The organism is Caulobacter sp. GW821-FHT09B11, from assembly GCF_059418205.1.
In genome coordinates, this window is sequence record NZ_JBWKPK010000010.1 from 1 (window position 1) to 57,087 (window position 57,087).

Annotated in this window: 45 protein-coding genes and 3 pseudogenes (1 of these 48 only partly in view); 21 read left to right on the plus strand and 27 right to left on the minus strand. The window is 69.7% G+C overall.

Annotated features, from left to right (window positions below):
• Positions 1–115: 115 nt before the first annotated feature.
• The 3 genes from AC07N1_RS09365 to AC07N1_RS09375 all read right to left on the minus strand — a co-directional run bounded on the left by AC07N1_RS09365 (position 116) and on the right by AC07N1_RS09375 (position 4,314).
• Positions 116–976, minus strand: a complete 861-nt coding sequence (locus AC07N1_RS09365; RefSeq protein ID WP_494671550.1) for a DUF1206 domain-containing protein — start codon at positions 974–976, stop codon at positions 116–118.
• Positions 977–1,049: 73 nt separating this feature from the next.
• Positions 1,050–2,264 carry an NAD(P)/FAD-dependent oxidoreductase gene (locus AC07N1_RS09370; RefSeq protein ID WP_494671551.1) on the minus strand — a complete coding sequence of 405 codons (1,215 nt, stop codon included), beginning with the start codon at positions 2,262–2,264 and terminating at the stop codon, positions 1,050–1,052.
• A 73-nt stretch (positions 2,265–2,337) separates the two neighbouring features.
• The gene (locus tag AC07N1_RS09375; protein WP_494671552.1) at positions 2,338–4,314 is read right to left on the minus strand and encodes a transglycosylase domain-containing protein; all 1,977 of its coding nucleotides are present in this window, start codon (positions 4,312–4,314) and stop codon (positions 2,338–2,340) included.
• Positions 4,315–4,656: 342 nt separating this feature from the next.
• Here AC07N1_RS09375 and recQ point away from each other — a divergent pair, with 342 nt between their 5' ends.
• Complete coding sequence (gene recQ / locus AC07N1_RS09380; RefSeq protein ID WP_494671553.1) at positions 4,657–6,507, plus strand: DNA helicase RecQ; 1,851 nt, start codon at positions 4,657–4,659, stop codon at positions 6,505–6,507.
• 173 nt (positions 6,508–6,680) lie between these two features.
• Positions 6,681–7,007 (plus strand): hypothetical protein, encoded by a 327-nt coding sequence (locus AC07N1_RS09385; protein ID WP_494671554.1) that lies wholly within the window; start codon positions 6,681–6,683, stop codon positions 7,005–7,007.
• 307 nt (positions 7,008–7,314) lie between these two features.
• Here the strand turns inward: AC07N1_RS09385 and AC07N1_RS09390 are convergent, their stop codons facing one another.
• Positions 7,315–16,851: a putative Ig domain-containing protein gene (locus AC07N1_RS09390; protein WP_494671555.1), complete on the minus strand. Its 9,537-nt coding sequence runs from the start codon at positions 16,849–16,851 to the stop codon at positions 7,315–7,317.
• Between the two features lie 388 nt (positions 16,852–17,239).
• On the opposite strand from AC07N1_RS09390, the gene AC07N1_RS09395 reads away from it, so the two are divergent.
• Positions 17,240–17,845, plus strand: a complete 606-nt coding sequence (locus AC07N1_RS09395; RefSeq protein WP_494671556.1) for a phage tail protein — start codon at positions 17,240–17,242, stop codon at positions 17,843–17,845.
• Positions 17,846–17,954: 109 nt separating this feature from the next.
• On the opposite strand, the gene AC07N1_RS09400 is transcribed toward AC07N1_RS09395, so the two are convergent.
• Positions 17,955–18,239 (minus strand): DUF6916 family protein, encoded by a 285-nt coding sequence (locus tag AC07N1_RS09400; RefSeq protein ID WP_494671557.1) that lies wholly within the window; start codon positions 18,237–18,239, stop codon positions 17,955–17,957.
• A 117-nt stretch (positions 18,240–18,356) separates the two neighbouring features.
• Here AC07N1_RS09400 and AC07N1_RS09405 point away from each other — a divergent pair, with 117 nt between their 5' ends.
• Positions 18,357–18,893, plus strand: coding sequence for a GNAT family N-acetyltransferase (locus tag AC07N1_RS09405; RefSeq protein WP_494671558.1), 537 nt, complete (start codon positions 18,357–18,359; stop codon positions 18,891–18,893).
• 32 nt (positions 18,894–18,925) lie between these two features.
• Positions 18,926–19,753 carry a DUF4253 domain-containing protein gene (locus tag AC07N1_RS09410; protein ID WP_494671559.1) on the plus strand — a complete coding sequence of 276 codons (828 nt, stop codon included), beginning with the start codon at positions 18,926–18,928 and terminating at the stop codon, positions 19,751–19,753.
• A 3-nt stretch (positions 19,754–19,756) separates the two neighbouring features.
• Here the strand turns inward: AC07N1_RS09410 and divL are convergent, their stop codons facing one another.
• The gene (gene divL / locus AC07N1_RS09415) at positions 19,757–22,066 is read right to left on the minus strand and encodes a cell cycle protein kinase DivL (RefSeq protein ID WP_494671560.1); all 2,310 of its coding nucleotides are present in this window, start codon (positions 22,064–22,066) and stop codon (positions 19,757–19,759) included.
• 140 nt (positions 22,067–22,206) lie between these two features.
• Here divL and AC07N1_RS09420 point away from each other — a divergent pair, with 140 nt between their 5' ends.
• The 5 genes from AC07N1_RS09420 to AC07N1_RS09440 all read left to right on the plus strand — a co-directional run bounded on the left by AC07N1_RS09420 (position 22,207) and on the right by AC07N1_RS09440 (position 24,945).
• Positions 22,207–22,620, plus strand: a complete 414-nt coding sequence (locus tag AC07N1_RS09420; RefSeq protein WP_494671561.1) for a metallopeptidase family protein — start codon at positions 22,207–22,209, stop codon at positions 22,618–22,620.
• On the plus strand, positions 22,617–23,042 hold the full coding sequence (locus tag AC07N1_RS09425) for an SWIM zinc finger family protein (RefSeq protein ID WP_494671562.1): 426 nt from the start codon (positions 22,617–22,619) through the stop codon (positions 23,040–23,042). The genes AC07N1_RS09420 and AC07N1_RS09425 overlap by 4 nt, the downstream gene beginning before the upstream one ends.
• Positions 23,043–23,306: 264 nt before the next feature.
• Entirely contained in the window at positions 23,307–23,498 is a 192-nt protein-coding gene (locus AC07N1_RS09430) for a hypothetical protein (protein WP_494671563.1), read from the plus strand.
• A 33-nt stretch (positions 23,499–23,531) separates the two neighbouring features.
• Positions 23,532–24,425: a LysR substrate-binding domain-containing protein gene (locus tag AC07N1_RS09435; protein ID WP_494671564.1), complete on the plus strand. Its 894-nt coding sequence runs from the start codon at positions 23,532–23,534 to the stop codon at positions 24,423–24,425.
• 34 nt (positions 24,426–24,459) lie between these two features.
• Entirely contained in the window at positions 24,460–24,945 is a 486-nt protein-coding gene (locus tag AC07N1_RS09440) for a tetratricopeptide repeat protein (protein ID WP_494671565.1), read from the plus strand.
• Here AC07N1_RS09440 and AC07N1_RS09445 read toward each other — a convergent pair.
• Positions 24,942–25,658, minus strand: a complete 717-nt coding sequence (locus tag AC07N1_RS09445; RefSeq protein ID WP_494671566.1) for an SIR2 family NAD-dependent protein deacylase — start codon at positions 25,656–25,658, stop codon at positions 24,942–24,944. The genes AC07N1_RS09440 and AC07N1_RS09445 overlap by 4 nt on opposite strands.
• A gap of 158 nt (positions 25,659–25,816) precedes the next feature.
• Between AC07N1_RS09445 and AC07N1_RS09450 the strand changes: the two genes are divergently transcribed.
• From AC07N1_RS09450 to AC07N1_RS09460, 3 genes are all read left to right on the plus strand, one after another.
• Entirely contained in the window at positions 25,817–26,941 is a 1,125-nt protein-coding gene (locus tag AC07N1_RS09450) for a ferritin-like domain-containing protein (protein WP_494671567.1), read from the plus strand.
• A gap of 466 nt (positions 26,942–27,407) precedes the next feature.
• On the plus strand, positions 27,408–27,941 hold the full coding sequence (locus tag AC07N1_RS09455) for a lipocalin family protein (RefSeq protein WP_487292382.1): 534 nt from the start codon (positions 27,408–27,410) through the stop codon (positions 27,939–27,941).
• Position 27,942: 1 nt separating this feature from the next.
• On the plus strand, positions 27,943–28,497 hold the full coding sequence (locus AC07N1_RS09460) for a lipocalin family protein (protein WP_494671568.1): 555 nt from the start codon (positions 27,943–27,945) through the stop codon (positions 28,495–28,497).
• A gap of 13 nt (positions 28,498–28,510) precedes the next feature.
• On the opposite strand, the gene AC07N1_RS09465 is transcribed toward AC07N1_RS09460, so the two are convergent.
• Entirely contained in the window at positions 28,511–29,194 is a 684-nt protein-coding gene (locus AC07N1_RS09465) for a hypothetical protein (protein WP_494671569.1), read from the minus strand.
• A 170-nt stretch (positions 29,195–29,364) separates the two neighbouring features.
• On the opposite strand from AC07N1_RS09465, the gene mmcB reads away from it, so the two are divergent.
• The 3 genes from mmcB to AC07N1_RS09480 all read left to right on the plus strand — a co-directional run bounded on the left by mmcB (position 29,365) and on the right by AC07N1_RS09480 (position 32,605).
• Positions 29,365–29,799 carry a DNA repair putative endonuclease MmcB gene (mmcB, locus tag AC07N1_RS09470; RefSeq protein WP_494671676.1) on the plus strand — a complete coding sequence of 145 codons (435 nt, stop codon included), beginning with the start codon at positions 29,365–29,367 and terminating at the stop codon, positions 29,797–29,799.
• A gap of 237 nt (positions 29,800–30,036) precedes the next feature.
• On the plus strand, positions 30,037–30,552 hold the full coding sequence (locus AC07N1_RS09475; protein WP_494671570.1) for a hypothetical protein: 516 nt from the start codon (positions 30,037–30,039) through the stop codon (positions 30,550–30,552).
• A gap of 28 nt (positions 30,553–30,580) precedes the next feature.
• Positions 30,581–32,605, plus strand: a complete 2,025-nt coding sequence (locus AC07N1_RS09480; RefSeq protein WP_494671571.1) for a TonB-dependent receptor plug domain-containing protein — start codon at positions 30,581–30,583, stop codon at positions 32,603–32,605.
• A 179-nt stretch (positions 32,606–32,784) separates the two neighbouring features.
• Here the strand turns inward: AC07N1_RS09480 and AC07N1_RS09485 are convergent, their stop codons facing one another.
• Entirely contained in the window at positions 32,785–33,363 is a 579-nt protein-coding gene (locus tag AC07N1_RS09485) for a hypothetical protein (RefSeq protein ID WP_494671572.1), read from the minus strand.
• 237 nt (positions 33,364–33,600) lie between these two features.
• On the opposite strand from AC07N1_RS09485, the pseudogene AC07N1_RS09490 reads away from it, so the two are divergent.
• Positions 33,601–33,683 (plus strand): annotated as a pseudogene (locus AC07N1_RS09490) (hypothetical protein); the annotation flags it as partial.
• A gap of 24 nt (positions 33,684–33,707) precedes the next feature.
• On the opposite strand, the gene AC07N1_RS09495 reads toward AC07N1_RS09490, so the two are convergent.
• From AC07N1_RS09495 to AC07N1_RS09525, 7 genes are all read right to left on the minus strand, one after another.
• Positions 33,708–35,891: a 3-hydroxyacyl-CoA dehydrogenase NAD-binding domain-containing protein gene (locus tag AC07N1_RS09495; RefSeq protein ID WP_494671573.1), complete on the minus strand. Its 2,184-nt coding sequence runs from the start codon at positions 35,889–35,891 to the stop codon at positions 33,708–33,710.
• Positions 35,892–36,030: 139 nt separating this feature from the next.
• Complete coding sequence (locus AC07N1_RS09500; RefSeq protein WP_494671574.1) at positions 36,031–37,236, minus strand: acetyl-CoA C-acetyltransferase; 1,206 nt, start codon at positions 37,234–37,236, stop codon at positions 36,031–36,033.
• 81 nt (positions 37,237–37,317) lie between these two features.
• The gene (locus AC07N1_RS09505; protein WP_494671575.1) at positions 37,318–37,833 is read right to left on the minus strand and encodes an OsmC family protein; all 516 of its coding nucleotides are present in this window, start codon (positions 37,831–37,833) and stop codon (positions 37,318–37,320) included.
• Positions 37,833–38,186, minus strand: a complete 354-nt coding sequence (locus AC07N1_RS09510) for a hypothetical protein (RefSeq protein WP_494671576.1) — start codon at positions 38,184–38,186, stop codon at positions 37,833–37,835. Before AC07N1_RS09510 ends, AC07N1_RS09505 begins: the two co-directional genes overlap by 1 nt.
• The gene (locus AC07N1_RS09515) at positions 38,186–39,349 is read right to left on the minus strand and encodes an acyl-CoA dehydrogenase family protein (protein WP_110119480.1); all 1,164 of its coding nucleotides are present in this window, start codon (positions 39,347–39,349) and stop codon (positions 38,186–38,188) included. Before AC07N1_RS09515 ends, AC07N1_RS09510 begins: the two co-directional genes overlap by 1 nt.
• A 2-nt stretch (positions 39,350–39,351) precedes the next feature.
• A complete protein-coding gene (locus tag AC07N1_RS09520; RefSeq protein WP_494671577.1) occupies positions 39,352–41,145 on the minus strand; it encodes an acyl-CoA dehydrogenase C-terminal domain-containing protein in 1,794 nt (597 codons plus the stop codon).
• 104 nt (positions 41,146–41,249) lie between these two features.
• Positions 41,250–41,729 carry a MerR family transcriptional regulator gene (locus AC07N1_RS09525; RefSeq protein WP_110119494.1) on the minus strand — a complete coding sequence of 160 codons (480 nt, stop codon included), beginning with the start codon at positions 41,727–41,729 and terminating at the stop codon, positions 41,250–41,252.
• Positions 41,730–41,946: 217 nt separating this feature from the next.
• Here AC07N1_RS09525 and AC07N1_RS09530 point away from each other — a divergent pair, with 217 nt between their 5' ends.
• Entirely contained in the window at positions 41,947–42,576 is a 630-nt protein-coding gene (locus AC07N1_RS09530) for a S24 family peptidase (RefSeq protein WP_487292475.1), read from the plus strand.
• 28 nt (positions 42,577–42,604) lie between these two features.
• On the opposite strand, the gene AC07N1_RS09535 is transcribed toward AC07N1_RS09530, so the two are convergent.
• The 3 genes from AC07N1_RS09535 to acs form a co-directional block, all read right to left on the minus strand.
• A complete protein-coding gene (locus tag AC07N1_RS09535; protein WP_494671578.1) occupies positions 42,605–42,814 on the minus strand; it encodes a hypothetical protein in 210 nt (69 codons plus the stop codon).
• Positions 42,815–43,140: 326 nt separating this feature from the next.
• Positions 43,141–44,799: a lysine--tRNA ligase gene (locus tag AC07N1_RS09540; RefSeq protein WP_494671579.1), complete on the minus strand. Its 1,659-nt coding sequence runs from the start codon at positions 44,797–44,799 to the stop codon at positions 43,141–43,143.
• Positions 44,800–45,043: 244 nt separating this feature from the next.
• On the minus strand, positions 45,044–46,996 hold the full coding sequence (gene acs, locus AC07N1_RS09545; RefSeq protein WP_494671580.1) for an acetate--CoA ligase: 1,953 nt from the start codon (positions 46,994–46,996) through the stop codon (positions 45,044–45,046).
• A 126-nt stretch (positions 46,997–47,122) separates the two neighbouring features.
• On the opposite strand from acs, the pseudogene AC07N1_RS09550 reads away from it, so the two are divergent.
• Positions 47,123–47,271: pseudogene (locus AC07N1_RS09550) on the plus strand (hypothetical protein); the annotation flags it as partial.
• 20 nt (positions 47,272–47,291) lie between these two features.
• On the opposite strand, the gene adh reads toward AC07N1_RS09550, so the two are convergent.
• The 3 genes from adh to AC07N1_RS09565 all read right to left on the minus strand — a co-directional run bounded on the left by adh (position 47,292) and on the right by AC07N1_RS09565 (position 50,997).
• Entirely contained in the window at positions 47,292–48,812 is a 1,521-nt protein-coding gene (adh, locus tag AC07N1_RS09555; RefSeq protein ID WP_494671581.1) for an aldehyde dehydrogenase, read from the minus strand.
• A gap of 306 nt (positions 48,813–49,118) precedes the next feature.
• On the minus strand, positions 49,119–50,054 hold the full coding sequence (locus tag AC07N1_RS09560; protein WP_494671582.1) for a GAF domain-containing protein: 936 nt from the start codon (positions 50,052–50,054) through the stop codon (positions 49,119–49,121).
• A gap of 310 nt (positions 50,055–50,364) precedes the next feature.
• Positions 50,365–50,997 (minus strand): peroxiredoxin, encoded by a 633-nt coding sequence (locus AC07N1_RS09565; RefSeq protein ID WP_494671583.1) that lies wholly within the window; start codon positions 50,995–50,997, stop codon positions 50,365–50,367.
• Positions 50,998–51,120: 123 nt separating this feature from the next.
• Between AC07N1_RS09565 and AC07N1_RS09570 the strand changes: the two genes are divergently transcribed.
• Entirely contained in the window at positions 51,121–51,870 is a 750-nt protein-coding gene (locus tag AC07N1_RS09570) for a creatininase family protein (RefSeq protein ID WP_494671584.1), read from the plus strand.
• Between the two features lie 80 nt (positions 51,871–51,950).
• On the opposite strand, the gene AC07N1_RS09575 is transcribed toward AC07N1_RS09570, so the two are convergent.
• Positions 51,951–52,913, minus strand: a complete 963-nt coding sequence (locus tag AC07N1_RS09575; protein ID WP_494671585.1) for a KpsF/GutQ family sugar-phosphate isomerase — start codon at positions 52,911–52,913, stop codon at positions 51,951–51,953.
• A gap of 171 nt (positions 52,914–53,084) precedes the next feature.
• Between AC07N1_RS09575 and AC07N1_RS09580 the strand changes: the two genes are divergently transcribed.
• The gene (locus AC07N1_RS09580) at positions 53,085–54,056 is read left to right on the plus strand and encodes a pepsin/retropepsin-like aspartic protease family protein (protein ID WP_494671586.1); all 972 of its coding nucleotides are present in this window, start codon (positions 53,085–53,087) and stop codon (positions 54,054–54,056) included.
• A gap of 17 nt (positions 54,057–54,073) precedes the next feature.
• Here AC07N1_RS09580 and AC07N1_RS09585 read toward each other — a convergent pair whose 3' ends face one another.
• The 4 genes and pseudogenes from AC07N1_RS09585 to AC07N1_RS09600 all read right to left on the minus strand — a co-directional run.
• On the minus strand, positions 54,074–54,469 hold the full coding sequence (locus AC07N1_RS09585; RefSeq protein WP_494671587.1) for a hypothetical protein: 396 nt from the start codon (positions 54,467–54,469) through the stop codon (positions 54,074–54,076).
• 35 nt (positions 54,470–54,504) lie between these two features.
• On the minus strand, positions 54,505–56,325 hold the full coding sequence (locus tag AC07N1_RS09590; RefSeq protein WP_494671588.1) for a methyl-accepting chemotaxis protein: 1,821 nt from the start codon (positions 56,323–56,325) through the stop codon (positions 54,505–54,507).
• Positions 56,326–56,453: 128 nt separating this feature from the next.
• A pseudogene (locus AC07N1_RS09595) lies at positions 56,454–56,598 on the minus strand (hypothetical protein); the annotation flags it as partial.
• Positions 56,599–56,610: 12 nt separating this feature from the next.
• Positions 56,611–57,087, minus strand: the 3' portion of a protein-coding gene (locus tag AC07N1_RS09600) for a class I SAM-dependent methyltransferase (protein ID WP_494671589.1). It continues 315 nt past the right edge of the window; only the last 477 of its 792 coding nucleotides appear in the window; the start codon falls outside the window, past its right edge — the gene reads right to left on this strand; the stop codon is at positions 56,611–56,613.

Here is a 57,087-nt window from a genome sequence, read left to right on the forward strand (position 1 = left end):
CGAGGCCGCAAACCTCGTCCTCGCAAGACAGCAGCCCTGGCTAACGCAAGCCTGAACTCAACATGGTTGCTCATCCGTCGCTTCGCGCCACCTTCTCCCTATGGGAGAAGGAAGCCTAAACCGCCGGCGGCCGGATCCGTCGCCAGATCGCCTCGCCGAAGCCGAACACCCCGAACGCCACCAGCCCCAGGGCCACCACGCCCAGCAGCCAGGCGCCGAACGGCTGGCGTTCGAGGGCCTGCAAGGCCCCGGCCCAGCTTCGGGCCTCGCTGCTGCGCGCGTGCCAGCCGGCGCCGACCACGAACAGGCCCACGCACAGGGTCGCAAAGCCCCGCGCCGCATATCCGAAGCGCGCCAGGGGCACGAGCCGGCGGCAGGCCGCCTCGCCGCAGTCCAGCCGCTTGGCGAAGTCCTGGGCCAGCCCCTGGACGACGCCGCCGATCCCGACGCCCAGCAGGACGAGGCCCGCCGCCATCAGCAGATGGTCGCCATGGGGCAGGGCCAGGATGGTCGCGGCCGTGGCGTCGGCGGTCTGCTCCTCGTCGGCCTCGCCCACGTCCTCGAAGGCGTCGAGCAGCTCCAGGGCCGACCAGGCGAGCGAGCCGTAGACCACGCCGCTGACCGCCTGGCCGGCGCGGATCGCCCAGGCCTTGGGCGAGGTTCCGTGGCGGTCGGCGTCGAACACCGCCTGCAAGGCCCGCCAGACCGAAAAGCCGATCAGCCCGGCCGCGACCACGGCGATCAGCACAAGGCCCGGCGGCCACCTGGCCCAGGCCGCCAGCATCGCCGTCGCCCCGCGCGCCCGGGGAACCAGGTCGCTCGCCGCCAGCAGGGCCAGGCCGCCCAGCCCGACATAGACCGCTCCCCGCGCGGCGTAGCCCAGCCGCGAGGCCCATTCGAGCAGCGTGCGCAGGTCGAGGCGGCGCAGGGCCTTCAGCGGCCCGCGCTTGAGGTTCCAGACCGATGCGTGGCCCATGCCGCCTTCCCGTCCCATTTGCGGGGAGCAACGAAGCGCCCCGCCCTCCGTTCCCGCCGCCGCGACCGGACGATCAGGCGCGATAGAGATCCGCGTCCGGATCGTCGCCGCCGCGGATCTGGGCGGCCACGATCTGCGAGGCGATGACCGAATAGGTGATGCCGTTGCCGCCGAAGCCCATGACCGCCCAGGTGTGGTCCATGCCCTCGACCGGTCCGATGCTGGGCAGGCCCGTGGCGCTGGAGCCGAACGCCCCGGCCCAGCCGTAGTCGATCTCGAAATCGGCGTCGGGCAGCAGGGCCTTCAGCTTTCTCGCCACGGTCTCGCACTTGCGCTTCAGCTTGGCCGGGTCCTGGTGGGCGTCGGGCGAGGCCTCGTCCTCGCCGCCGGCGATCAGCCGCCCGTCGCCGCCCATGCGCAGATAGAGGTACGGATCGGACGCCTCCCACACCAGCATGTCGCGCAGCCAGGCCGGGCAGCGATTGCGCGGCTTCGAGGCCGTCGCCCAGGTCGAGATCACGCTCGCGCCCGGCGTCGGCACGCCCTTGGGAAATTCATAGCCGCAGCAGAACACCACCGCCCTGGCCCGCACGGCCTGGCCGGCGTCGGTCAGCAGGGTCACGCCGTCGGGATCGCTGACGGCTTGCAGCACCTCGACCGGCGACCAGATTTTCGCGCCCCGCGCCGCCGCGCGCCGCAGCAGGCCCGCCGCCAGCCGGGCCGGATCGCCGCTGGCCGAGCCGCTGGAGACGATGGCGCCGGTGCGGTCGATCCCGAACCGCTCGCGCAGCTGGGCCGGCCCGAGATAGCGGCTGTCCAGCCCGATCGCCGCCCGCGCCTTCGCCTCGGCCTCGAGCGCGCGATGGCCGTGGTCGTCGCCCGCCAGATAGAGCGACGACTTGGCCTTCAGGCCGCAGGGGATCCGCTCCTCGTCGACGATCCGCTTGAGCGCGTCGACGGCGGCCCGGGATCGCAGATAGGCCCGCCGGGCCTTGGCCTGTCCGATCTTCTCCGCCAGGGCCGTCAGCGGCAGGTCGATCTCCCACTGCAGCAGGGCGGTCGAGGCGATGGTCGAGCCGGTCAGCGGGGGGCGGCGGTCCAGCACAGCCACGGCGTGATCCCGGGACAGCTCATGGGCCATGAAGGCGCCGCTGATCCCGGCCCCGACGATGGCGACGTCGATGCTGATCGCCCTGGTGAGCGGCCGCGTCGGCACGCCCAGGCCCGGACTGTCCGCCCAGAGCGAGCGACCGGTGCGAAGGTCGCGCTTGATCGTTGCGCCGGTCATCGAAGCCCCCCGAAGCGGAGACTGGCTCCAGCGGAGGCTTAGCTCCCGGGAGGCTTCGAGGTTCCGTCCGTCCCTAGTACGGCAGCTCCGGCGCGGTCTGCTGCGGCTGCTGCCCGGCGGCCGGCGGCGGGGTCGCGCCCGGGTCGGCCGTCGGGGTCTCGCCGCCGCCCAGGATGTCGCCGATCGGGTCTTCGGTCGGCGCGGGCGCCTCGGCGAAGCCGCCGGGGATCGGGGTGGCCTTCAGGCGCGGCAGGGCCGAGCTCATGAACACCTTCCAGATTTCGGCCGGCGGACCGCCGCCGCTGACCCGCTTCATGGCGGTGTTGTCGTCCTTGCCGGTCCACACCGCGGCGACGAAGCCGCCAGTGTAGCCGACGAACCAGGCGTCCTTGTAGTCGCTGGTGGTGCCGGTCTTGCCGGCGATGTCGTAGCCGGCGACCTTGGCGCGGCCGCCGGTGCCGCCGTTCACCACCTGGCGCATCATCTGGTTCATGTACTGCAGCGACGGCGAGCCGATCACCGACGAGCGCGGCTGCTTGTCGACGCTGTGATCGTAGAGGACCTTGCCCGAAGCGGTGCGGATGCGCTCGATGCCGTAGCCCTTGGCCAGGAAGCCGCCGTTGGCGAACGGGGCGTAGGCCTGGGCCATTTCCAGCGGGCTGACCTCGACGGCGCCCAGGGCCATCGACGGGTCGAGCTGGATCTTGCTGGTGATCCCCAGGCGACGGGCCGTGGCGGCGACGTTGCTGGTGCCGACCTCGTTGGCCAGGCGCGCGGCGACCGTGTTGATCGACTGGGCCAGGGCCGTCTGCAGGGTCATCGGACCCAGAAACGTGTTGGTGTAGTTGCGCGGCTCCCAGTTGCCGATCTTGACCGGCTCGTCGACCACCATGACCGACGGGTTGCGTCCCTGGTCCATGGCGGTGAGGTAGACGAACGGCTTGAAGGCCGAGCCGGCCTGGCGGCGGGCGCTCGTGGCGCGGTCGAACTGGCTTTCGCCGTAGTCCTCGCCGCCGACATAGGCGCGGATGCGGCCCTCGCCGTCGATGGCCACCAGGGCGGCCTGCTGGACGCCCTGCTTCAGGTGGCCCTCGACGCCCAGCTGCACGGCGCGCTCGGCCGCGACCTGGATCGGCAGGTCGAGCGTGGTCTCGACGACCAGATCCTCGGTGGGCTCGCCGACCAGCGAACGCACCTGGGCGTCGACATAGTCGGTGAAGTACTGGGCGCGCTGGTTGGCCAGGGTGGCCGAGACCTGGACGGGGGTCTTGAAGGCCTCGTCGCGCTGCTCGGCGGTGATGGCCTTGATGCGCACCATCTCGTCGAGCACGACGGTGGCGCGGCGGGCGGCGCGCTCGCTGGCGCTGACCGGCGAATAGCGGGCGGGGCCCTTCATCATGCCGGCCAGCAGGGCGCTCTCGCCGATGGTCAGTTGCGAGGCGGGCTTGTTGAAGTAGCGCTGCGAGGCGGCCTCGATGCCGTAGGCGCCGGCGCCGAAATAGACCCGGTTCATGTAGAGCGCCAGGATCTGCTTCTTGCTGAACTTCAGCTCCAGCCAGACGGCCAGGATCAGTTCCTGGGCCTTGCGCTTGTAGTTCTGGGCCGGGCTGAGGAACAGGTTCCGGGCCAGCTGCTGGGTGATGGTCGAGCCGCCGCGCTGGGGGCCGCCGTCATGGGTGACGTTCCAGATCAGCGAGCGGGCGATGCCCCAGGGGTTGAACCCGAAGTGGTGGTAGAACTGGCGGTCCTCGATGGCGACGAAGGCGGCCGGCACGTATTCGGGCAGGGCGTCGATGTCGACCGGCGGCGCATACTGGCTGCCGCGCACGGCCAGCAGGGCGCCCGATCGGTCGAGATAGTTGATCGAGGGCTGGCGGGTGACGTCGTACAGCTTCGACGTATCGGGCAGGTCGCGCGCGAACACCGCGAAGAAGGTGACCACGAAGATCAGCCCCCAGACCCCCAGCACCGTCGCCCAATAGAGCGCCGCCTGGAGGGGCGTGCGAGAAGTCTTCGCCGGCTTGTTTCCGCCGAAGGCGCCGTTAGCCATCTGTAACCCTAGGTCTCGTGCAACCCCGCCCGTGTGGCGGTGTCATAGCTCACGCCGACCAAACACGCGATAGGATTGACGAGAAATGAACGCGGTTTAACGCGCCAACCAGAAGCCCTCTCCCCTTGCGGGAGAGGGTGGCCCGCGCAGCGGGTCGGGTGAGGGGTCGACGAGCTTGTCCGCCGCGAGCGGCGGCTGCCGAGCGGAGCGTCGGACTTTTGAGAGACCCCTCATCCGTCGCCTTCGGCGCCACCTTCTCCCGCAAGGGGAGAAGGACCCGATATCTGAAAATCAGCCGTTTCCGGCCTTGGCGCGGACGGCCGCCCCTGCCAGAAGAGCCACGTGTCCACCGCCCTCGCCTCCCCGCCCTCGCTCGACGCCGCGCGCGACGTCCTGCGCCGCACCTTCGGCCACCAGGATTTCCGCGGCCTCCAGGCCGAGGTGGTCGGCGAGCTGCTGGCCGGGCGCAGCGCCCTGGCGGTGCTGCCCACCGGCGGCGGCAAGAGCTTGTGCTACCAGATCCCCGCCCTGGTCCGTCCCGGCCTGGGCCTCGTCGTCTCGCCGCTGATCGCCCTGATGGCCGACCAGGTGGCCGGGCTGCAACAGGCCGGGGTCGCCGCCGAGCGTCTGGACAGCAACACCCTGCCCGAGGAGCGCGCCGAGATCTGGCGGCGCATCGAGGCCGGCCAGCTTGATCTGCTCTATCTGTCGCCAGAAGGCCTGATGCAGGGCTGGATGCTGGAGCGGCTGTCGCGCCTGCCGCTGTCGCTGGTGGCCGTCGACGAAGCCCACTGCGTCAGCCAGTGGGGCCACGACTTCCGGCCCGAGTACCGGATGCTGGGTCGCATCGCGGAAGTCTTCCCCAACGCCCCGCGCCTGGCGGTGACCGCCACCGCCGACGCCCGCACCCGCGACGACATCCGCACCGAGCTGCGCCTGCAGGGCGCGGCCGAGTTCGTCGACAGCTTCGCCCGTCCCGAACTGGCGCTCAACGCCGAGCGCAAGCGCGGCAAGGGCCACGACCGGGTCATCGAGCTGGTCACCGAGCGGCCGGGCCGCGCCGGCGTGGTCTATGCCGGCAGCCGGGACTCGACCGAGAAGCTGGCCCAGGCGCTGATCGACAACGGCGTGCCGGCCCTGGCCTATCACGCCGGCCTCGACAAGAACGTCCGCGCCCGCCGCCTGGAGCAGTTCCTCGAGGCCGACGAGGCGGTGATGGTGGCGACCATCGCCTTCGGCATGGGCGTCGACAAGCCCGACGTCCGCTTCGTGATCCACGCCGACCCGCCGGCCGCCATCGAGGCCTATTGGCAGGAGATCGGCCGCGCCGGGCGCGACGGCCAGCCGGCCGAGGGCATCACCCTCTACAGCAGCGCCGACCTGGCCTGGGCCGGGCGCCGCATCGACAGCCGCGAGGCCCCCGACGAGGTCAAGCAGGTGCAGAGCCGCAAGCTGCGCCAGTTCTACGCCATGCTGGAAGGCACGACCTGCCGCGCCGCCGCCGTCCGCCGCTATTTCGGCGAGGAGGGCGTGGAGCGCTGCGGAACCTGCGACATCTGCATCTCGCCGCCGAGCGGGATCGACGCCACCCAGGCCGCCCAGAAGGCCCTGTCGGCCGCGCATCGCCTGGGCGGACGCTTCGGACGCGGCCGGCTGATCGACCACCTGCTGGGCAAGACCAAGGACGTCACGCAGCAGGAAGCCCAGATGTCGACCTTCGGCATCGGCAAGGAGTTCAGCCCCCAAGGCTGGCGCGACCTGCTCGACACCCTGGTGTTCGAAGGCCTGCTGCGAGAAGACCCCAATGACGGCCGGCCGCTGATCGGCCTGGGCGACGGCGAGGGCGTGCGCCAAGTCTATCGCGGCGAGCGGCAGGTGTCGCTGCGCCAGGCCCCGGGCGGCGACGCCGGCGGCGGCAAGGGTGGTTCCGGCGGCAAGAGCCTGCGCCGGCGCCAGGCCCTCACCGTGCCGCCGGGCGACCAGCTGCTGTTCGAGGCCCTGCGCGCCTGGCGCAAGGAGCAGGCGTCGGCCCAGCACGTGCCGCCCTACGTCATCTTCCACGACGCCACCCTGGCCGAGATCGCCGCCGCCCGGCCGCTCACCCTGCCGGCCCTCGGCAAGTCGGGCGGCGTGGGCCAGGGCAAGCTCGACCGCTACGGCGAGGCCGTGCTGAAGGTCGTGCGCGACAACTGACGTCGCCGTCCTCCGGGATGCTTTGGGAGCGATGCACGCAAAAGCTGTCGCCCGCGCCTCTTGCCCGAACCAAACCGGCTCGCCAGGTGTTAGTCTCCGGACGCACCGCGCGCGCCGCAGCGCCCTCCAACGCCCTCAGGGCCTTCGAACACACCCCAAATCGGGAGACGCCGATGACCGACGCCACCATCAAGACCGATCTCGCCGGCGAGGCCAGCGCCGCTTCCGCCCGCGCCAAGAGCAGCGCCAGGAAGACCGCCGCCAAGGCCACGGCCGCGGTCAAGAAAGCCGCCGTCACCGTCGCCGAGACGGCCAGCGAAAAGACCCAGGTCGCCCGCGAGTACGTGCACGACAAGACCGACGCGGCCATCGCCTGGTCCAAGCCCAAGGCCGAAGCCGCCCACAAGGCCGCCGAGGACCACCCCCTGGCCCTGGCGCTGGGGACCTTCGTCGCCGGCGCCGTGTTCGGCTTCCTGCTGGCCCGCAATTTCGACCGCTGATCCCGGCGGATCACTGAAGACTAGAACGCCCGGCGGGTCCGACCCGCCGGGCGTTTTTCGTTCGCGGCTTCCGCTCCTCCCCCGTGAAGCGGGGGAGGTGGCGCGGCGCTATCAGCGCCGTGACGGAGGGGGCGAGTGACGGAGCGCCGTGCGCGCCGCCGCCCCCTCCACCGCGGAGCCTGTCCTCGGGCGCGCGCAAAGCGCGACCCGGGGATGGTCCCCCTCCCCCGCAAGCGGGGGAGGAGAAAAGAAAAGGGCGGCGCCTTTGCCGGCGCCGCCCTTCTTAGTCTTCAGTTCGTCGCCTGGATCAGAAGGGCGACTGGACCGAGAGGCGGACCCCCTGGCTGTCGCTGTCCTTCGACACCGAGTTGTCGAAGTCCAGACCGATCTTCCAGCCGCTCTTGACCGTCAGGTCGGCCCCGAGCTCCAGCCGCAGCTGGTCGCGGTCGATCGGATCCACCGCCAGGCGGTAGGTCGGCCCGCCCACCCAGTCGGTGTAGCTGAGCAGGGCGTCGTTGGCCTTCTCGAAGTCGTGCGAGTACTCGACCCGGAAGCGCGGCGCCAGCAGGCCAGCGGCGGTCTTGCGGGCGAACTCCCCGCGCAGGCCCAGCGTGCCGGTCAGGCTGCGCACGGTCTGCGAGTGGTAGGTCAGGCCGTAGGGCCCGCCGCCGTTTTCCGAGAAGGCGTCCAGCACCGACCGGCTGTAGGCCACCCGTCCGTAGGGCGACAGCAGGCTGGTCGGCGTCCGGTGCTCGACCCCGAAGGTCAGGGCCGCGAACAGCTGGTCGCCGTCACGCTCGCCGTTCACCAGCTCGCCCGTCGTGGTGACGTAGCGGCGGGTGTCGAAGTCGAGCGAGCCCAGGCCAATGACCCCGTCGAGGAAGGTCTTCTCGCCCGGCTGCAGGCTGGCGTAGAGGCCGGCGCTGTAGCTTTCGGCGCGGCTCTTGGTGCCGTTCTTGCCGACCCGGCTGGAGTCGCGGCCGTAGCCGAGACCCAGGCCGAAGGCGAAGCGGTCGTTGACCCGGTAGTCGACGCCGGCGGTGAGACCGTCGGTCGTGAAGCGGAAGCCGCTTTGCGAACCGACCGTGTCACGCATTCCGAAGTCGGCCGAGCCCGCGGCCCAGACGCCCCAGCGCTTGGGACCGGCCTGGCCGTCTTCGCCGTCGTTCCCGGGCGCCGCGTCGTCCGCCGAGGCGGCCGGCAGCAGCGGCGAGGACGGATCGGCCGCGTCGTTCATGCCGAGGCTGGCGTACTTGCGGAACCGCTCGCGCGCTTCCAGCCCGTCTTCCCGCTCGGTGTTGCCGCCGCGGACGCTGACCCCCAACCCGCGACCACCGCCGCCGCCGTTGTGCAGTTGCTCGAGGCGACGGTTGAAGTTGCTGATCTGGGCGTCGGCGAACCGGATGGCCGCCGCGTCCTGGGCCGCGACCAGACCCTTCACTTCCGGATCCTGCGAGGGATCGGGACGAGCCGTCACGATCACGTTGATCCGGCCGGGGGCCGAAGTCGCGAAGGCGTTGCTCAGCGTGTAGGTCACCACCGCCGTGCCCGCGAAGGCGTTGTCGGGGGTGAAGGTCAGGGTGTAGGCGCCCGACGAGGGGTTGGTGATGACCGCCGCGCCCGCATTGGCCGGGGTGATCGCCACCACCGCCGCGCCGACGAACGGCCCGCCGCTGGCGTTGGTCACCAGGTTAACGACCGCCTTCTGGCCGGCGAGGATCTCGACGGTGATCGGCGGGGCCGTCAGCGGGGCCGGGTTGACCGTCACCGTCACCGGCACCGGATCCGACGACCCGAAGGGGTTGTTGATCCGGTAGGTGAAGGCGTCGGCGCCCGAGAAGCCGGCGGCCGGGGTGTAGACGATGTTCAGGCCGTTGATCGTGGCCGCGCCCTTGGTCGGAGCGGTCGCGATCGTGACGCCGGTGAACGGGCTGCCCGTGGCGCCTTGGGTCGCCGCCAGGGTGGCCGTCTGGCCGGCCAGGACGGTGATGACCTGGGCCGCCTGGGTCGGCGTGGCCAGCGGGGTGACCGTGACGGTGACCGTCGCCGGACCGCCCGTGCCGCCTTCGCCGGTCGCCGTGTAGGTGAAGGTGTCCGTGCCGAAGAAGTTGGTGGCCGGGACGTAGTTGACGTTGAGACCCGCGACCGTGGCCGTGCCGTGGCTCGGAGCCGTGGCGATGGCGATGGTGCTGATCGGACCGGTGTCGTTGGTCGTCACCGCGATGGCCACCGTCGCGTTGGCGGCGACCGAGGCGGTGTCGTTGACGACGACCGGAGCCGGGGCGGCGACGGCCACGCTGATGGCGGCCGGCGTCGAGGTGCCCCCGGGACCGGTGGCGGCGTAGGTGAAGCTGTCCGGACCATAGTAGCCGGGGTTCGGCGTGTAGATGATCTGGACCGAGCCCGAGCCCTGCGAACGCATCCGCGAAGCGGCGCCGGTGACCGTCGCCGTGCCGTGTTGCGGCGGGTCGACGATGACGACGCTGTCGTAGAAGCCGTCGATCAGGCTGGAGACGTCGATGGTGGTCGGCGAACCGGCCGGAGTCGTGGTGTTGGTCGGCTCGACCACCGGCGGCGGGGCCTGGTTCACGACCAGGGTCGGGCTGACCGAGGCCGAGAAGGGACCCGAACCCGTGGCGGAGTCGGTGACCGTCACGGTCAGCGGGTAGGACCCGTCGTCCGTGGGCGTGCCCGAGAGCACGCCGGTCGAGCTGTTGAAGGACAGGCCCGTCGGCAGGCTTCCGCTCAGGACGTAGTGGTAAGGCGCCACCCCGCCGCTGGTCTGGAAGGTCAGGCTGTAGGCCACCCCGTAGTCGGCCGCGGGCGCGGAGGCCGGCGTCAGGCTCAGGGTCGGGGCGTTGATCGTCAGCGACAGGGTGTCGGTTCCCACCGCGCCGAAGCTGTCGGTGGTCGTGACGGTGAAGCCGAAGGTCCCCGCCGCCGTCGGCGTGCCCGAGATCGCGCCCGAGCCGCTGAGGGTCAGACCGGCCGGCAGCGAGCCGGCGGCCTGGACGTAGGTGTAGGGAGCCGTGCCGCCGCTGGTCGACAGCACCTGGCTGTAGGCCTGGCCGGCGACGCCGCTGGGCGGCGAGCTGGTGACCAGGGTGACCTGGGCGATCGACAGGCCGTAGGCGCCGGCGACCGTGAAGCCGTTGGCGTCGGTGGCCGTGACCGTGAAGTTGAAGCTTCCGGTCGCCGTCTGGCTGGCCGCGCCCGAGAGCACGCCGGCCGAGCTGAGGGTCAGACCCGTCGGCAGGGCGCCGGCGGTGACCGCGTAGCTGTAGGGCGCCGTGCCGCCGCCCGCCGAGAAGGTGGCGGTGTAGGGCACGGTGGCCGTGCCGTTCGGCACGCTGGCCGGCGACAGGGTCATGGACGGCGCGCCGACCGTCAGGCTGTAGGCGGACGGAGTCCCGGCGTAGGGACCCGGCGCGCCCGAGCCGTCGCTCGGCGTGATCGAGAAGTTGAACGTGCCGGTGGCCGTGGCCGAGCCGGACAGCACGCCCGCCGTGCTCAGGGTCAGGCCGGGCGGCAGAGCGCCGGCGGTGACCGCGAAGGTGCGGGGCGCGACGCCGCCCGAAGCCGTGAAGGTCTGGCTGTAGGCGACGAAGGCCGTGGCGGTCGGCAGGGCACCGGCGCTCGGGCTGGTGATCGTCACCGTCGGGGCGGCGATGGTGATCGGGAAGGTGGCCAGGCCGGTGGCGCCGAAGGCGTCGGTGGCCGTGATCACCGCGTTGAAGGTCCCGGCGGCGGTCGGGGTCCCCGAGAGGACGCCGGCCGTGCTGAGGGTCAGACCGCCAGGCAGGCTGGCGCCGGTGAAGGTGTAGGGCGCCGTGCCGGTCGTGGCCGTGAAGGTCGCGTCGGCGTAGGCGACCGCCACCACGCCGCCCGTCGGGGTCCCGGCGACCACGAGGGTCGGCGGGGTGACGGTGATCGAGACCGTGGCCGGAGCCGAAGGTCCGCCGGCGTTGGAGGCGGTGTAGGTGAAGCTGTCGACGCCCGAGTAGCCGGCCGTCGGCGTGTAGAGGAAGGTCAGGCCGCTGACGCTGGCCGTCCCGTGGGTCGGGGCGGTGGCGACGGCGACCGCGGTCGCCGGCACGCCGGTCAGGACCGGAGTGATCGTGTTGCCGCTGCTGTTGGCGGCCACGGTCGCGGAGACCGCGCCGGCCGTCGGCGGCGCCGGCGCGTCGACCACCAGGCTGTAGAAGGTATCGACGATGTACGGACCCGAGCCGGTCGTGGAGTCGGTGGCGCGGATCGTGACGTTGAAGGTCCCCGTGACGGTCGGCGTGCCCGAAAGGACGCCGCCGGCGCTGAGGGTGACGCCGGTCGGCAGGGAGCCGCTCAGCAGGCTGTAGGTGTAGGGCGCGGTGCCGCCCGTGGTCGTGATGGTCTGGCTGTAGGCCGAGTGCTGGGTCGCGGCCGGCAGGTTGGCCGGGCTCATCGTCAGGGTCGGCGCGCCGACCGTGACGTTGTAGGCCCGGGCCACGGTGAACGGCGCGCCGGTCCCGGTGGAGGCGTCGGTGGCCGCGATCGTGAAGCTGAAGCTGCCCGAGCTCGTCGGCGTGCCGGTGATCTCGCCGGTCGACGACAGGGAGAGACCCGTCGGCAGCACCGTGCCGCCGTACATGAAGTAGTTGTAGGGCGCGGTTCCGCCGCCGGCGGTGATGGTCGCCGTGTAGGGCGAGGCCGTCGCCATGCCGGTGAGGGTGCTGGGCGTGAGCGTCAGCGCCGGGCTCAGGATGCTGATCGTGTAGCTGCGGGCGCCGGTGAACGGCGCGCCGGTCCCCGTCGCCGAGTCGGTGGCGGTGATCGTGAAGGTGAACGAACCCGCCGCCGTCGGCGTGCCGGTGACGACGCCGCCGGCCGACAGGGTCAGGCCAGCGGGCAGGCTGCCCGAGAGCGCGTAGGTGTAGGGCGCCACGCCGCCGCTCGCGCTGACGGACTGGCTGTAGCTCTGGCCGATCTGGCCGTTCGACAGGCTGGCCGGCGTGACCGTGATGGTCGGCGCGCCGATGACCCAGGTGTAGGCGCGCGAGCCGGTATAGGGACCCGCGCCGGTGCTGGAGTCGGTGGCGGTGATCGTGAAGGTGAACGAACCCGCCGCCGTCGGCGCGCCCGAGAGCGTGTCGCCGGACAGGGTGACCCCCGTCGGCAGGGCGCCGGCGGTGACCGCGTAGGTGTAGCCCGACGTACCGCCGCTGGCGGTGATCGTCTCGTTGACCGTCACACCGACCGCGACCGAGGTCAGGCTGACCGGCGAGACCGCGATGGTCGGCGCCGCGACGGTCAGGCTGTAGGTCCGCCCGCCGGAGAACGGCGCGCCGGTCCCCGTCGAGCTGTCGCCGGCGCTGATGTCGAAGGTGAAGGTTCCGCCCGCCGTCGGCGTGCCCGAGAGCACCCCGCCGGTCGAGAGGGTCAGGCCGGCCGGCAGGGCGCCGCTGATCACCGTGTAGCTATAGGGCGAGGTGCCCCCGCTGGCGGTGATCGTGGCGGTGTAGGCCGAGGCGATCGTGGCGTTGGACAGCGAGGTCGGCGCCAGCGTGATGGTCGGCGCGGCGACGGTGATGCTGTAGGCGGCCGCGCCCGTATAGGGACCCGAACCGGTGCTGGAGTCGGTGGCGGTGATCGTGAAGTTGTACGTGCCGCCGCCCGTCGGCGAACCCGAGATGGCGCCGGCGGTCGACAGGGTGAGACCGGGCGGCAGGCTGCCGGCGGTCACCTGGTAGGTGTAGGTCGAGGTGCCGCCGCTGGCGGTGATCGTGTCGCTGTAGGCGGTGGCGATGGTCCCGCCGGCCAGGGCGCCCGAAGCCGGCGAAAGCGTGATCGACGGCGCGCCGATGGACAGGGTGTAGCTCTGCGAGCCGCTATAGGTCCCGCCGCTGGTCGAGTCCGTCGCCTTGATGGTGATCGGGAACGAACCGCCTTCCGTCGGCGTGCCCGAGAGCACCCCGCCGGTCGACAGGGTCAGGCCCGCGGGCAGAGTCCCGGTGTCGAGCGTAAAGGTGTAGCCGGCCGTGCCGCCGCTGGCGGTGACGGTCTGGCTGTAGGCGCCGGCCACGGCTCCCGACGGCAGGGTCGAGGGCGACACGGTGATCGCCGGGGCGGACACGGTGATGCTGTAGGCGGACGAGCCGGTGTAGCTGTTGCCGCTGCTGTCGGTGGCGGTGACCGTGAAGTTGTAGGTCCCCGTCGCCGTCGGCGTGCCCGAAGCCACGCCGCCGGTGCTCAGCGACAGGCCCGGAGGCAGGGCGCCGGCGGTGACGGCGAAGGTCGTCGGCGTGACGCCGCCCGTGCTGGTGAAGGTCTGGCCGTAGCTGACGCCGGCCTGGGCGCCCGGCAGGGCCCCCGCGGCGGGCGACAGGGCGATGGTCGGCGCGGCGATGGTCAGGTTGGCCGAGGCCGTGCTGGTGTAGCTGCCGTTGCCGCCCGAGCTGTCGGTGACGGTGACCACGACCGTGGCGGTGGTCGCCGTGGTCGGGGAGCCGCTGATGACGCCCGAGCTGTCCATGGTCAGGCCGGCGGGCAGGCCCGTGGCCGAGAAGTTGTTGTAGGGCGGATTGCCGCCGCTGATGGTCACGACCGACGCGCCGCTGTTGTAGACGGCGCCGACCGTGCCGGTGGAGGCCGGCAGGGTCACCGAGAACACCGGGTCGTCCACGGTCACGAAGACCTGGCCGACGTTGGACGTGCCGCCGGCGTTGGTGGCGACGTAGTTGAAGGTGTCGGTTCCGCGGAAGCCGACCGGCGGGGTGTAGCTCATCAGGCCCGCGCTATCGACGCTGACCGTCGCGCCGTAGGACGAGGCGCCGACCTGGTAGCCGGTCGGGCTTTCGGTGGCGTGCGGGGCCGCGCTGAAGGTCGTCGCCGTGGCCGAACCGCTGTTGTAGGTCAGGCCGTTGATGGAGAAGGACGAAACCACCGGCGCCGGCGGCAGACCGACCGTCAGGGTCGCCGTGGTGTTGGCCGTATAGGGACCAGCGCCCAGCGAGCTGTCGGTGACGTTGACGGTGACGGTGAAAACGCCGTTGGTCGAGGGCGTGCCGCTGATGACGCCGCCGCCGGCGTCGGTCAGGCCCGAAGGCAGGCCGCTGATGCTGTTGACGGTGTAGCTGGCCCGGCCGCCCGAGAAGGTCACGGCGGCGGCGCCCGAATTGTAGACGCGTTCGACCGTGGCCGTGCTGGCCGGCAGGGTGAGCGAGATGGTCGGATTGCCGATGGTCACGGTGACCGTGGCCGGCGCCGAGGTGCCGCCGACGTTGGACGCCGTGTAGGTGAAGCTGTCGTTGGCGTTACGGTAGCCGACGGGGGGCGTGTAGGTCGCGATCCCGCTGCTGTTGACGCTGACGCTGCCGCCCTGGGCGGTCGTCGCCGAGCCCACGGCATAGTTGGTCGGCGTACCGCCCCCGGTGATGTAGAGCGACAGGTCGATGTTCGTCGTCAGGTTCGAGCCGGTGTTGTAGGCGATGATCGAGCCGTAGGTCTGCGAAGAGCCGACCGGCGGCGCGACATAGGTGAACTGGTCGGCCGCGCTGGTCGCGCTCGTGCCGCCCAGCGTGGTGACGGTGATGTCGTAGGTCCCCGCCGAATTGACCGGCGAGGTCGCCGTGATCTGGCTGTTGCTGTTGATCGTGTAGGTGGCGGTCGTCGCGCCGAACTTCACCGCGCCCGTGCCGGCCGCGGCCGCGAAGCCCGTGCCGGTGATCGTCACCGTCGTGCCGCCCGAGGTCGGGCCCGAGGTCGGCGAGATCGAGGTCACGGTCGGAGCCGAGACATAGGTGAACTGGTCGGCCGCGCTGGTGGCGCTGGTCCCGCCCACCGTGGTGACGCGGATGTCCACCGTGCCGGCCGAGCCGCTCGGAGACGTCGCGGTGATCTGGGTGGCGCTGTTGACCGTGAAGCCCGTCGCGGCCGAGGCCCCGAAGGTCACCGCCGTGGCGTTCGAGAAGCCGGTGCCGGTGAGGGTCACCGTCGTGCCGCCGCTGGTCGGGCCCGCCGTCGGCGAGATCGAGGTCACGGTCGGCGCCGAGACATAGGTGAACTGATCGGCCGCGCTGGTGGCGCTGGTCCCGCCGGGCGTGGTGACGGTGACGTCGTAGGTGCCCGCCGAGTTCGCCGGCGAGGTCGCCGTGATCTGGGTGTTGCTGTTGATGGTGTAGGTGGCGTTGGTCGCGCCGAACTTCACCGCACCCGTCCCCGGCGCCGATGCGAAGCCGGTGCCGGTGATCGTCACCGTCGTGCCGCCGCCCGTCGGGCCCGCCGTCGGCGAGACCGAGGTCACGGTCGGCGCGGTGATGTAGGTGTACTGGTCGGCCGCGCTGGTGGCGCTGGTCCCGCCGGGCGTGGTGACGGTGATGTCGTAGGTGCCCGCCGAGTTCGCCGGCGAGGTCGCCGTGATCTGGGTGTTGCTGTTGATGGTGTAGGTGGCGTTCGCCGCGCCGAACTTCACCGCCCCCGTCCCCGGCGCCGATGCGAAGCCGGTGCCGGTGATGGTCACCGTCTGGCCGCCGCCCGTCGGTCCCGCCGTCGGCGAGACCGAGGTCACGGTCGGCGCCGCCACATAGGTGTACTGGTCGGACGCGCTGGTGGCGCTGGTTCCGCCGGGGGTGGTGACGGTGATGTCGTAGGTGCCCGCCGAATTGGCCGGCGAGGTCGCGGTGATCTGGGTGTTGCTGTTGATGGTGTAGGTGGCGTTCGCCGCACCGAACTTCACCGCGCCCGTACCCGGCGCCGCCGCAAAGCCCGTACCGGTGATGGTCACCGTCTGGCCGCCGCCCGTCGGACCCGCCGTCGGCGAGACCGAGGTCACGGTCGGCGCGGCGATGTAGGTGTACTGGTCGGCCGCGCTGGTGGCGCTGGTCCCGCCCGCCGTGGTGACCCGGATGTCGACCGTGCCGGCCGAGCCGGCCGGAGCCGTCGCGGTGATCTGGGTGGCGCTGTTGACCGTGAAGCCTGTCGCGGCCGTGGCTCCGAAAGTCACCGCCGAGGCGTTCAACAGGTTCGTGCCGGTGATGGTCACCGTCGTGGCGCCGCCGGTCGGGCCCGCCGTCGGCGAGATCGAGGTGATGGTCGGGGGGGCGACGTAGGTGAAGGTCGACGAAGCGGTGCCGCCCGCGGTGGTGACGGCCACGGCGATCGCGCCGGCCACGTGCGCGGGGGTGTTGAAGGCGATCGAGGTGTCGGTCAGCGAGGTCGGGGAGACGCTGGAGCCGTCGACGGTCAGGGCGCCGCCGGTGAAGTTCTGGCCGGTCAGGGTGACGGCGGTGCCGCCCGCGGTCGGGCCTTCGGTCGGCGACATGTTGGTGATCGACGGGGGCGCGACCACGCAAGAGCCGGTGATGGTGACCGTGCCGGTGGCCGTGGCCACCTGCACCGCCCGCGCTTCCATCGCGTATTCCGGACTGACCAGCGTGTAGGTGATCGTGCCGCTGGACGTCAGGTTGCCGCCGGACACCAGGCTGCCGATGCTGGTCGAGCTGGCGCCGCGATAGAGCCGCCCGCTAAGCGTGCCTGATGTGGCGTTGATCGTGACGTTGAGGGTGACCGTCTCGCCCACGTTGGCGGCGTACTTGGCCCCGCCGTTGTACCAGCGGGCCGCCGTTGTCACGTCGGTCCAGTTGGTCGTCAGGATGCCGTTCAGGGTGCTGACCCCGCTGGTCATCCGCGCGTTGGTGCTGGTGACCGAACCGGAGGTGTAGGTGGTGGTCTGGTCGAAGGCGCCGGCGTTGATCGCATCGCAGAAGGCCGACGCGAAGGCCGCCCCAGGAAGCGCCGCCATCAAGCAGGCGACGAGAGCGATCACCAGACGACGCGCCCGCGCCGTCACCATGTCACGCCCTTGCGCCATGCACGACTGCATAGCAGTCGCGGAATCCCGCGTAGCGCGGGCCAGCCACCCCTGAAGCATCACTTCCCCCAAACCCCTTAATTCCACGCGCGATAGCACCGCCCCGGGCACACTTCCCGCGCGTATCAACATTTGCCTACACGTACGCGTACCCTGTGAATAAGTCCAAGGGCTTTCCCGTGTGAATTGTCACATCACCCGCCTCACGTGTGTCCCAAACAGGGGACGCCGGAGCCACGTCATCAGTTTTCGCGACAAGTTCGTGAAAAGACGGACCGGTCGGCGGGAGACGCGATGCACGTGAAACGAGCGTCTTGCGCGCTGAGGACGTCGCTGTATAGCTTAGCAACTCAAACTTGTGGGAGGGCCTGACGCCATGGACTTCTATATGGCTATGATCGTTCAGTTCGCGGGTAATTTCGCCCCGCGCAACTTTATGTACACCAATGGGCAGCTGATCGCGATCGCCCAGAACACCGCGCTTTTCTCGCTGCTGGGCACGACCTTCGGCGGCAACGGCACCACGACCTTCGGCCTGCCGGACCTGCGCGGCCGCGTGCCGGTCGGCCCGGGCCAAGGCCCCGGCCTGCCGCCCTACGTCCAGGGTGAAATGGCTGGTTCGCCGACCACCACCCTCAGCATCCTCAACATGCCGATGCACAACCACACGGCCACCTTCACGCCGACCGGTACGCCGACCCTGAACGTGACCGCCCTCAGCGGCGTCACCAACGGTCAGCAGATCGTCAACCCGACCGCCAACTCGCATCTCTGCAACGCCTACGATGCGACCAACCTGGCCGAATCCGGGATCTACGCCCCCGCCAGCGCGACCGGCACGGCCGTGAACCTGGCCGGCGGCAGCGTGTCGGGCATCACCGGCAGCGTCACCGTCGGCGTCGCCGGCGGCAGCCAGCCGTTCGACAGCATGCAGCCCTATCTGGGCCTGCAGTCGCTCATCTGCGTCGCGGGCATCTTCCCGTCGCGCAACTGATCGATCGTTCCTGAAGACAGCGACGCCGGCCCGCGGGAAACCACGGGCCGGCGTTTCTATTCCAGTCTGTTGCATCGCCGGGCCGGCCCCCGCTGGCCCGGCGAAGGCGTCAGGAGAAGACGGCCTGGTAGATGCGCCGCCCCTCGTGCGGCTTCAGCTGGGTGATCACGATCGTATGCGGACCGCCCTTGCCGCAGTCGAACTCATAGGCCGCGTCGAGCAGCTGGATGTTCATCGGCGACTCGAAGAACAGCGAGAAGGGCTCGCGGATGTCGTTGGGGTAGCCCGGACGAACGATCCCCGAAAGGACGACCTCGACCGGCTGCGGCACGGTGGAGACGCGGACCGCCTTTCCCACCCAGGGCTCGAAATCTTCCGGCTTCAGCAGCAGCATGGCTCCCCCTTCTCTCGTTCGTCTGTCGTTTCCTCGGGGCGCCGCGCGTCGGCGAACCTTCACGCGCGGAGCGCAACCTATGGATCGATTTAGACCATTCACCCGCGAGTCGTCGCGATGAAATCGCCGTCGCCCGACGCCATGCCCGACCTGCCGGCTGCTCTGCTGGCCCAGGGCCTCGCCCTTCGTCCGGTCACGGACGGGGACGCGCCGCTGCTGGCCCGCTGGCACGCCGACTTCCGCGCCGCGAGCTTCCCCGGCTGGGACCCGGCGCAGCTGGCCCCGCTGCTGGCCGACCAGTTCCGCCTTCAGCAGCTGCACTACGCCCGGGCCTATCCCGACGCCGATCACTGGCTGGCGTCGCGGGACGGAACGCCGGTCGGACAGGTCCACCTCGACCGCACGCGGCCGGCCTGGCGGCTGGTCGACCTGCTGGTGGCCCCGGAGGCGCGCGGCGCGGGCCTGGGCGCGGCCCTGATGGCCTGGCTGCAGGACGCCGCCGTCGCGGCGGGCGCCGCCTCGATCACCCTGGACGTGGCCTTCGACAACGCCCCCGCCCAGGCCCTCTATCGCAAGGCCGGCTTCGTCGAGGAGCCGTCCGAGATCGAGATCGCCGTCGCCATGCGCTGGCGTCCCGCCCCTCCCCCGGCTTGACACCTCGCGGCGCGCGGCCCCGTCATGCGGCGATGTTCGGACTGTTCAAGAAGACCAGGCCCGCCCGGCCGCTGCGCCTCGTGTCGTTCGCCGACGAGAAGCCCGCCACCTTCTCGGCGGTGCTGTGCGACGGCGTGACCGCCCACGGCCTGCCGTCGTTCGTGGCGCTGCTCGACCTGCACGCCCGCCTGCAACGGGACCATCCGCGGGCGCGGGTGCTGGCCTCGCTCGATGACCTGCACCAGGCGATGTACACCTGCGGCCATGGGGTGGATGTCCATGACCTCGACGCCATCGAGGGCCACGACCTGTCGGCCCTGCCGCCCGAAGCCTTCGCCGACGGCGCGCACCGGGGCTATCTGAGCCTGACGGCCGAGTTCCCCATCCGCCTGGCCAACCTGCGGGACCGCGCCCGGGACGTGACCTTCGACCAGGCCGTCGGCCTGCTGGACTGCGAGACGGCGGGCGACGCCAACGACCTGGTGACGATCAACGCCGATCCCGAGACGCCGCTGCGGATCGCCCAGGAAAAGACGGTGCTGTTCCAGTTCGTCCCCGTCGCCTCGGCGGCCGAGGCGCTGGCGGCCCTGCCCAACGGCTATTTCGGCGGCGACCTCACGCCGATGCAGAACCTCGCCGTGGCCCGGCGGCTGCAGGCCGAATACGGCCTTGCGCTGTTCGGGGTGGGCTCGCGCTTCCTGGGTTTCCGGCGGGAGAAGCCGCTGGACGGCGAGACCGCCGCCGCACTGGCCCGCGACCTGGCCGCCTTCTACGCCAAGACCCCGCCTGGAAAAGCCGGCGCGCTGGCGCGACTGCTGACGGGCCGCGACTGGCTGCTGCTGCGCTACACCGAGAGCTGAAGGCTAGAAGCCGAACTCCGGCTGGGCCGCGCCCGGGTGCTGGGTCTCGGGCAGGTGACAGGTGAAGGTCGAGCCGGCGCCCGGCTCGCTCTCCAGGGCCACCCAGCCGCCGTGCAGCTCGACCAGCGCCTTGACCAAAGCGAGGCCCAGGCCCGGACCGCCGCGATCGCGGCCGACAAAGCGGTCGAAGATGTGGGCCTGGACGTGGAACGGCACGCCCCGGCCGGTGTCGGTCACGTGCAGCTTGACCTCGCCCAGCGCCCGCGTCGCCGAGATCGTCACCTTGCCGCCCGGCGGGGTCTGGCGCAGGGCGTTCTCGACCAGGTGGTCGACGGTCTGGTTCAGGCGCTTGGCGTCGCCGCGGATCAGGCCGACCTCTTCCTCGCAGATCACTTCCAGGGTGACGCCGCCGATCTCGGCGTCCTTGCCGCCGCGATCGAAGGCGCCCTGCAGCAGGTCGCCGACGCGGATGTCCTCGATCTCCAGCGCCATCTCGCCGGCGTCGATCTGGGCCATGTCGAGCACGTCATCGATCGAGCGGGCCAGCTGGGTGGCGGCGGCGCGCACGGCGGCGACATGGCCCTTGCCGCGCTCGTGCAGGCCCTCGGCCCGCTCGAGCAGTTCGGAATAGCCGATGATCGTCGTCAGCGGGGTGCGCAGCTCGTAGGAGACGTTGCCGACGAAGTCGCGCTTCAGCCGCTCGGCCTCGGCCAGCGCCGCCGAGCGATCCGCGAGCGCGCTTTCCAGGTGGCGGGTGTCGGTGACGTCGGCGAAGGCGATCAGGGTCGCGCCGTCGGGCAGCGGGCGGCTCTGGTAGACGACGATGCGGTTGTCCGAGGTGCGCACCTCGCCCGAGGTCGGCGCGCGCATCTGTGGGTCCGGATCGGCGACCCGGCCCTTCAGCTCGCGCCAGAACGACAGGTCATGCAGGCGGCGCACGCACAGCTCGACCACGCCCTCGAAGTCGCCGGCCGCCTGCAGAGCCAGGGGCGTGACGTTCCAGAAGGTCTCGAAGGCCTCGTTGTGCAGGCGCAGGCGACCGTCCGAGCCGAACACGGCGACGGCGTCGTTGAGCTTGTCGAGCGTGGCCTGCTGCACCTGGATCAGGGCGTTGTACTGGGCCTTCAGGCGCAGCTCGCCGGTGATGTCGGAATAGAGCAGCAGCATGCCGCCCAGCGGGTGGGGCTGGCGCACGACCTTGAGGGTGCGCCCGTCGGGCAGGTCCCACAGCTCGTCGGCCTGGGGACCCAGGTCCTCGTAGCGGGCCAGCTCGGCGGCCTTCCACTTGGCGTAGTCCACCGTCTCGGGCAGGCGACGGCGCTGGCGCAGGCGGTCGAGCACCTCGCCGTGGGTCGGCCGCTCGGCCAGCCAGGCGGGCTCCAGGCCCCAGAGGTCGGCGAAGGCGGTGTTGTGGAACGACAGGCGGCGGCTGGCGCTGAAGATCGCCACGCCGTCGGCGATGTGGTTCAGGGTCTCGTCGTGGGCGGCGACGTGGTTCTTCAGCGTCTCGCGGACGTCCTCGACCTCGGTGACGTCCGCGCTGAACACCCCGGCCCCGCCGCCTTCCAGCGGCTTGACGGTGAAGCGGAAGGCCCGGCGGCGGCCGTCGATCGGCGTCCAGCGCACGGTCTCGCGGCGCTCGCCTTTCGCGGCGGTCTCGACGGCCAGGGCGTCAACGGCGCGGTCAAAGGTCTTGCCGTCGCGGGCCGCCTGCTGGGCGCTCTCGACGCCGGCGGCGCGCAGATAGGCGGTATTGGCCCAGGTCGGGGCGCCGTCGGCGGCGGCGATCCAGGCCGGTTCGGACAGGCCGTCGACGAAGGCGGCGAAGCGGGCGGCGCTGGGCAGGCCCGCATCGCCGGTCTGGGCGGCCAGGCGCAGCCAGGCGAGCGCCCCGGCCGCGCGGCCCTCGACGATGACCCGGCCGCCAGGACCGCGGGCCTCGAAGGCGCAGGCCTCGCCGCGCTCGAACAGGGCCTTCAGGCGGGCGGCGTGATCGGGATCGCCGGCCGTCAGGGCCCGCACCACGGCGTCGGGATCGGCGGCCACGCCCAGCACCTGGGCGCAGGCGGCTAGGCTCTCCTCGCCGGAGACCAGGCGCGCGGCGCCGTCCTCGACCGCGACCAGGGCGTTGTCGAAGGCCTCGGACGAGGCCTGGGTGGCGAGCGAACCGCTCTCCAACTCTTGCAGGCGGCGCAGCATGGCGCCCATGCGGGCGTCGAAGGCGCGCCGCTGGGCCAGGGCCCACAGGGTGGCGCAGATCGCCAGGCAGACCGCGCCGGCCGCCGCGGCCAGGATCAGATCAAGCGATGTCATCCGGCGTGTCGCTAGGCCCCAACAAGGCGGAAAGGTCGAATCAGATTTGGCAGCTTAGACCGCGCGCGACGAGAGCGCGATCAGCCCTTCCTTGCGAAGCGCCCCCTTCCCCGCGCAGCGAATGACGCTATTTCAATCCCATGACCTGGACCGACCGTCTCGCCCCCTCGCTGGCCCCCTCGCTGGACGACTTCGCCGCCCTGGCCAAGGCCGCCTTCGACGCCCTGCCCGAGGACTTCCGCCGCCTGACAGGCGACGTCGTCTTCCGCATCGACGACTTCGCCACCGACGAGGTGCTCGATAGCCTGGGCATCGAGGATCCGTTCGAGCTGACCGGCCTCTACCAGGGCGTGGACCTGTCGCGCCGCTCGGTGCTGGACGCCAACACCGAGCCGTCGATGGTCTTCCTCTATCGCCGCCCGATCCTGGACGAATGGTGCGAACGCGGCGACGTCAGTCTGGGCGAACTGGTCGAGCACGTGCTGGTCCACGAGATCGGCCACCATTTCGGACTGTCGGACGACGACATCCACCGCATCGAGGATGAAGCATGAGCCTTTTCCCCGTTCCTCTGTTCGACGCCGATACCTGGCGCGAACGCATGGACGAGCGCTGGTTCGAAAGCGGCGTCGCCATCGCCGAGAAGGGCGACGTCGACCTGGTGGCGATCGAGGACGACGCGGTGACCGCCCACGTCACCGGCAGCGCCGGCGACCTCTATGTGGTCGAACTGCGCAGCCCGGCCGGCGAGGGCCGCTGCGACTGCCCTGGTTTCGAGAAGTTCGGCGCCTGCAAGCACCAGGCGGCCGTGGTGGTCGCCGCCAACGGCCTGGACGAGCCGGGCCTGCAAGCCGTGCGCGACCGCATGGCCCGCCTGCGCGACGGCCTGGCGCTGGACAGCCGCGAGGCGCTGGTCGAGCGGCTGATCGACCTGGCCCGGCGCGATCCGAAGGTGCTGGCCGCCCTGGAGGCCTGATCGCGATAGCCAAAAGCAATCGATCAAGAGTTATGAGCAATACCAGAGGATAAAACGGCGATTATCGCCCGGTTTTGCTCAATGATCGGTGCGTAAAAGCACAATATCCCTCGTCACGAGAGTTTGCGATTGAATATCACGGATTCTGCGCAATACTTTCCGCAGATTCGTCGGAGGTTGATGCAACACCGCTGACGACTGGCCGCCCGGCGCACCACGACGTGGTCGCGTGGCGGTCAGCCGCGTTGCGAGAGATTGCGTCCCGTGTTCACCCCTCGCGCCAAGGTCGGCAAGCCGGAGAACAAGACCCTCGTGGTCCTGCTGTCGGTCTTGCAACTGACGGCCGTGGTGCTGGTATGGCTGGTCGCCCTGGTCCCCGCGGCGCTGGCGGCCCTGGCCGTCACGCTGTGGAAGGCCAGCCGGCCGGCGCGTCCGGGCAAGTTTCCGCCAGCCTGAACCTCTCTGCTTTTCCGAGTCCCCGTCCCGTCCATGGAACTGCGCCACGTCCGCTATTTCGTCGCCCTTGCGGAGGAGTTGAACTTCACGCGGGCGGCCGCGCGCCTGGGCATCGGCCAGCCGCCGCTGAGCCAGCAGATCCGCGACCTGGAGGCCGAGGTCGGCTATCCGCTGTTCCTACGCCGCCCGCACGGGGCCGAGCTGACCGAGGCCGGCCGGGTGTTCCTGATCGAGGCCCGCCAGATCCTCGAGCAGGCCGAGCGCGCCCTGCAGGCCGCCCGCAGAGCCGGCGGCGGCCATGTGGGGGCGCTGAGGGTGGGCTTCACCTCGTCGGCCAATTTCCACCCGGCGGTGACCGAGGCCTTCGCCGTCTTCCACTGGAAGTATCCGGACGCCAGCCTGATCGTCGAGGAAAGCCATTCGGCCCGCCTGGCCGAGCGGCTGCGGCGCTCGGAGCTGGACGCGGCCTTCGTGCGGCCCGGCAATGTCAGTCCCGAGGGGCTGGACCTGCTGGCCCTGGGCGAGGAGCCGCTGGTGCTGGCCCTGCCGGCCGGCCATCGCCTGGCGGCCCAGGCCCGCGTGCCGGTGGCGGCGCTGCGCGGCGAGCCGTTCGTGATCTTCTCGCAGGGGATCGGCCGCACCTTCCTGGGGCTGATCCGCGAGGCCTGCGCCGAGCACGGCTTCGAGCCGGCCATCGCCCAGGAGACGCCGCACATCGTGGCGATGATCAACCTGGTCGCCGCCGGCCTGGGCGTGGCCATGGCCCCGGGCTCGATCGCCCAGTTGGCGGTGCGCGGGGTGGTCTATCGCCCGCTCGACGGCGCGACGCCGCACGTGCCCCTGGCGCTGGCCACCCGGGCCGGCGACGCCTCGCCCCTGGTGCGCAACTTCCTGGAACTGATCCCGCAACCAGCGGCGAAGGACTAGGCCGCGCCGCCGCGCCTGTGCCATAGCTTGGGTGATGATCGAGACCGAAGCCCTGTTGCATATCGCCTGCGAAGCCGAGCAGGCCGGCGACTACGCCCGCGCCCGAGAAGGCTACGCCCGCTGCGCCGACCTGGGCGACATCACCGGCCTGACCAACCTGGCCTACATGCACGACACCGGCCTGGGCGCCCCGCCCGACAAGGACGAGGCCATGCGCCTCTACCAGCGGGCCTGGCGGCAGGCCAAGTGCACGGTGGCGGCCAACAACATCGCCATCCTCTATCGCGAGCGCGGCGACCACCGCGCCATGGTCCGCTGGTTCGCGCGCGGCGCGGCGGCGGGCGACGACTCCGCCTGCCTGCAAATGGCCAAGTGCTACCTGGAAGGCATCGGCGTGCGGCGCTCGGTCGAGGCGGCCGTGCGGTGCCTGGCCAAGGTGCTGTCGTCCGACAGCGTCTGCGAGGACGACGCCGACGAAGCCGAGGCGCTGATGGAGCAGTTCCGGCCGCGCCTGGCTTAGGCCAGCACGCTCTCGACCCAGCGCGGCACGACCTCGCCGGCTGGCCCGTAGAGGCGCTCGTCGAAGGCGCGGGCGTTGTCGGAGGGCTCCAGATTGATCTCGCAGGTGCGGATCCCCATCCGCCGCGCCTCGCCGACGAAGCCGGCCGCCGGATAGACCGAGCCCGAGGTGCCGATGGCGACGAAGAGGTCGGCCTCCTCAAGGGCGTCGAAGATCTCGTTCATGAACAGCGGCGTCTCGCCGAACCAGACGACATGCGGCCGCGCCATGCCCACTTCACCACAGGCGTCGCATACCGCCGCCGCGTCGAGCGGGCCGGCGTCGGGCCGCGTCGCCTCGCAGGCGTGACAGCGGGTGACGGCCAGTTCGCCGTGCATGTGGACGACGTCGGTCGAGCCGGCCTTCTCGTGCAGGTCGTCGACGTTCTGGGTGCACAGAAAGAGCCGCCCGCCCCGCGCCGCCAGCTCGCTCTGAAGTCGCGCCAAGGCGAAGTGGGCGGGGTTGGGCGCCGCCCCGGCCAGGTTCACGCGACGGGCGTTGTAGAAGGCCCGCACCTTGGCCGGATCGCGGGCGAAGCCCTGCGGCGTCGCCACTTCCGAGAGGTCGTACTGGGTCCACACCCCGCCCTCGTCGCGGAAGGTGCCCAGACCGCTCTCGGCGGAAACCCCGGCTCCGGTAAGCACGAAGACGTTCAAGCCCCCAGACGGTTTCATGGCGACGTTTCTCTTTCTGCTTCAAGCGACTGCGACAAAGGTGACGCCATCGTCATTTTTAATTTGACCGTACCGGAAGTTTGAGTGGACAGTGTTCACTCGGATAGAGGTCCGCGCCAGACGGACCCTTTTTCGAGCCCACAGGAGAGGAGCCGACCGTGACGGACAAGAACATCACCAAGGACGCCATGTACGACGCCGTGGCGCCCGACGACTTCGAGTCCATGCTCGAGCTCGAGCGGTACAACAACCGCTCGACCGCTTTCGACAAGATCATCTCGGCCACTCACGACCACTTCTGGGACCCGCTCGACAAGGCCTATATCGATTTCGACGAGCCGTTCGACATGGAGAACCAGCCGCTGGTTCCCGAGGAACTCGTCATCGCCCTGTCGACCGACTACGTCTCCAATCACCTGTCGGATCCCAAGCAGCGCACCCGCTTCATCAACCAGTCGGTGCTGCGCAGCTTCTCGTCGATCCTGCACGGCGAGCAGGGCGCGCTGAACCTGTCGGCCAGCCTGTGCCACGTGCTGAAGGACCAGGGCGCGCAGGAATACGCCGCCAACCAGACCCGCGAAGAGGCGCGCCACGTCACCGCCTTCGCCAAGTACATCAAGGCCCGCTGGGGCAAGCCGGTCGAGTGCGGCCCGGCGCTGAAGACCCTGCTGGTCGAGATCATCGCCGCGCCGGAGGTCTACAAGAAGATCATCGGCATGCAGATGCTGGTCGAGGGCCTGGCCATGGGCGCCTTCGCCACCTTCTTCAAGGAAATCCACGATCCGCTCGGCAAGAAGCTCTTGCAGCTGGTGATGACCGACGAGGCCTTCCACCACAAGTTCGGGAAGATCTGGGCCGACCGCACGGTGCCCAAGCTGACGCCGGAAGAGCACGCCATCATCGAGGACTGGGCGGCGCACTGCTTCCAGACCCTGCTGTTCAACCTCGTCTCGCCGCACCAGCAGCTGGATCTCTACCGCGAGTTCGGCCTGGATCCCGACAAGGTAGTCGAGGAGTACGGGAAGATCATGACCGACGACCTGCGTCGGGAGAACATGAAGGAGCAGACCAACATCTTCCGGGTGCTGGTGAAGACCCTGCTCAACGCCGGCATCATCACCGACCGCACCAAGGCCTTCTACGCCATGTACGTCGACCTCGACGAACTGCGGGCCGAGGGCGACCGCATGGTCGGCGACGACATCGCCGAGGAAGGCATCCGCCACCTGCAGGCCATCAACTTCAAGGACCGCGTCGTCCCGGTGACCATCGCGGCGGAGTAAGCGCCGGCATAGGCTCCCTCTCTCTTCGAGAGAGGGAGGGGCCCACGCCGCAGGCGTGGGAGGGTGAGAGGTTTCACCGCCGGCCGGCAAACCTCCGCCCCTTTTCTGCTTTCCTCGTCATCCCGGCCGAAGCGACGCGTAGAGCCGGGACCCAGGGGCCTCCGCAGTGCGCTGGCGACCTTGAGGGCGGTGAACACGACCGCCGAGCCCAGTCCCCTGGGTCCCGGATAAGCCCTTCGGGCTTTCCGGGATGACGATGTTGGGGACAAAGTCGGACAGTCTGTAACCTCTCACCCTCCCATGGCTTCGCCATGGGCCCCTCCCTCTCTCAAAGAGAGAGGGTTTTGCGTGGGGGAACACCCCCACGCCGCCTTGCGTTTGCTTCCGTTCGAGGGATGACTTGAGCAGGGCGAAAAGCCCGCCTCCCCTGGCAAGCAGCAAGGGGGCGAGCAGCAAGGGTGTCGGAATGCGAGCAGGCCTGATCACCATCGCGGCGGTCGTCACCGCCCTTACCACCATGGGCCCGATGCTGGCCTTCGCCGGCGCGCAGCCGCCGTCCAAGCCGGTGGCGGCGGGCTTCTATACGGGCAAGTGGTACGAGATCGCCCGCACCCCCAATTCGGGCCAGCGCAACTGCGAGGCCCCGACCACCGAGTTCACGGCCAGGACCGCCGACAGCTTCTCGGTGCGCCAAGTCTGTCGCCGCGACAGCGCCGGCGGCAAGGCCCGCACCTTCAACACCACGGGCAAGATCGTCGCCGGCAGCGAGAACGCCAAGTTCTCGATGAGCTTCCTGGGCGGCATGAAGAAGCAGGAATACTGGGTGCTCGACCGGGCCGACGACGAGTCCTGGGCGATCATGGCCACGCCCGGCGGCAACTTCGTCTGGCTGCTGTCGCGCAAGCCGGTGATGGACGAGGCGGCCAAGGAGGCGGCCCTGGCCCGGGTCAAGGCGCTGGGCTACGCCAAGCTGGTCTTCCCGCAGCAGCCGGAAGCCTGAGGTGAAGCGCGCCCACCTGGCCCTGGCCGGCGCCGCCCTGCTGGTTCTCGGCGCCGTCGCCGCCTGCGCGGCCGGCGGCCCCAGCGGCAATCCCAGCCCGCCGCAGCCGGCCAAGAGCGTCGAGCTCAAGCGCTACCTCGGCCTGTGGTACGAGGCCGCCCGCTACGACTTCCGCTTCGAGAAGGGCTGCGACGGCGTCACCGCCGAATACGCCCTGCGCGCCGACGGCCTGGTCGAGGTGCGCAACACCTGCCGCCAGGGCGGGCCGGAAGGCGTCGAGAAGGTCAGCCTGGGCAAGGCCAAGATCGCCGACAAAGTGACCGGCGCGAAGCTGAAGGTGTCGTTCTTCGGTCCGTTCTTCGTCGGCGACTACTGGGTGCTGGACCACGCCGACGACTACAGCTGGTCGATCGTCGGCGAGGGCAGCGGCCGCTATCTGTGGCTGCTGACCCGCGACAAGCCGACCCCGGCCTTGACCCAGCAGCTGACCGACCGCGCCAAGGCCATGGGCTACGACGTCTCGCGCCTGCGGGTGACGAAGCACGCGCCGGGCTAGGCGCCCGCCCTCCCTAGGTCGGCGGATCGCTGCGGGTGCGGGCGTAGCGGGCGAACTTCGCCGAGGCCTGCGCGCCCGCCTCGGCGATCGCCTGGCGTTCCTCGGGCGGAACCTGCGCCAGCGTGCGGGCTTGGTTCCAGATCGGAGCGCCCCAGGCGCCGGCCTCCGAGCGCAGGGCGTAGGCCCAGACGCCCGGCCCGACCGGCGTCGCCCGCGCGTCGGGCCGGCGCAGGAAGCCGGCCACCAGGTACTGGCCGCTCGCCTTCACCCGCAAGTAATAGGCGTTGGGCGACCCGCCGGTGGGCGCGCGCTGGGGATCGATCGGCAGGCTTCCGTCGCCGCCGAGCACCGCGCGCAGCTCCCGTCCAAGATCGACCGCGCCGGCGGCGGGGTCCTCCCTGCCCAGCGGATTGCCCTGGCTCATCAGGGCCTGCTCGGCCTTGGGCGCCCCGATGATCACCGTATAGTCCCCGTGCTCGGCCTGCCGGGCCCGGTCGGCGAAGGGCGGCTTGCCGGTGCGGGCGCGATAGGCTTCGACCAGCTCGGCGATCTCGTGCACGTCGGCCCTGCGCTTGGCGTCGGCGTCGGTCTGGAAGGCGTCCTCGACGGACGCGGCCTTGGCCTTCAGCACCGCCACGCCGCCGACGCCGGCCACGGCCAGCGCGACCGCCGACAGGATCCAGGTTCTTCTCTTCAAGACGATCTCCCCTCGCCCGCCGCTATAGCGCGAACCGCAGGTTGGTCGAGCCCGAAAGCCGCCCGCCCGCCGTGCATCGAGCAGACGCCGACCGCTTGCACGGCGAACAAAGATGGAACATGGTGACGGCCATGGACGTCGTCGTCGACATCGCCCTCTCCCGCTCGGACATGTCCCGCCCGGAGACCACCCTGGCCGTCACCCGCGGGGCCGCGCGGCTGCTGGTCGACCTGGGCTATGCGCCCCTGGCCGAGGTGACCCTGCCCAACGGCCGGCGGGCCGACCTGATGGCCCTGGGCCCCAAGGGCGACATCGTCATCGTCGAGGTGAAGTCGAGCCTCGATGACTACCGCGTCGACCGCAAGTGGGGCGAGTACGCGCCCTATTGCGACGCCTTCCATTTCGCCGTCGCGCCGCATTTTCCCGATGGAATCCTGCCGGAGGAGCCGGGCCTGATCGTCGCCGACGGCTTCGGCGGGGCCGTGGTCCGGGCCGCCCCGGTCACGCGCCTGGCGCCCGCCCGACGCAAGGCCCTGACCCTGGCCTTCGCCCGACTGGCCGCCCTGCGCGCCGCCGGAGTCGCCGCCGAGCGCCTGTCGATCTGAAAATAAACCATCCCTGCGACATTGTGTCCGAATACAACTCAAGATGACGTCAAAGCAGGGGCCGAATACGCCCTGCCCCTGGGTCAGGCGCTAATCTAGAGTTGTCCAAGCGTCGGGTATCCGACGGCGAATACCGAATACAGAACGTCGGTATCCTGACGATGTTACGTCTTCTTTACGTCCGACGCGGCATCACCCCGCTCACAAGCCCAACAAAGGGCAGGGGATTTCAACAGAATGTCGAAGACGAAACCCGCAGCGGCGCTGGCCGCGGCGCTCCTCTCCATCGCGCCGCTGAGCGCGCACGCCGACGCCGCCAAGGATCTGCAGATCGCCGGCCGCGCGCTGACCTTCCTCGAAAACGGCCCCACCGGCAAACAGGTGCTGGGCGTGGTGTTCGACCCGTCCAAGCCCGCCTCGGTGGCCGAAAAGAACGCCGTCATGGCCGCCATCGGCGGCGGCATGAACGCCGGCGCCCTGACCCTGACGGCCAAGGCGGTCGAAGCCGGCGCCGTCTCGGGCGTCACCGGCGTCGCCGCCCTCTACGTCACCACCGGCGTGAACGTCGGCGCGGCCGCCAAGGCCAAGAAGATCATCACCATCGGCTCGGACGCCTCCTGCGCCGCCAGCGGCGCCTGCGTGATGAGCGTGTCGGCCGACCCCAAGGTCGAGATCATCGTCAACCGTTCGGCCGCCGCGGCCGTCGGCGCGGTCTTCAAGTCCGCCTTCCGCATGATGATCCGCGAAGTCTGATCCCGGCCAGTTGAAGAGACCTAATCCCATGAAAAAGACTCTCCTGGCCGGCGTTTCCGCGGGCCTCCTCGTCGCCGCCGCCTCGGCCGCTCACGCCCAGTCGATCGACTACGGCTCGCTCGAGCAGCTGTTCAACGAACCGGTCACCACCAGCGCCACCGGCGCCCCGCAGCGCTCGACCGAAGCGCCGGTGGACATGACCATCATCTCGGCCGCCGACATCCAGCGCTCGGGCGCCACGGACCTGCCGACGATCCTGTCGCGCGTGGCCGGCCTCGACGTCGAGGACCGCGGCGCCGGCGCGGCGGACGTCAGCGTCCGCGGCTACAACCAGGCCATGTCGCCGCGCCTGCTGGTGCTGATCAACGGCCGCCAGGTCTATCTCGACCACTACGGCTACACCGCCTGGGCCACCCTGCCCGTGCAGCTGTCGGAAATCCGCCAGATCGAAGTCGTCAAGGGCCCCAACAGCGCCCTGTTCGGCTTCAACGCCGTCGGCGGCGTGGTCAACATCATCACGGTCAACCCGAAGTTCGACAACACCGGCGACATCACCGTGCGCGCCGGCTCGGCCCGCTACGGCGAGGTTTCGCTGGCCAAGTCGTTCAAGGTCGGCGAGCGCTTCAGCGCCCGCGTCTCGGCCGGCGCGGCCAAGTCGGACGAGTACGAGAACACCGTCGGCGTGGCCAAGAGCCAGCTGAACGACCCGTCGCGCGTCTCGGCCAACATCGACACCGTCACCCAGCTGACCGACAAGGCCGAGCTGCGCGTCGAGGGCTCGTACTCGAACGTCCAGGTCAGCGACATGCTGTCCAACTACGCCTACTCGCCCAGCAAGTACCTGACGAGCTCGGTGAAGGGCACGCTGACCGCCGAGACCAAGGTCGGCCAGCTGCAGCTGTCGGCCTACCAGAACGACCTGACCGCCAAGCACGTGATCCTGGGCCAGAACTCGCGCTTCGAGAACCAGATCCGCGTCGTCTCGGTGCAGGACCTGTTCAAGATCGGCGCGAAGCACACCCTGCGCCTCGGCGCCGAGTACCGCCACAACGAGGTCAACACCGCCCCGATCGGCGGCGCGCAGGTCAGCTATGACGTGCTGTCGGCCTCGGCGATGTGGAACTGGGCGATCACCGACAAGCTCGCCTTCACCGCCGCCGGCCGCTACGACAGCCTGGACCTGTCGCGCGAAGGCGCGTTCCCGGCCGGCTCGCCGCCGCTGGGCAACGGCTACTGGGACCGCAAGATCGAGGAGCCGAGCTACAACCTCGGCCTCGTCTGGCGCGCCACCGACGTCGACACCTTCAAGGCCACCGCCGCCCGCGGCGTGCAGGTTCCGACCCTGATCGACCTGGGCGCCCTGCAGGCCCGCGTCACCGTCGGTCCGTACACGATCGGCCTGGCCGGCAACCCGACCCTCGAGCCGGCGATCATCACCAACTACCAGTTGACCTACGAGCGCGCCCTGCCCGCTCTCAAGGCCGAAGTCAGCGCCAAGGCCTTCGTGCAGAAGACCGAGGACGTGAAGGGCCAGCCGACCTCGGCCCAGATCGACGTGGCGGCGACCCTGGTCAGCCTGCCGGTGCTCAGCTACCGCAACATCGGCGACAGCAAGATGACCGGCTTCGAACTGGCCGCCTCGGGCCAGCTGACCGGCGGCTTCCGCTGGAACGCCGACTGGACCCACACCGAGGTCGACGACGAGCCGACCGCCGGCTTCTCGCCGGTGATCCGCACGGCCGCCTACGCCGAGACCACCCCGGAAAACCGCGGCAACGTCTCGCTGGGCTGGACCGGCGGCGCCTGGACCGTCGACGGCTACGCCCACTTCGTCGGCGAGCACCGCGCCTACGCGCTCTACAGCGCCGCGGCCGCGCCGCACCTGGTGGACATCGACGCCTACGCCGCCCTCGGCGGCCGGGTGGCCCGCTCGTTCGACCACGGCGTGACCGTAGCCCTGAGCGGCCAGAACCTCGGCGACAACCGCCGGCGCCAGAGCGCCGGCCTGGAAGTCGAACGCCGCGTGTTCCTGAGCGTCAGCAAGACCTGGTAAGCGTTTCGGGTCTCCCGAAAACCGGAAAGGGCGGCCTGAAAGGGCCGCCTTTTTTGTTGGGTGGAAGACCCCCTCCGGCCCTCCGGGCCACCTCCCCCAGAGGGGGAGGATCTAGAAGCGCCGCGCCAGGAAGATGCTCCCCCTCTGGGGGAGCTGTCGCGGAGCGACTGAGGGGGTTTTCACCACTCGTCCTTTTTCTTCTTCACCAGGGCGAACAGGCCCGGATACGGCCCCTGCCCCGTGCGGTAGAGGCACCACTCGTCGTCCTTCTTGCAGGCGCCGTCGAAGAAGTCCTTCTTGGACTGGTCGATCACCGCGTACATCGGCGCGTCCTTGGCCTTGATCCCCAGCTTGTCGTCGCAGGCGGCGCGTTCGGCCTTGGACAGGCGGTAGAGGTCGGCGTGGTTGCAGCCGCCGCCTTCGCGAGCGGCCTGGCGCAGGCCCTCACCGCCGGGCGTGGGCGTGCCCCGCGACTTGAAACCGGGCGGGGCGACGGCGGCGCGGGGCGCATCGGGCGCGGACGGCGTCGGCGCGCTGGCGACCTGGGCCGGCGGCTTGGACGGTGTTTGGGGCGGCGGCGGAACCACGGCCTGGGCCGGAGGAGCGGCGGAGGCCTGCGGCGCGGGCGCGGCGTCCGGAACCCGCAGATGCGCCAGCGGCGGCGGCGCGACATCGACCAGATCGACGATCAGGCTCTGCGGCTCGACCGGCGGCGGCATGATCTTGATCCCGCTGATCAGGCCGATTCCGAGCAGCACGTGCAGGCCGCTCACCGCCACGAGGGCGAGCGCGAAAGGCCTTCTGCGGCGAACGGTCGATCGCCTGCCGGCCATCCCAGATCCTTGCTTGCGCGCAACAGGCGCGACGGCTTGCGGATACAGAGGCGATGGGGCGCGACGATGTCGGCAATGATGCGGCGGCGAAAGAAAAAGGCCCGGCGTCGCCGCCGGGCCTCCTCATTTCACCTGTCGGGCGACCGCTGATCCGAGCCCCCCGCCCTTCGACAGGCTCAGGGTGAGGTTCTCGACTGCGGCCGCCAGTCCATGATCCTCATCCTGAGCTTGTCGAAGGACGAGGATCACGCACCGTGGCTGACGACGGCTTAAGCGGCCGCCTTCTCCTTGACGCCGAAGCGGCTGTAGAAGGTCTCGCCCTTGGCGGCCATCTCGCGCAGCAGGGCCGGCGGGGCGAAGCGCGCGCCGTAGGCGGCGGTCAGCTGGTCGAGGGTCTCGACGAACTTGGCCACGCCGATGCCGTCGATGAAGCTGACCGGGCCGCCGGTCCAGGGCGCGAAGCCCCAGCCCAGGATGGCGCCGACGTCGGCTTCACGCGGATCGGTGATCACGCCTTCCTCGAAGCAGCGCGCGGCCTCGACGGCCTGGCGGTACAGCAGGCGGGTGCGGATCTGCTCGATCAGCGCCTTGTCGGCGTCGGTGGTCTTCACCTCCACCAGGTCGGCCAGGCCCGGCCACAGGGTCTTGGGACCCTTTTCCGGGTAGTCGTAGAAGCCCTTGCCGTTCTTGCGGCCGTAGCGGCCCAGGTCCTCGACCATCTTGGCGATGATCGCGGTGAACGGACGCTCCTCGTACTTGTCGCCGAGGTCCTTCTTCGTCTGGACGGCGATCTTGTGCGACAGGTCCAGCGCGACGTCGTCGTGCATTTCCAGCGGGCCGCGCGGCATGCCGGTGGCGCGACCGACATTGTCGATGATCGCCGGGGCGATGCCGTCGCTGAGCAGCTCCATGCCTTCCTGCACGAAGGTGCCGAAGCAGCGCGACGTGTAGAAGCCGCGGCTGTCGTTGACGACGATCGGGGTCTTCTTGATCTTCAGCACGTAGTCGATCGACTTGGCGATGGTTGCCTGGTCGGTCTTCTCGCCGAGGATGATCTCGACCAGGCCCATCTTGTCGACCGGCGAGAAGAAGTGGATGCCGATGAAGCTTTCCGGACGGATCGAGGCTTCGGCCAGGCCGGTGATCGGCAGGGTCGAGGTGTTGGAGCCGAACACGGCGGTGTCGGCCAGCTGGGCTTCGGCCAGCTTGGTCACCTGGGCCTTGACGTCGCGGTTCTCGAACACGGCCTCGACGACCAGGTCCGAACCCTTGACGTTGGCGTAGTCCGACGTCGGATGGATCAGGGCGAGGATGGCGTCGCCCTTCTCCTGGGTCAGCTTGCCGCGCGAGACGGCCTTCTTGACCAGGGCTTCGGCGTAGCCCTTGCCCTTGTCGGCGGCTTCCTGGGTCTGGTCGATCAGCACGGTCTCGATGCCGGCCATGGCTTGGACGTAGGCGATGCCCGCGCCCATCATGCCGGCGCCGAGCACGGCGACCTTCTTGACGTCGTAGTACGGCACGCCGGCCGGACGGCCCGAACCCTTGCCCAGTTCCTGCAAGCTGAGGAACAGGGTGCGGATCATGCCCTTGGCCTGCGGGGTCATCAGGGTCTTGAGGAAGTAGCGGGTCTCGATGCGGATGGCCGCGTCGAACGGAACCTGCAGGCCCTCATAGACGGCCTTCATGATGTTCTGCTGGGCCGGGTAGTTGCCGTAGGTGTTCTTGCGCAGCATGGCGTTGCCCATGATGAACACCTGGGCGCCGGTCGGGGTGTAGGGGCCGCCGCCGGGGATCTTGAAGTCCTTCTTGTCCCAGGGAGCGACCGGGTCGCCCTTGGTCTTGATCCAGGTCTTGGCGGCTTCGACTTCCGTGCCGGCCGGCACGACTTCGTGCACGACCTTGGCGCCCAGCGCCTCGGCCGGCTTCATCGACTTACCTTCCAGGAGGTACGGCGCGGCGGCCATGACGCCCATCAGGCGCGTCAGGCGCTGGGTGCCGCCGCCGCCCGGCAGCAGGCCGACCTTGGCTTCCGGCAGGCCCAGCTGCAGCTTCGGCAGGTCGGCGACCACGCGGTAGTGGGTGGCCAGCACGAATTCCAGGCCGCCGCCGAGCGCCAGGCCGTTGATGGCCGCGGCCACCGGCTTGCCGCTGGTTTCCAGGCCGCGGAAGGCCTTGTTCAGCGCGAAACCGGCGTCGAACGCGGCTTGCAGGTCGCCGCCGCCGAGGCCGCCATTGCCGCCCAGTTCACCCAGGTCCGCGCCGGCGCAGAAGCCGGTGGTCTTGCCCGAGGTGATGACGACGCCCTTGATCTCGGCGTCGGTCTTGATGCGCTCGACCAGCTCGCCGACTTCCTTGATCACCGAGGCGGTCAGGGTGTTCATCGAACGGCCGGGGACGCCGAAGGTGACCAGGGCGATGCCGTCGCCGTCGACCTCGATCTTGAAGTTTTCCATGTGGACTAGTCCTTCAGAAATTGGGTCGTCATCCCGGCCGTAGCGAAGCGGAGAGCCGGGACACAGGTGAACCGCAGTGCGCCGGCCCCTGGGTCCCGGATCGGCCTACGGCCGTCCGGGATGACGATCTGTGCTTGGATCAGACGCGTTCGATGACCGTGGCGGTGCCCATGCCGGCGCCGACGCACAGGGTGATCAGGGCGGTTTCCTTGTCGGAGCGTTCCAGCTCGTCGACCATGGTGCCCAGGATCATCGCGCCGGTGGCGCCCAGCGGGTGGCCCATGGCGATGGCGCCGCCGTTGACGTTCATCTTCTCGTGCGGGATGTCCAGCGCCTGCATCATGCGCAGGACGACGGCCGCGAAGGCTTCGTTCAGCTCGTAGAGGTCGATGTCGGCGACTTCCATCTTGAGCTTCTTGAGCAGCTTCTCGGTGACCAGCGACGGACCCGTCAGCATGATCGACGGCTCGGAACCGATCGAGGCCATGCCCTTGATGCGGGCGCGGGCCTTGAGGCCGAGCGCGTCGCCCATTTCCTTGGTGCCGATCAGCACGCCGGCGGCGCCGTCGACGATGCCCGAGCTGTTGCCCGCGTGGTGCACGTGGGTCATGCGTTCGACCTGCGGGTAGCGCTGGGTGGCGACCGCGTCGAAGGCCATCTCGCCCATGCCGGTGAACGAGGCGTTCAGCGAGGCCAGGGTCTGCATGGTGGTCGAGGCGCGGACGGTTTCGTCGTGCGACAGGATGTTGAGGCCCAGTTGGTCCTTCACCGGCACGACCGACTTGGAGAAGCGCCCCTCGGCCCACGACTGGGCGGCGCGGCGCTGGCTCTCGACGGCGTAGGCGTCGACGTCGTCGCGGCTGAAGCCGTAGAGGGTGGCGATCAGGTCGGCCGACACGCCCTGCGGCATGAAGTAGGTCTTGAAGGCCGACGACGGGTCGGTCGGCCAGGCGCCGCCGTCGCTGCCCATCGGCACGCGGCTCATGCTCTCGACGCCGCCGCCGATGGTCAGGTCGGCTTCACCCGAGATGACCTTGGCCGCGGCCATGTTCACGGCTTCCAGGCCCGAGGCGCAGAAGCGGTTGATCTGCACGCCGGCGACGCTCTCGGCGTAGTCGGCGGTCAGGACGGCGGTGCGGGCGATGTCCGAACCCTGCTCGCCGACCGGGGCGACGCAGCCCAGGACGACGTCGTCGACCTTGGAGGTGTCCAGGCCGTTGCGGTCGCGGATGGCTTCCAGGACCTGGCTGGCGAGGGACAGGGCGGTGATCTCGTGCAGAGAGCCGTCCTTCTTGCCCTTGCCGCGCGGGGTGCGCACGGCGTCGAAGATGTAAGCGTCGGCCATTGAATGGCTCCTTCCTGCGATCTTTTAAATCGTTAGCCCCAGAGCGCGATCGCGCTCTAGATTTTTGTTTTCAAAGCCTTTTCACCCACTTCCAATGTGAGCATTGGAAGTGGAAAGGCTTTGCGGGGATTCTTTGACCGCCGGCTCGACGCGGACGTCCGTCCGCACCGAGTTGGCGATGAAACACGCGTGGTGGGCGGCCTCGTGCAGGGCCGCCAGCTTGGCTTCGTCGGGCGCGTCGCCCTCGAAGACGATGTCGGGACGAAGGGCGACATGGCTGACCCAGTGAGCGCCATGCTCGTTCCTGGTCATCGTCCCCTCGGCCTTGTCGCGATAGGCGCTGATGAAGAAGCCGGCGCGACGGGCCAGATCAAGGAAGGTCAGCATGTGGCAGGACGACAGCGCCGCCACGAACATCTCCTCGGGATCGACGCCCGCCGGGTCCGACCAGGGCAGCGGCACCACCGACGGCGAAGCCGAGCCGAGCGCCGTCACGCCGCCGTCGAACGACAGGGTATGGGCGCGGCTGTAGCGGCCCTTGGGGAAGTCCGCCCCGGCCTCCAGCTTCCAGTCGATGATGGCGACGTGGGTCGACATCACTTCTTCCAGGCGCCGATCGGCGACTTGTGGATCGGGGCGCACGACAGGCCGCGCGCGCCGGCCTTGGCCGAATAGACCACCCGCTGGCCGAACTCCGGCGCGGGCAGGCGGCAGGGCGTGAAGCCCGGCGTGTTCACGGTCAGGGTCCAGGTCGCGATCTTCGAGCGCAGCAGGTTGTTGCACTGCTCGACGCCCGGCTTCAGCGGCAGGTCGAAGGCGCCGGGCTGCGGGCGCTTGCCCTCCAGCTTGCCGGAGAACTGCAGCGGGCGGCGGCCCTCGGCGCGCACGCAGACCACGGCCGCGCGGGCGGCGTCATTGGCGGGCGGAGGCGGAGCGTCGGCGAACAACATCAGAGCGTCCTCGCGATCAGCAGTTTCATGATCTCGTTGGTGCCGCCGTAGATGCGCTGGACGCGGCTGTCCTTGTACATCCGGGCGATCGGGTACTCGTTCATGAAGCCGTAGCCGCCGAACAGCTGCAGGCAGCGGTCGACGATCTTGTTCTCCAGGTCCGTCACCCAGTACTTGGCCATCGAGGCCGTCGAGGCGTCGAGATCGCCCTTCAGGTGGCGCTCGATGCAGTGGTTGACGAACACCTTGGCGACGGTGCCTTCCGTCTTGCACTCGGCCAGCACGAACTGGGTGTTCTGGAAGGCCAGGATCGGCTTGCCGAACGCCTGACGCTCCTTGACGTAGGCGATGGTCAGCTCCAGCGCCCGCTCGATCGTGGCCATGCCCTGGACGGCGATGTTCAGCCGCTCCTGCGGCAGCTGGGCCATCAGCTGGAAGAAACCCTGGCCCTCGTCCGTGCCCAGGAGGTTCTCGGTCGGGATCTTCACGTCGTTGAAGAACAGCTCGGAGGTGTCCTGGGCCTCGTGGCCCAGCTTGTCGAGGTTGCGGCCGCGCTCGAAGCCTTCGGCCCCGTCGGTCTCGACCACCAGCAGGCTGGTCCCCCGCGCGCCGCCGGCCGGATCGGTCTTGGCGACCACGATGATCAGATTGGCCGTCTGGCCGTTGGTGATGAAGGTCTTGGAGCCGTTGAGGACGTACTGGTTGCCGTCCTTCTTGGCCGAAGTCTTGATGCCTTGCAGGTCGGAACCCGCGCCCGGCTCGGTCATGGCGATCGCGCCGACCAGCTCGCCGGTCGACAGGCGCGGCAGCCAGCGGCGCTTCTGCTCCTCGGTGCCGTAATGGGTGATGTACGGCATGACGATGGCGTTGTGCAGGCTGGCGCCGAAGCCGTCGACGCCCTTCTTGCCCAGCTGTTCCATCAGCACGACCTCGTGGCGATAGTCGCCGCCGGAGCCGCCGTATTCTTCCGGCGTGGAGAGGCCGAGCAGGCCGGCCTCTCCCGCCTTGTTCCACATCGCACGATCGACGCAGTGGTTCTTGCGCCAGGTCGCGACGACGGATTCAGGGGCGTGCTCGTCGAAGAACTTGCCCACCGCGTCCTCGAAGATCGTGATGTCTTCTTCGGCCATGAAGGCGGGTTTGGCGACGTCGAGCACGCTCATGATCAGAAGGCCTCCGCGGGCAGCGCCATCAGGGTCGCCGAGCCGGTCTTCAGTTTGGCCAGATGCGCCCCTGCGTCAGGCAAGACCCGCTCGATGAAATAACGGGCGGTGGCGATCTTGGTCGTGAAGAACGGGTCGGTGGAGCCTTCGGCGATCTTGGCGTTGGCCGACTTCACCATCAGCGCCCACATGTAGGCCAGGCCCGTCAGGCCGAAGAGGTGCATGTAGTCGGTCGAGGCCGCGCCGGCGTTGTCCGGGTTCTGCAGGCCGTTCTGCATCAGCCACATGGTGCCGTCCTGCAGCTGGGCCTTGGTCGCCGCCAGGGCGTCGATGAACGGCTTCAGCTCGGCGTCGCCGTCGTTCTCGCCGACGAACTGGTCGATCTCCTGGAAGAAGGTCATCACGCCGCGGCCGCCCTTGGCCGCCAGCTTGCGGCCCACCAGGTCGAGGGCCTGCACGCCGTTGGTGCCTTCATAGATCAGGGCGATGCGGCAGTCGCGCAGGTACTGGCTGACCGGGAAGTGCTCGGTGAAGCCCGAGCCGCCGTGCACCTGCACCGCGTTCGAGCAGACCTGGAAGCCGCGGTCGGTCAGGTAGCCCTTCAGGACCGGCGTCAGCAGGCCCATGTAGTCCTCGGCCTTGGTGCGCACCGCCTCGTCGGGGTGGCTGTGGGCCAGGTCGCCGTGCAGGGCGGTCCAGAACAGGAAGGCGCGGCCGCCTTCGATGATGGCCTTGTTCTCCAGCAGCAGGCGACGCACGTCCGGGTGGACGATGATCGGGTCGGCCGGGCCGTCGGCGTTCTTCGGGCCGGTCAGCGAGCGGCCTTGCAGGCGGTCCTTGGCGAAGGCGATGGCGGCCTGGTTGGCCGCTTCGGCCTGGGCGACGCCCTGCAGGCCGACGCCCAGGCGGGCCTCGTTCATCATCACGAACATCAGCTTCAGACCGCTGTTCTCTTCACCGATCAGATAGCCCTCGGCGTCGTCGTACTGCATGACGCAGGTGGCGTTGCCGTGGATGCCCATCTTCTCTTCGAGGCCCACGCACTTGGCGCCTTCGTTGCGCGCGCCCACCGAGCCGTCGGCGTTCGGGAAGAACTTCGGCACGATGAACAGGCTGATGCCCTTCACGCCGGCCGGGGCGCCCTCGATGCGGGCCAGCACCAGGTGGACGATGTTGTCGGCCATGTCGTGCTCGCCGGCCGAGATCCAGATCTTCTGGCCGGTGATCTTGTAGCTGCCGTCGCCGTTCGGAACGGCCTTGGTGCGCAGCAAACCGAGGTCCGTGCCGCAGTGCGGCTCGGTCAGGTTCATGGTGCCGGTCCACTCACCCGTGATCATCTTGGGCAGGTAGGTCTGCTTCTGGTCGTCGGTGCCGCCGGTGTGGATCGCTGAATAGGCGCCGTGGGCCAGGCCCGGATACATCGAGAAGGCCATGTTGGCGCTGCTCGACATTTCCGAAAACGACAGGTTCACGACGTGCGGCAGGCCCTGGCCGCCGTAGGTCGGATCCGAGCCGAGGCCGGTCCAGCCGCCTTCGCACAGGGCCTTGTAGGCTTCCTTGAAGCCCGGCGGGGTGGTGACGGTGTTGGTGACCGGGTCGAGCTTGCAGCCGGTCTTGTCGCCGATGCTGTTCAGCGGGGCCAGGACTTCGCCGGTGAACTGGGCCGCGCCCTCGACGATCTGCTCGACGACGTCGATCGAGGCGTCGGCGAAGGCCGGCAGGTTGCCGTACTGCTCGATGTTGAGCACGTCGCGCAGAAGGAACATGTGGTCGCGGACGGGCGGCTGATAGGTCATTTAGGCGGTCCTGACTGATCGGGATCGGGGAGAAAGGCGAAGGGAAACCCGCCCGTTCCGCCGGTCTTGGCGAAAGCGGGCGCGGAAGGGATGGTCTTGGCTGACTACTTGCCGAGCGCCATGTCGGCGTGGCCGTCGAGGCGGGCGCGCAGCAGCTGCTCGTAGTCGGCCGAGCGCGGCAGCAGGTCGGGACGGATCTCGGCCAGGCGCTTCTCGAGGCGATCGCAGGCCTCGCGCAGCTCGATCAGGGCGCCGTCGATGTCCTCGCGCTGCTGCTCGAGGGCGGCGGCGCGCTCGCGGAACTTCTTCAGCGACCGGGCCATCTGGGCCGCGCCGTCGTCGTTCTCGTCGTAGAGGTCCAGCAGCTCGCGGATTTCCGACAGCGACAGGCCCACGCGCTTGCCGCGCAGGATCAGCTGCAGGCGGACGCGGTCCTTGTGGGAATAGACGCGGTTGAGACCCTCGCGGGCCGGCGTCAGCAGGCCCTTGTCCTCGTAGAAGCGCAGCGCCCGGGGCGTGGCCTTGAACTCGTTGCAGAGCTGACGGATCGAGAACGTGCGCTCGGGACGTCGAAGATCAGCCACCATCGTTACCCTCCCAGGGTGCGGCCGGCCTTCAGGGCCGGGTCGTTGGTTATCGGCGTTCACGCTACGCCGGCCCCTGCGGAACGTCAACGCTTACGTAAACGTCAACCTTCACCATTGTCGCTAGGTTTACATTCCTAAGGCCTGGGCATAATTTCCTTGGGACGTCCGCCACTTGAAGGGCATTGGGACGCCATCAGGACGCAGGGACGATCCGATGCTCTCGCACGCCGAACTATGGACGGCGATCGACGCCCTGGCCAAGCGCTTCGACATGAGCCCTTCGGCCATGGCCAAGCTGGCGGGCCTGGATCCCACCGCCTTCAACCGTTCGAAACGCGGCGACGCCGACACGCGGCCGCGCTGGCCCTCGACCGAGAGCCTGGCCAAGGTGCTGGAAGCGACGGGGGTGGGGTTTTCGGAATTCGCGGCCTTGACCGAAACGGCCGCTCCGGGCCGGCGGGCGGGCGTGCCGCTGATCGGCCTCACCCGGGCCGGGGCGCCGGGCATGTTCGACGAGGCGGGCGCGCCGCGCGGGTCGGGCTGGGAAGAGGTGGAGCTGCCGGGGCCGCGGGAAGAGGGCCTGTTCGCCCTGGAGATCGAGGGCGACGCCCTGGCGCCGGTCTATCGCGACGGCGACCGGCTGCTGGTCTCGCCGACGGCCGAACCGCGACGCGGCGACCGGGTGGTGGTCATGACCACGCAGGGCGAGGTGCTGATCCGCGAGATGGGCCGCCTGACGGCCCGGACGATCGAACTGACCTCGGTGCTGCGCGACGGCGACGACCGGGTGCTCGACCGCATGAGCGTGGCCTGGGCGGCCTGCATCCAGTGGGTCAGCCAGTAGCGGCCGACCTTACTGGAGCGCGAAGCGATCAGGTGCGCGGGCAGGCGGCGTGGTGGCCGTTGAGCCAGTCGCGAAGCGCCGAGGCGCGGGGATCCTCGCACGACACGTCGACCCGGTAGGACTGCCAGGTGTCGTTGTGCGCGGCCTCGATGCGGGCGCTGGGGAACTGCGAGGCGATGCCGCCGATCAGGGAGTCGAATTCCGAACGGTCGTGCGGGCGAAGGGTGAAGGAAGCCATCTGACTATTCCTGGTTCTGATGGTTCCAAGCCTAGACTCCGAAGTTCGCACAAACCCTTAATTCGAAATTCAGAAAGCGTTCATCAAACGAGGCACGGTGTCGCACATTACGATCCTCCCCCTCTGGGGGAGGTGGCCCGGAGGGCCGGAGGGGGGACGTTTTCAACCGCCGCCGACTTCACTCCTCCCCCGTGAAACGGGGGAGGTGGCGCGCTGCGTATACGCAGCGTGACGGAGGGGGCGAGTGACAGAGCGCCTTGCGCGCCGCCGCCCCCTCCACCGCTTCGCGGTCCCCCCCCCCGTTGCACGGGGGAGGAGTTAAGACCTTAGCCCAGCTTCTCTTCGATCAGCGCGATCGTGCGATCCACCCCGAAGATCGCCGCGAACGAGCCGAAGCGCGGGCCCTGGCTCTGGCCCAGCAGCACTTCGTACAAGGCCTGGAACCAGGCGCGCAGCGGGTCGAAGCCGTGGGTCTTGCCGACCTCGAACACCTCGTTCTGGATCAGCTCGGCGTCCTGGGTGCCGGCCGGCATGGCCTTCAGCTTGGCCAGCAGGTCGAGGATCGCCGCGCGCTCGACGTCGGTCGGGGCGCGGAAGGTCTTCGTGGGCTTCACGAAGTCCTCGTAATAGTTGATCGCATAGCCGGCCAGGCGGTCGAGCAGCGGCTGGGTCTCCGCGCTCGCGCCCGGGATGTAGCGCGACAGGAAGCCCCAGAGGATCTCCTTGGTCGAGGCGTCGGCGGCCGACACCAGGTTCAGCATCAGGCTGAACGACACCGGCGAGCTCTGCTGCGGCGGCTTGCCCGAATGGATGTGCCAGACCGGGTTGTCGAGCTGCTTGGCGGGCTCCTGGCGACCGAACGCGTCCAGCTGCTGCAGGTACTCGTCCGTCGCCTTGGGGATGACGTCGAAATAGAGCTTCTTGGCCGACTTCGGGCTCTGGAACATGTAGTACGACAGGCTCTCCGGCGCGCCGTAGCGCAGCCAGTCCTCCATCGACAGGCCGTTGCCCTTGGTCTTGGAGATCTTCTGGTTGTTCTCGTCCAGGAAGAGCTCGTAGTTGAAGCCTTCCGGCGGAATCCCGCCCAGCGCCTTGCAGATCGCGCCCGAGGCCTTGACCGAGTCGATCAGGTCCTTGCCGCTCATCTCGTAGTCGACGCCCAGCGCGGTCCAGCGCATGGCCCAGTCGGGCTTCCACTGCATCTTCACGTGGCCGCCGGTGACCGGGACCTCGACCTTGGAGCCGTCCTCGTCCTCGAAGACGATCGTGCCCTTCTCGACGTTGCGCTCCAGGGTCGGGACCTGCAGCACCTTGCCGGTCGACGGGCTGATCGGCAGGAACGGCGAATAGGTGGCGCGGCGCTCCTCGCCCAGGGTCGGCAGCATGACCTTCTGGATGGCGTCGAAGCGGGCCAGGGCCGTCAGCAGAACTTCGTCGAACAGGCCGCCCTTGTAGCAGTCGGTCGAAGACACGAACTCGTACTCGAAGCCGAAACCGTCGAGGAAGGCGCGCAGGCGGGCGTTATTGTGGGCGCCGAAGCTGTCGTGGGTGCCGAACGGGTCGCGGACGACGGTCAGCGGCTTGCCCATGTCCTCGATCAGCGGCTGCTGGTTCTCGATGTTGCCCGGCACCTTGCGCAGACCGTCCATGTCGTCGCTGAAGGCGATCAGGCGCGTCGGGATGGCGTCGTCGGTCAGCGCGCGGAAGGCCTGGCGCACCATGGTCGTGCGCGCGACTTCACCGAAGGTGCCCAGGTGCGGCAGGCCTGACGGACCATAGCCGGTCTCGAAGATCACCGCTTTGGAGAGAGCCGGATAGGCTTTCACCGCCTCGTCGGTCTTGCCGGCGTCGATCAGGGCTTTCGCCGCTTCTTGGTCGGCGCGGTCGGGAAGACGCACGCGCAGGACGCGGGCGATGGTGGCGCGCGCCTGCTCGAACGGCCAGGAGCGGGCTTCGCGGGCGAGGGGGGAGAGGCCTTCAAACATGGCCGGGCTATAAACCCTGGCGGGGGATGAGGCTAGGGCGTGGGGGTCACAGAAACCCCCACCCTTTCCCCACCTTTCTTTCCCGTCATTCCCGCCCTTGTGGCGGGAAGCCCTGTTTCCGCTTCTTCGTGGAGCGCCGGCGGCGTGCCGAGCACGCCGCCCCACTCGCCCTTGCGGCTGACAGAGGGGTTCCCGCCACGAGGGCGGGAATGACGGGAGTTTGGGAAAAGCGGCGCAGAGCCTTCTAAGCCGCCTTCGCCCCCGCCCGGTTCCTCACCAGATCGTCCACCACCGACGGATCGGCCAGGGTCGAGGTGTCGCCGAGGGCGTCCACCGCGTTCTCGGCGATCTTGCGCAGGATGCGGCGCATGATCTTGCCCGAGCGGGTCTTGGGCAGGCCCGGCGCCCATTGCAGGACGTCCGGCGCAGCGAAGGGGCCGATCTCGTGGCGGACCCAGAGGACCAGCTGCTTGCGCAGTTCCTCGGTGGGCGTCGCGTCGGCCTTCAGGGTGACGTAGGCGTAGACGCCCTGGCCCTTGATGTCGTGCGGATAGCCGACCACCGCGGCCTCGGCGACGGCTTCGTGAGCCACGAGAGCGCTCTCGATCTCGGCGGTGCCCAGGCGGTGGCCCGAGACGTTGATGACGTCGTCCACTCGGCCGGTGATCCAGTAGTAGCCGTCGGCGTCGCGCTTGCAGCCGTCGCCGGTGAAGTACTTGCCGGGATAGGTCGAGAAATAGGTCTCGAAGAAGCGCTGGTGGTCGCCATAGACCGTGCGCATCTGGCCAGGCCAGCTGTCGGTGATGACGAGGTTGCCCTCGGTCGCCCCCTCCAGCACCGCGCCCTCGGCGTCAACCAGCTGCAGCTTGACGCCCGGCAGCGGCTTGGTGGCCGAGCCCGGCTTAAGCGCCGTGGCGCCCGGCAGGGGCGAGACGAGAATGCCGCCGGTCTCGGTCTGCCACCAGGTGTCGACGATCGGCAGGCGATCCTTGCCGACCACGCGGTGATACCAGAGCCAGGCTTCCGGATTGATCGGCTCGCCGACGCTGCCCAGCAGGCGCAGGGACGACAGGTCGTTCTTGGTCACGTGCTCGTCGCCCTCGCGCATCAGGGCGCGCAGGGCCGTGGGGGCGGTGTAGAAGATCTCGACCTTGTGCTTGTCGACCACCTCCCAGAACCGCGACGGCGTCGGATAGTTGGGCACGCCCTCGAAGATCAGGCTGGTCCCGCCGTTGGCCAGCGGGCCGTAGACGACGTAAGAGTGGCCGGTGACCCAGCCGACGTCGGCCGTGCACCAGAACACCTCGCCGGGCCGATAGTCGAAGACGGATTCGAAGGTCCAGCTGGCCCAGGCCAGGTAGCCGCCGGTGGTGTGCAGCACGCCCTTGGGCTTACCCGTCGAGCCGGAGGTGTAGAGGATGAACAGCGGGTCCTCGGCGTTCATCGGCTCGGGTTCGCAGACGTTCGAGGCGGCGTCCCGGACGTCGTTCCAGACCACGTCGCGGCCTTCGACGATCGGCACCTCGGCGCCGGTCCAGCGGACCAGCAGCACCTTCTCGACCTGCGGGCACTGCTCGAGCGCCTCGTCGATATTGGCCTTCAGCGGCACCTTCTTGCCGCCGCGACGGCCCTGGTCGGCGGTGATGACGAGACGCGAGTCGCAGTCCTGAATGCGGCCGGCGATGCTGTCGGGCGAGAAGCCGCCGAACACGACGGAGTGGATGGCGCCGATGCGGGCGCAGGCCAGCATGGCGACGGCGGCGACGGGGACCATCGGCAGGTAGATGGTGATCCGGTCGCCCTTCTTGGCGCCCAGGTCCTTGAGCGCATTGGCCATGCGGCAGACGTCGTCGTGCAGCTGGCCGTAGGTGATCTTGTCGGAGACGCCCGGCTCGTCGCCCTCGAAGATCAGGGCGACGTCGTCCTTGCGGTGCGGCAGGTGGCGGTCGATGCAGTTGGCGCTGACGTTCAGCACCCCGTCCTCGTACCAGCGGATGCGGAAGCCGTCCTTGGCGTAGGAGACGTCCTTGATCTTGGTCGGAGCCTTGATCCAGTCGAGGCGGGCGGCCAGATCGCGCCACCAGCCCTCGGGATCGCTCTCGACCCGGGCCACGGCGGCCTCGTAGCCGGCGGCGTCGATATGGGCCTTGCCCGCCCAGTCTTCCGGCACCGGAAACAGCTGTCCGTCGCTCACCACGCGTCTCCCTAGGTCTCTACAGTCGATCTTGTCGTCGCCAGCGATGTTGCCGCTGCGTCAGTCGTCGTCTTGCGAGCGGGAGTATGCGAAGCGCCGCCCCCTGCGCAAGCAGACCAATTCTGTTTCGTGCGGCAGAATTCGGGTCTTGTTCGTTTTGTCGGTTTTGGAGCCTCTAGCGCCGCCGAAATCCCCGCCCTTCGACAGGCTCAGGGTGAGGATTTCTACTGGACCGCAGCCATCGCCCTCATCCTGAGCTTGTCGAAGGACGAGGGCGACGCAACAAGGCGGGCCGCCTCTAGAAGAAGCCCAGCGCCTTGGCGCTGTAGCTGACCAGCAGGTTCTTGGTCTGCTGGTAGTGGTCGAGCATCATCTTGTGGGTCTCGCGGCCCACGCCCGACTGCTTGTAGCCGCCGAAAGCCGCGTGGGCCGGATAGGCGTGGTAGCAGTTGGTCCACACCCGGCCGGCCTGGATGCCGCGCCCGAAGCGGTAGGCGCGCGAGCCGTCGCGGGTCCACACCCCGGCCCCGAGGCCGAAGGCGGTGTCGTTGGCGATCTCCAGCGCCTCTTCCTCGGTCTCGAAGGTGGTCACCGCCAGGACGGGACCGAAGATCTCCTCCTGGAAGATCCGCATCTTGTTGTGGCCCTCGAACACCGTCGGCTCGACATAGAAGCCGTCGGCCAGCCGGCCCGGCAGCACGGTGCGCGAGCCGCCGGTCAGGAGCTTGGCGCCCTCGTCGCGACCGATGTCCATGTAGCCGAGGATCTTCTTCAGCTGCTCCTCGGAGGCCTGGGCGCCGATCATGGTCGCGGGATCCAGCGGATTGCCCTGCACCACCGCCTGCACGCGCTTCAGCGCCTTCTCCATGAACTTGTCGTAGATCGACTTCTGCACCAGGGCGCGGCTCGGGCAGGTGCAGACCTCGCCCTGGTTCAGCGCGAACATCGCGAAGCCCTCCAGCGCCTTGTCGAGATAGTCGTCGTCCTCGGCGGTGACATCGGCGAAGAAGATGTTGGGCGACTTGCCGCCCAGTTCCAGCGTCACCGGGATCAGGTTCTGGCTGGCGTACTGCATGATGAGGCGGCCGGTGGACGTCTCGCCGGTGAAGGCGATCTTGGCGATGCGCGGGCTGGACGCCAGCGGCTTGCCGGCCTCCAGGCCAAAGCCGTTGACCACATTGACCACGCCGGGCGGCAGCAGGTCGCCGATCAGCTCGAACAGCACCATGATCGAGGCCGGGGTCTGCTCGGCGGGTTTCAGCACCACGCAGTTGCCGGCCGCGATCGCCGGGGCCAGCTTCCAGCAGGCCATCAGCAGCGGGAAGTTCCACGGGATGATCTGGCCGACCACGCCCAGCGGCTCGTGGAAGTGGTAGGCGATGGTGTCGTGGTCGATCTCGGAGATCGAGCCTTCCTGGCTGCGCAGGCAGCCGGCGAAATAGCGGAAGTGGTCGATGGCCAGCGGCAGGTCGGCGGCCATGGTCTCGCGGATCGGCTTGCCGTTGTCCCAGGTCTCGGCCGTCGCCAGGGTCTGGAGGTTCTCCTCCATGCGGTCGGCGATCCTGAGCAGGACCCGCGAGCGGTCGGCGGCGCTCGTTCTGCCCCAGGCGTCCTTGGCGGCGTGGGCGGCGTCGAGGGCGCGCTCGACGTCTTCGGCCTGAGAGCGGGCGATCTCGCAGACCTTGCGGCCGGTGATCGGCGAGGCGTTGTCGAAATAGCGGCCGTCGGCCGGGGCGACCCACTGGCCGCCGATGAAGTTGTCGTAGCGCGCCTTGAACGGCGGGCGGGACAGCGAGTCGATGAACTCTGGCTTGGTCATGGTTTCCTCCGTCGCGCCGTCTTCGGCGTCGCAGGGAGGAGCTTGCGCCTGGATTTTCGGTGTGGAGCGGGGCGGTGGAGGCGGCGGGCCGGAGGTGTCTCAGGCTTGCGACAGGTTGGGCGGTTTAGATTGCCCTGCCCGCCCCCCCCTTCATCCCGTCATTCCCGCCCTTGTGGCGGGAAACCCTCTGTCAGCCGCAAGGGCAGCGGGGGCGGCGTGCTGAGCACGCCGCTTGAACTTCACGTGCAAGCGGAACCAGGGTTTCCCGCCACAAGGGCGGGAATGACGGGAGTTGAGAGGCAGAGACTAGGAGCGCCCCAGCCCCAGCCGGTTGATCTTCCGGTGCAGCGTCGCCCGGCTGACCCCCAGCGCGGTCGCCGCCGCCGAGACGTTGCCGCCGGCGGCTCCCAGCGCCCGGCGCACCACGGCGCGTTCGGCGTCTTCCAGGTCGGCGCCGCGGTCGGGAGACGGCATCCCCCGCCGCAGCTTCTCGTCGGTGAGGTCGAGGGCCTGGCGGGCGGCGCGGGTGGCGCCGATGACCACGTCGTCGGCGTCGACGGCCAGCATCGGGGTCGAGGCGCGGTCGGCGCGGACCTCGCCCAGCAGCACGATGCGCGCGCCGGGGAAGGCCTCGCGGAAGGCCTTGGACTCGATGCGGCGCGCGGCGTCGTTGACCACAGTCTCCATCAGGCCGGTCATGCCTTCCAGGCCCGGCCGGCAGGACGAGACGTCGAGCGCGCCGGCGAGGCGCCCCTGCGGGTCGAACAGCGGCGCGACGGTGCAGGACAGGCCGATGTTGCGGGTGTGGAAGTGCTGGTCGCGGTGGATGGTCAGGGTGCGCTGTTCGGCCAGGCACGTGCCGATGCCGTTGGTGCCCTCGCGGGCCTCGCTCCACACCGCGCCGGTCCACAGCCCCCAGCGGTGGAACACCGGATCGTCGGCCGCCATGCCGCGCCGGTCGACAGGCACGCCGACGCTGTCGGTCAGCAGCACGCAGCTGCCGGAGGACCCGACCGCCTGGAACAGGGCGTCCAGCGTGTCGGAGGCCGCCGCGCGCAGGGCGCCCATGCGCTCCTGGGCCTCGCCCAGTTCGCGCTGCGACAGGGTGTCGGGCGCCTTGCGGTTTTCAGGATCCAGGCCGTGCAGCACCAGGCTGCGCCGCCAGGAGGCCGCCACCGGCGACAGGGCGGGACCCGCGCCGTCGAGCACGGCGAAGACGTCCTGGGCGTGGGCTGCGGCCATCGATGTCTCCTCCCCCGGCGCCTTCGTTGACGCCAGGAGGAAGACTTTGCGCGCGTGAGATCCCCCCGTGCAAGCGCGCGAAGGTGGAGTCAGGTGCTCGGATCGACTGCCGGCGTTGCAGCCGATGTGAACGGGGCTCCCAGGCCTCTCCCCCGATCGCCTTCCTGGGCCTTGTGCCCAGGATCCATCGGTCAGCCGCTCAAACCTCTCCAGAAAGGCCAAGGTCTGAGCGCTCGCCGGCATGGGCCCTCGCCACGAGGGCGAGGGAGGCAAGATCTTGTTGGCTGCGGAACGGAAGGACAGCCGCCCCTTACGCCGGCTGCGGCACCACCCGCAGGTAGGGCTTCTGCTCGTCCCAGCCGCCCGGGAAGAGGGTCTTGGCCGTCTCGTTGTCGACCGAGGGGACGATGATCACGTCGTCGCCCTGGGTCCAGTTGGCCGGGGTGGCGACCTTGTGGCCGTCGGTCAGCTGCAGGCTGTCGATGACCCGCAGGATCTCGTCGAAGTTCCGCCCGGTCGAGGCCGGATAGGTCAGGGTCAGGCGCAGCTTCTTGTTGGCGTCGATGATGTAGACGCTGCGGACGGTCAGGGTGTCGGACGCATTGGGGTGGATCATGCCGTAGAGGTTCGACACCGAGCGGTCGGTGTCGGCGATCAGCGGGAAGTTCAGCTTCGCGCCTTGCGTCTCCTCGATGTCGGCCGCCCAGCCGCCGTGGTTCTCCAGGCCGTCGACCGACAGGCCGATCACCTTGACGCCGCGCCTGTCGAATTCCGGCTTCAGCTTGGCCACCGTGCCCAGTTCGGTGGTGCAGACCGGCGTGAAGTCCTTGGGGTGCGAGAACAGCACGACCCACGAGCCGGCCGCCCAGTCGTGGAACTGGATCGGGCCTTCGGTCGAGGCCTGGGTGAAGTCCGGAACGATGTCGCCGAGTTGCAGGCCCATGGCGGGCTCCCATGATGAAATTTCGGGTCGGCTCCGCGCGCCATCGGGCGTAAAGCCGTGACGGAATGCTAGGCGCGGGTCCCCCGCCGCGCCGCCCCAGGATTTCTTTCGGAGTTTCCAGCCATGCTGCTCGCCCTTTCGACCTGGCCCGAGATCGAGACCTTCCTTGCCCGGTCGAAGACGGTGGTGGTGCCGATCGGCTCCAACGAGCAGCACGGGCCGACGGGCCTGCTGGGCACCGACTGGCTGTGCCCGGAGATCATCGCCCACGAGGCCAGCAAGCGTTCGGACGAGGTGCTGGTGGCCCCGACCTTCAATGTCGGCATGGCCCAGCACCACCTGGCCTTCCCGGGCACCATCTTCCTGCGCCCCTCGACCTTCATGGCCGCGATCGGCGACTGGACGCGCTCGCTGGGCGCCCATGGCTTCGAGAAGGTCTATTTCCTCAACGGCCACGGCGGCAACGTCGCCACCATCGAGGCGGCGTTCTCGGAGATCTACGCCGAGTACAGCTTCCGCAAGGAGCGCTGCCCCTTCGCCATGAAGCTGAAGAACTGGTGGGACCTCGACGGCGTCAACGCCCTGGCCATGCGCCAATTCCCGGTCGGCCACGGCAGCCACGCCACCCCGTCGGAAATCGCGGTGACCCAGTGGGGCTATCCCGACAGCATCAAGACCGCGCCTTACGAACCCAAGATCGCCCCCACCGGCCCGATCCGCGAAGCCCTGGACTTCCGCGCCCGCTACGCCGACGGCCGCATGGGCTCCGACCCGGCCCTGGCCACCCCCGAAAAGGGCGGCGAGCTGGTCGAGCAGGCGGTCGTCTCGCTGATCAGGGACCTGACGGCGTTCGGGGCCGAGGCGCGGGTCTAGGCGCCCTCCCCCTTCTCTCCCGTCATTCCCGCCCTTTTGGCGGGAATGACGGGAAGTTGGAGGTGAAGGGGCGGCGGCCTTCAGATCACCCCGGCCCGCAGCAGATCGTGGACGTGCAGCACGCCCACCGGCCTGGCGTTCTCGACGACGAACAGCACGGTGATCCGGCGCTCGTTCATCACCTTCAGGGCCTCGGCGGCCAGGGCGCCCGAGGCGATCACCAGCGGGCTTCTGGTCATCACCTCGCCGGCGATGTGGCCCATCAGGCCGTCCATGTGGCGGCGAAGGTCACCGTCGGTGATCAGGCCGACGAGTTCGCCGGCCGCGTCGGTCACGCCCACAGCGCCGAAGCGCTTCTGGCTCATGACCAGCAGGGCCTCGCCCATCGGCGCGCTCTCGGCCACCAGCGGCAGTTCGTCGGCGCCGTGCATCAGGTCGGCCACGGTGCGCAGCACCGCGCCCAGCTTGCCGCCCGGGTGGAAGATCCGGAAGTCGCTGGCGGTGAAGCCGCGGCTTTCCAGCAGCGCCACGGCCAGGGCGTCGCCGAGCGCGATCTGCAGGGTGGTCGAGGTGGTCGGGGCGTTTACCTCGGCCGTCGCTTCGGGCGCGTCGGGCAGCAGCAGCAGCACGTCGCCGGCCTTGCCCAGCTGGCTGGTCGCCACCGCCGTGACGGCGATCAGCGGGATCGAGAAGCGCTTGCAGTAGGTCAGGGTGTCGGCCAGCTCGCGGGCCTCGCCCGACTTCGACAGGGCCAGCACCACGTCGTCGGGACCGATCATGCCCAGGTCGCCGTGGCTGGCCTCGGCCGGGTGGACGAACATCGCCTGGCTGCCGGTCGAGGCCAGGGTGGCGGCGATCTTGCGCGCCACGTGGCCCGACTTGCCCATGCCGGTGCAGACGATGCGGCCCTTGGCGTCGTGCATCACCCGCACGGCCTGCGTGAAGGCCTCGCCCAGGCCGTCGGCCATCTGCGAAAGGGCCTGGGCCTCGATGCTCAGCACCCGGCGGCCCACGGCCACGGCGTCGGAAATCGTATCGGTCATGTGGTCAGAAACTCCGTGCGCTGCCCATACCAGCCCGCGCGCGGTTGAGCGAGGGCGGCCGATGCGCCCGCCTTGACCCGCCACCCCAGATGGTCGAGGCTAATTTTACAATTGATGAGATTATGCGCCGCATTGTGGGAGCGCGTGATCCAGGCTTCGGGGGAAGGCGTCATGCGCAAGGCGATCCTGCTGGCGGCGAGCCTCCTGGCGCTGGGCGGGGCCTCGCACGCCCTCGCCCAATCGGCCGAACAGCCCGCCGCCGCCCCCTCGCCCGCCGCGCCGGAACAGTTCAACGCCCGCATCAGCTTCGAGCCGCCCGCCACGCACGCCGCAACCGCCTACGACCCTTCCGGCAAGCACATCCTGTTCAAGGCGCAGGTCGCGGGCCGCGAGGTCTGGGCCCTGCTGGACACCGGCGCCGCCAAGACCCTGGTCGACCTCGATCTGGCGCGCGCCGCCGGCCTGAAGGTCGGCCCGCCGGAAGGCGTGCTGACGCTCATCACCGGCACGACCATCGCCAGGCATCGCGTGCACGACATCGAGCTTGGCGTGCCCAGGCAGTTCACCCTCCGCAGCGAGCTGGCCACCGGCGCCGACCTGAAGCCGACGTCGGCGGCCTTCAAGCGCGAGATCGGCCTCATCCTCGGCGCCGACCTGCTGACCGGACTGGGGGTGAAGATCGACCCGGGCCGCGGCGTCCTCGACTTCTATCCGTCCGGAGCGCTGAAGCCGCCGGCGTCCTTTCCGGCCTTCCTGCCGCTGGACAAGGACTTCACCATCGAAATCCTGGTCGCCGACCAACCGATGCGCGTGAAGTTCGACCTCGGCTCCGACTCCGCCCTGATGCTGAAGCCCGAGGCCTGGGCCAGGATCGCGCCGCCGGACGCCAAGCTGGTGATGGCCACGATGGGCGGCGCCGACGGCCAGCCGCATGTGGTCGACACGGGGCGGGCGCCGAGCGTGAAGATCGGCACGATGCAATACACCGACGTGAAGACGAACATCATGCCGCTGCCGGACAGCGGAACCGACGGCGCGCTTGGCATGGGCCTGCTGGGCCAGACCTTGATCGTGATCGACGCCAGGGCCGGCAAGCTGTGGCTGGCCAGGCGCCTCTCGTCGAACCCGGCCGCGCCGCAGTAGCGACCGGCGCGAGGCGTTCAGGCGAAGAGCGTCCGCAGGTCGTCGAGCAGGGCACGCCGCCAATCCTCGACGGCCGCGCCGGCGCGAGCATCGCCCAGGCGCGCGAAGGCGGCGTCGACCGCGTCACCCTCGGCTTGCTCGATCCCTTCCAGCGCTCCGACCGCCTCGTGCGCCACCTCGAAGCCGCCGGTGATCGCCAGATCCACCAGCAGGCCGACATGCGGCGCGCAGTCGAGCATCGCCAGGGCGTGGACCAGCGTGCCGCGATGGTTGACGAGATCCGGCCGCCGGATCAGCCGCGCCAGCACCTCGGCGAGACCAGGCGTACGGGCGTCGGCCAGCCGTAGGGCCAGGGCGTTGCGCTCACTGGCGTCGGCGCAGCTCTCCAGGGCGTGAAGGGCGTTCGCGGTCACGCCCCAGCCGTAGCCGAAAGCCGCCCCCTTGGAAATCAGGCCGCGCGGCGCGTTCCCGGACGCTGGCCGGGCCGCTCGGCCCCGCCGGCGATCTTCAGCTCGCCCATGCGGTCGGCCAGGCGCGTGGCCTCGTTGGAGAGGGCGTGGCTGGCGGCCGTGGTCTCTTCCACCATGGCGGCGTTCTGCTGGGTGACCTGGTCCATCTGGTTCACGGTGGCGTTCACTTCGGCCAGACCCTGCGCCTGGGTCTTTGCCGAGGCGGTGATCTCGCGCACCAGGCGGTCGATCTCCTCGACCTGGCCGGCGATGCCGCGCAGCACCTCGCCCGCCCGGCCGACATAAGAGACCCCCTGCCCGACCTCGGCGGCGCTGGCGGCGATCAGGGTCTTGATCTCCTTCGCGGCCTCGGCAGAGCGCTGGGCCAGGGCCCGCACCTCGGACGCCACCACGGCGAAGCCGCGGCCGGCCTCGCCCGCACGGGCCGCCTCGACCCCGGCGTTGAGGGCCAGAAGGTTGGTCTGGAAGGCGATCTCGTCGATCACCCCGATGATCCGGCCGATCTGGCTGGAGGACTGCTCGATGCCGGCCATGGCCCCGACGGCCTGGTCGACGACGTCGCCGCTGGCCTGGGCGGCCTGGCGGGCGCGGGCCACCACCTGGCGGGCGCGCTCGGCCCCGTCGGCGGCGGCGCGGACCGTGCTGGTGATCTCGTCGAGGGCGGCGGCGGTCTCTTCCAGGCTGGCGGCCTGATGCTCGGTGCGGCGGGAAAGGTCGTCGGCGGCCTCGGTGATCTCGCGGGCCCCGCCCTGGATCATCGCCACCCCGTCCAGCGAGGCGGCGACCAGGCCGGCCAGCTTGTCGAGAGCGAGGTTGTAGTCCTGGCGCAGGGCCTCGTAGCCGGCCGGGAAGGCCTGGTCGATGCGCTGCGACAGATCGCCGACCGCGAGGCTCTGGAGAGCGGACCCGAGGGCCTCGACCACCGCGCGCTGGGTGGCGTCGGCCTCGTCGCGGCGGGCCTCGGCGGCCTGGCGCTCGGCTTCCAGGGTCTCGCGGACGTCGGCGGCCTCCAGCTCCTGCTGGCGGGCGACGACGGCGTCCTTGAAGGCGTGCAGGGCGGCGGTCATCTGGCCGATCTCGTCCTTGCGGGCGCTGCTGGGCAGGACGACGGTCAGGTCGCCCTGGGCCAGGCGGCGCAGGCAGCCGGTGATCGCCACCAGCGGCGCGATCAGCACCCGGCGGGCGGCGATGACCATGGCGGCGGCGAACAGGGCCGCCACGCCCAGCAGGGCGGCCATCAGCACCTGGCCAAGATCGCCCAGGCGCTTGGCGGCGTCGGCGTCGTCCTGGGCGGCCAGCTCGATCTTCTGCGACGCGCCCTCCATCGCCGTTTCCAGCGCCGAGAACTGCTTGTTGAACTCGGGCAGCAGGGCGCGCGCGGCGGCGGGATCGCTACCCGCCGCGCCGACCAGCTTGCGGGCGGTGGCGATATAGGCCGCCAGGGGCGCGGACACGTGGTCGAGCGCGGCCTGGGCGGCGGGATCCTGGGCCAGGGCCCGGCTCTCCTTGATGTCGGTCTCGAAGGCGCCGACGTGCTCGGCGAGGTCGGCCTGGACCTGCTTGAGGTCGACGCCCAGCGCCGGGTCGGTGGCCATGATCGCGCCGCTGGCGTCGCCGCGCAAGGCGTCGTGCATCATGTCGGCGTGCATGTGCAGCCGCAGCACCCGCGACGAGGCCGCCGAGCGGTCCAGCGCGTTCGACAGGCTGACGGCCACCCACAGGCCCGCGCCCGCCGCGGCCGCGCACAGCAGCGCCGCCCCGATGCTGGCGCCCATGATCTTCTGACTCAGCGAAGCCATAGGCCCCTCCCCCGCGATCTCACGCGCAAGGATGCGGGGCGGGGTCTCTAACGGGCCTTAACCACGCCAGCGACCGATGGTCGCGGACCGGAGGTTGCGGAGCAAGATGTAGAGACGCGCGCTCCAAAACCTCCCGTCATTCCCGCCCTTGTGGCGGGAACCCCTGGTTCCGCTGGCACGGGAAGCGCAGGCGACGTGCTGAGCACGTCGCCCCATCCGCACTTGCGGCTGACAGAGGGGTTCCCGCCACAAGGGCGGGAATGACGGGCTGATAGGGTGCGGATCCTACCGCGGGATCTCGGCCGTCTTGACCAGGGCGACCTGGCGGTAGACCGCCGCGACGTCGAAGTAGCGGCCGAAGGCGGCGTGGAACTGGTCGACGGCCTGCTTCACGCCGGGGCCGCCGATCTCGCTGATGTCGTGCCAGTAGTCGTCGAGCACCATCATGCCGCCCACCTCCAGCAGGCTGGCGCAGCAGCACAGGTCGATCATCACCGCCAGCGCCGTATGGCTGCCGTCGACATAGATCAGGTCGAACTTCTGGTCGGCCTCGAGCATCTTGGGCAGCTCGTAGGTCGAGAAGCCCTTGTGGGTGTGGACCTTGCCGAAGGTGGTGCGCGCCATGTTGCGATGAAAGCGCGGCTCGACGGCGTGGTACTTCTCTTCCGGGTTCAGGTTTTCGTCGAACCAGGGATCGATCACCGTCACCTCGAGGCGATCGGGGAACATCCAGTCCATGAAGGCGAGGTTGCGGCCCTCGTA

Bases quoted from the DNA above. Each gene is read 5' to 3' on its own strand.
- AC07N1_RS09365 (WP_494671550.1), bottom strand. From the start codon at position 976: ATGGGCCACGCATCGGTCTGGAACCTCAAGCGCGGGCCGCTGAAGGCC.
- AC07N1_RS09370 (WP_494671551.1), bottom strand. From the start codon at position 2,264: ATGACCGGCGCAACGATCAAGCGCGACCTTCGCACCGGTCGCTCGCTC.
- AC07N1_RS09375 (WP_494671552.1), bottom strand. From the start codon at position 4,314: ATGGCTAACGGCGCCTTCGGCGGAAACAAGCCGGCGAAGACTTCTCGC.
- AC07N1_RS09385 (WP_494671554.1), top strand. From the start codon at position 6,681: ATGACCGACGCCACCATCAAGACCGATCTCGCCGGCGAGGCCAGCGCC.
- AC07N1_RS09390 (WP_494671555.1), bottom strand. From the start codon at position 16,851: ATGGCGCAAGGGCGTGACATGGTGACGGCGCGGGCGCGTCGTCTGGTG.
- AC07N1_RS09395 (WP_494671556.1), top strand. From the start codon at position 17,240: ATGGCTATGATCGTTCAGTTCGCGGGTAATTTCGCCCCGCGCAACTTT.
- AC07N1_RS09400 (WP_494671557.1), bottom strand. From the start codon at position 18,239: ATGCTGCTGCTGAAGCCGGAAGATTTCGAGCCCTGGGTGGGAAAGGCG.
- AC07N1_RS09405 (WP_494671558.1), top strand. From the start codon at position 18,357: ATGAAATCGCCGTCGCCCGACGCCATGCCCGACCTGCCGGCTGCTCTG.
- AC07N1_RS09410 (WP_494671559.1), top strand. From the start codon at position 18,926: ATGTTCGGACTGTTCAAGAAGACCAGGCCCGCCCGGCCGCTGCGCCTC.
- divL (WP_494671560.1), bottom strand. From the start codon at position 22,066: ATGACATCGCTTGATCTGATCCTGGCCGCGGCGGCCGGCGCGGTCTGC.
- AC07N1_RS09420 (WP_494671561.1), top strand. From the start codon at position 22,207: ATGACCTGGACCGACCGTCTCGCCCCCTCGCTGGCCCCCTCGCTGGAC.
- AC07N1_RS09425 (WP_494671562.1), top strand. From the start codon at position 22,617: ATGAGCCTTTTCCCCGTTCCTCTGTTCGACGCCGATACCTGGCGCGAA.
- AC07N1_RS09435 (WP_494671564.1), top strand. From the start codon at position 23,532: ATGGAACTGCGCCACGTCCGCTATTTCGTCGCCCTTGCGGAGGAGTTG.
- AC07N1_RS09440 (WP_494671565.1), top strand. From the start codon at position 24,460: ATGATCGAGACCGAAGCCCTGTTGCATATCGCCTGCGAAGCCGAGCAG.
- AC07N1_RS09445 (WP_494671566.1), bottom strand. From the start codon at position 25,658: ATGAAACCGTCTGGGGGCTTGAACGTCTTCGTGCTTACCGGAGCCGGG.
- AC07N1_RS09455 (WP_487292382.1), top strand. From the start codon at position 27,408: ATGCGAGCAGGCCTGATCACCATCGCGGCGGTCGTCACCGCCCTTACC.
- mmcB (WP_494671676.1), top strand. From the start codon at position 29,365: ATGTCCCGCCCGGAGACCACCCTGGCCGTCACCCGCGGGGCCGCGCGG.
- AC07N1_RS09475 (WP_494671570.1), top strand. From the start codon at position 30,037: ATGTCGAAGACGAAACCCGCAGCGGCGCTGGCCGCGGCGCTCCTCTCC.
- AC07N1_RS09480 (WP_494671571.1), top strand. From the start codon at position 30,581: ATGAAAAAGACTCTCCTGGCCGGCGTTTCCGCGGGCCTCCTCGTCGCC.
- AC07N1_RS09495 (WP_494671573.1), bottom strand. From the start codon at position 35,891: ATGGAAAACTTCAAGATCGAGGTCGACGGCGACGGCATCGCCCTGGTC.
- AC07N1_RS09500 (WP_494671574.1), bottom strand. From the start codon at position 37,236: ATGGCCGACGCTTACATCTTCGACGCCGTGCGCACCCCGCGCGGCAAG.
- AC07N1_RS09505 (WP_494671575.1), bottom strand. From the start codon at position 37,833: ATGTCGACCCACGTCGCCATCATCGACTGGAAGCTGGAGGCCGGGGCG.
- AC07N1_RS09510 (WP_494671576.1), bottom strand. From the start codon at position 38,186: ATGTTGTTCGCCGACGCTCCGCCTCCGCCCGCCAATGACGCCGCCCGC.
- AC07N1_RS09515 (WP_110119480.1), bottom strand. From the start codon at position 39,349: ATGAGCGTGCTCGACGTCGCCAAACCCGCCTTCATGGCCGAAGAAGAC.
- AC07N1_RS09520 (WP_494671577.1), bottom strand. From the start codon at position 41,145: ATGACCTATCAGCCGCCCGTCCGCGACCACATGTTCCTTCTGCGCGAC.
- AC07N1_RS09530 (WP_487292475.1), top strand. From the start codon at position 41,947: ATGCTCTCGCACGCCGAACTATGGACGGCGATCGACGCCCTGGCCAAG.
- AC07N1_RS09535 (WP_494671578.1), bottom strand. From the start codon at position 42,814: ATGGCTTCCTTCACCCTTCGCCCGCACGACCGTTCGGAATTCGACTCC.
- AC07N1_RS09540 (WP_494671579.1), bottom strand. From the start codon at position 44,799: ATGTTTGAAGGCCTCTCCCCCCTCGCCCGCGAAGCCCGCTCCTGGCCG.
- adh (WP_494671581.1), bottom strand. From the start codon at position 48,812: ATGACCAAGCCAGAGTTCATCGACTCGCTGTCCCGCCCGCCGTTCAAG.
- AC07N1_RS09560 (WP_494671582.1), bottom strand. From the start codon at position 50,054: ATGGCCGCAGCCCACGCCCAGGACGTCTTCGCCGTGCTCGACGGCGCG.
- AC07N1_RS09565 (WP_494671583.1), bottom strand. From the start codon at position 50,997: ATGGGCCTGCAACTCGGCGACATCGTTCCGGACTTCACCCAGGCCTCG.
- AC07N1_RS09570 (WP_494671584.1), top strand. From the start codon at position 51,121: ATGCTGCTCGCCCTTTCGACCTGGCCCGAGATCGAGACCTTCCTTGCC.
- AC07N1_RS09575 (WP_494671585.1), bottom strand. From the start codon at position 52,913: ATGACCGATACGATTTCCGACGCCGTGGCCGTGGGCCGCCGGGTGCTG.
- AC07N1_RS09580 (WP_494671586.1), top strand. From the start codon at position 53,085: ATGCGCAAGGCGATCCTGCTGGCGGCGAGCCTCCTGGCGCTGGGCGGG.
- AC07N1_RS09590 (WP_494671588.1), bottom strand. From the start codon at position 56,325: ATGGCTTCGCTGAGTCAGAAGATCATGGGCGCCAGCATCGGGGCGGCG.